This window comes from Bradyrhizobium diazoefficiens (assembly GCF_016616885.1).
Lineage (GTDB): Bacteria > Pseudomonadota > Alphaproteobacteria > Rhizobiales > Xanthobacteraceae > Bradyrhizobium > Bradyrhizobium diazoefficiens_F.
This window is the reverse complement of sequence record NZ_CP067102.1, coordinates 2,283,299-2,340,969: the sequence shown is the minus strand read 5'-3', so window position 1 is coordinate 2,340,969 and position 57,671 is coordinate 2,283,299. Positions and strand designations below refer to the sequence as shown.

The following is a 57,671-nucleotide window of genomic DNA, read 5'->3' as shown; positions in this document are numbered from 1 at the left end:
TTAGCCACGCCGGCCGCCTCGTCACAAAGGACGAACTGCTGTCAAAAATCTGGCCCGACGTCGTGGTGACCGAGGATTCGCTGACCCGTTGCGTGAGCGAGGCACGGGCCGCGCTCGGGGATACCGACCAGAAGTTGATCAAAACCGTATCCAAGCGCGGCTACGTCTTTGCCGGACCGGTAACGCGGCTCGACGATAACTCCGTCGTTCCGTCACCTGTGGAAGTGACGCCTCGCGAGGAGAACGATGGCCGGACATGGCGGTGGAGGACGGCGTTCCCGGCATTGGTCGCTATTCTCGCCATTGCGGGGATGGCCTGGTACGGCGTCTTTTGGCAGCACCAAACGACGTCCCCACCACGGTTGTCGTTGGTCGTGCTTCCTTTCGCCAATCTGAGTAATGATCCAGGGCAGGACTACCTTGGAGACGTCATTACCGAGGATCTCACGAGGGCACTGTCGCTGCTGCGCGGTTCGACGGTCATTTCCGCCGGTAGCGCTCTCACTTTGAAGGGCCGGACCGTCGACATCAAACAGATCGGTCGGGATTTTGGCGTGCGCTACGCACTCGAGGGCAGCGTGCTTCGAAGTGACGGGTCGGTACGCATCAATACGAGACTGGTCGATACGGAGGCCCTGACTACGCTGTGGTCGGACCGCTTCGATGTGAATCGCGCCGATCTCCTCCGGACACAGGATGAGATCGTCGCGCGGCTCGCCAGCGCGCTGCTGGGCCAACTGGTGCAGGCAGATGTCCGTCGCTCCACGAACGAAGCTGTATCGAACCTGGACGCCGAGGATCTGGCGATGCAGTGCGAGGCCTCCTCCTACCGTCTCACAGGCGAAGCGGCAAAGCCCAGTCTCGACCTATGCGAGCGCGCCCTTCGCATCGACCCCCGCAACGTTCGTGCGCTGGTGCGGCTCGCGACCTATTATGGCTCGCGCGTCTCGCGCGTGCAGAGCCCAGACCCGGAAGCCGATCTGGAGCAAGCCAATTCCCTGGTTTCCAGAGCGCTCGAGATTGACCCTGGCTACTATGCGGCCCATTGCGCCAAAGCCAATGTATTCGCCGGCAGACACCGCGTGCGCGACGGCATCGCAGCCGCCGAACGCTGTTTGGCGCTGAACCCAAGCTACGTCGGCGCCTACAGGCTTCTGGCCAGCCTCAGCTTCTTTCTCGCTCAGCCCGACCAGATGCTCGCCTACGTCGACCGCGGAATTCGTCTGAGCCCACGCGATCCGGAGACGTCGATATTCCTGCTGTTCAAGGGCTGGGCTTACTTCATGATGGGCCAGGATGAAGAGGCACTGGTGTGGCTGCGCCGGGCGGCAGCCGCATCTCCCGAAACGCCGGTCATTCTTGCCGCGCTAACGTCAGAACTCGCCTTAACGGGGCAAGATACGGAAGCACGCGCGACGCTGGCGCAGTACCTTGCGCTCAGTGGTACACGCACCCGGACGGTTGCGCAGTGGGACTACGTCCCGGACGACAACGCTGCGTTCCTGCAATTCCATCAGCGATTTAGGAGTGGGCTGCGCAAGGCGGGAATGCTGGAACGGTGAGCGCTCAATACGGTCGCTCCACGGAGGATTACAATGTACTGCGACGAGCTATGCCTGGTGACCGCTGGTCGTGGCGACTTCCGGTTCTGCGCCAATGTGGATCCCGCCCTACGTACCGGTTGCCGAGGTCGCGTTCTAACGCGGCCGGCTGCGCGCGATGATCTCGGCGGCGCCCTTGTCCAGCAGATCCAGACCGACCGCACGGCCGAGCTCACGCGGGCGATTGGCGGGGCCTGCGCGGGAGGCTTCGATGATGGTGTTGCCGGAGAGGTCGAGCACGGACGCCGCAAGCGACATCTGATCGCCTGATATGGTCGAGAAACCCGCCACCGGCGAGTTGCAGTGGCCGTTCAGCACCCACAGCACTTCGCGTTCGGCATCGGCGCAGGCGTGTGCCGCGGGATCGTCGATCGATGACAGGATTTTTCGCGTTTGCCAGTCCTGCGCCGCACATTCGACCGCGACGATGCCCTGGCCCGCTGCGGGCAGCATTTCGGCCGCGGTGAACTCGTAGGCGATGCGGCTGGAAAGACCGACGCGATCAAGACCCGAGCGCGCCATGATCAGCGCATCCGCCGGCCCGACCGCGCCGCCCTCCGGCAAACGCTGCATCTCGCCATTGTCGAGCTTTCGCACGCGCGTGTCGGCGGCGCCGCGGAAGTGGATGACTTCGACATCGGGAAACAACCGTCGCGCATAGGCCGCGCGGCGGACGGCGTTGGTGCCGATCTTGAAACCCTTGCCGCGCGACCGGCGCAGCGCTTCCAGCGTGACGCCGTCGCGCAGCACCAGCGCGTCACCCGGCGGATCGCGCGACAGCGTGGCGCCGATGACGAGGCCCGGCGTGTCCTCGTTGCCCGGCATGTCCTTCAGCGAATGCATCGCCGCCTGGAGTTCGCCCGACAGCACCGCGGCGCGGATCTGCGCGACGAAGGCGCCGCCCTTGCCGCCATGGGGCAACAGCTTGCTGGTCTGGTCGAGATCGCCCGTGGTGTCGAACTTGACGATCTCGACATCGAGATCAGGCATGGCGGCGGTCAAGCGGCGCGCAATCTCGTCCGTCTGTGCCAGCGCCATCGCGCTCTTGCGGGTGCCGATCTTGAATCGCGTAACCAAGTCCTGGTCCTTTCAATGCGCGTCGTCTTATCTGAGCATGATCTTATCGGAAAACCGGTTCCCACTTTGCGCTAACGCGGCCCTCCGGGTCCGGATCATGCTCTACCGCGCATCCTCCAATATCATATCGGACGCCTTCTCCGCGATCATGATGATCGGCGCGTTGGTGTTCCCCGAGACGAGATCCGGCATGATCGAACCGTCGACGACACGCAAGGCTTCGAGCCCCCGCACCTTCAGCCGCTGGTCCACCACCGCGAGCGCATCATTGCCCATACGACAGGTCGAGGTCGGATGGTAGATGGTGCTGCCGCGCTCGCGGCAATAATCCAGCAGCTCGGCGTCCGTGGATACCTTCGCCCCGGGATCGTATTCACTGACCACGAACGGCTTCAGCGCCGGCGCATTCAAGATCTTGCGCAGGATCTTGAGGCCCTCGACGTTGGTGGTGCGGTCGGTCTCGGTGGACATGTAGTTGATGCGGATCTCCGGCGGCACCGTCGGGTCCGCGCCCCGGATGCGCAAGGAGCCGCGGCTTTCGGGCCGGAGCTGGCACACCGACGCGGTGAAACCGGAAAAATCGTGCAGCCTCTCGCCCATCTTGTCGGTCGAGAACGGCAGAAAATGCACCTGGATGTCGGGCGAGGCCAGCCGTGGATTGGTCTTGAAGAACGCGCCCGCCGTGCCGGCCGCGATCGTCAGCCAGCCTTTCCGGAACAGCGCATAGCGCGCGCCGGCCAGCGTACGGCGGAGCGGATGGTTGACGGTGTCGTTGAGCGTGATCTTCCGCGAGCAGCGCATCACGATGCGGACCTGCATGTGGTCCTGGAGATCGTGGCCGACGCCTTGGGCATCCAGCACGACGTCGATGCCGTGCTTGCGCAGGAGATCGGCAGGCCCGACGCCGGAGAGCTGCAACAGCTGCGGCGAGTTGTAGGCGCCGCTCGACAGCACGATCTCCGTCCGCGCCCGCGCACGGCGCACGGTTGCGCCTTGCCGGTATTCGACGCCGACCGCGCGGCGGCCCTCGAACAGCACGCGCTGGCCGAGCGCCTCGGTCTCGACCTTGAGATTGCTGCGCGTCTTCGCCGGGCCGAGATAGGCCACCGCCGTCGAGGCGCGGCGGCCGTTGCGCGTCGTGGTCTGGAACAGGCCGACGCCTTCCTGCGTGGCGCCGTTGAAATCGGGATTGTAGGGTAAGCCATTTTCGACGGCGGCGTCGATAAAGGCTTTCGACAGCGGATCGGTCACGACCATGTTGGAGACCGGCAGCGGTCCGCCGGTCCCGTGATATTGATCGGCGCCGCGTGTCTGGTTCTCCGCCTTCTTGAAGTAAGGCAGCACGTCGTCATAACCCCATCCGGCATTGCCGTGCTGACGCCAGCGATCGTAATCCTCGTGCTGGCCGCGGACATAAAGCAGGCCGTTGATCGAGCTCGATCCGCCCAGCGTTTTTCCACGCGGCTGGAACACCTGCCGCCCCTTCAGCTCGGGCTCCGGCTCGGTCTGGTACATCCAGTTGAGGGTCTTCTCCTTGAACAGCTTTCCGTAGCCGAGCGGCACGTGGATCCAGATGTTGGAATCCTTAGGGCCGGCTTCGAGCAGCAGCACGCTGTGCTTGCCGTTGGCCGACAGGCGGTTGGCAAGCACGCAGCCGGCAGAGCCGGCGCCGACGATGATGTAGTCGAACTCGGGATCTGACGGCGCGAGGGCGGAATTTGCGTTCATGCGCTACGCTTCTTCTTGTTGGTGTGGGCGTTTCCGGTTCGTCACTGGAGTCCCGTTCCGATAGAATCGGAACGGGGCTCCAGATTCTCGTTTTGACGCGTTTTCTTGACGCGAACCGGTATCCACTTCGCTCGAAAACGCTTTAGCACAATCATGCGCGCAGACGCAGCGCCTCGACCAGCGACTTGAACGCACGGGCATATTCCGCACCCGCCCTTGCGATATCGGCGCGCCCGGCGCAGGCGACCGCGGCCTCGGTCACGGCACCGAGCAGCAACCGCGCCAGCGGCTCGACCGGCTGCCGCGCGATCAAGCCGGCCTCCATCGCCATCGAGAGCGCGCGCGGCAGCTTGCCACCAAAATGCCTGGCGTCGATCTCGCGCCAGCGCTCCCAGCCGAGCACGGCCGGACCGTCGCGCAGGATGATCTGGCCGGTCGGGCCTTTGGCGGTCGCGGCAAAATAATGCTGGGTGCCGGCGACCATCGCGGCCAGCACGTCCTTCTCGGCGCGCGCGGCACTGTCGATCTCGACGACGAGATCACGCGAGACCAGGTCGAACACCGCTTCGAACACCGCCTCCTTGGTCTTGAAGTGATGATAGACCGCGCCCTTGGCGATGCCGGCGGCTTCCGCTATCTCGTCCATCGTCGTCGCGGCAAAGCTTTGCGTCCCGAACAACCGGCGGGCCGCCGTCAGGATCGCCTCTGTCGTCGCCGCCCGCCGCTCCGCCTGTTTCGCCATGTCGTCTCTTCTCCACCTCTCCCCAGCGGGCCCCACCAGCGGGAGAGGTGTTCCGGGTTCTTGGCTCGCATCGATTCAAACTCACCCCGCTCTAATCGAATTCGCGTCACGCGGCCAGTTGACTTTTCGACTATCAGTCGGTATTTACCGACCAACAGTCTGTTTTAATCGAAAGGTGCGCCATGCCGAGCCGGGACGTCGCCGAAGCCTTTGCGAAGCGCCTGGAGGACGGGGATTTCGTCGGCGCGATCGAGCAATTCTACACGCCCGATGCCGTAACTTACGAGAACAACGCCGCCCCGACGATCGGCCGCGACAAGCTCGTCGCCAAAGAGCGCGGCGTGCTGGCGGCCTCCAAGGAGATCAAGGCCGTCCGCGTCGGGCCGAGCCTGATCGAGGGCGATCATGTCGCGACGCGCTGGACCTTCAGTTTCACGAACGCCGAGGGCGTCACGCGAACGCTGGACGAGATCGCGTGGCAGACTTGGCGCGGCGATCAGCTGATCGAGGAGCGGTTCTATTACGACCCGAAGCAGCTGGGGCGCTAAAGCACTTCCGCGACGGACAGCGGAGGTGATAGCGAACATTCGGCCAGCGTTGCAGCCGTAACGCGGAGCGCCGCATTTGTATCGATTTGTTATCGATACTCTCGGCCAAACACGCAGAAGTGGTCGCGGTGACCGCGTCAATCGGGGATAATTCATAGTTCGTCAAAGGTTTGCGGCGAATTCTTCCGATCGAGCCGGACAAACGGCCCATGCTGCTGCAGGCTCTCGAATGCGGACTCAACTGACCAATTATGTCGCGCGGTTGTTTGCCGGCGATCTGTCAGCCTTTGGCGGTCCCGCAACCGACGAAGCCGTCGCCGGCCATATCCGCGCCGAACAGATGTCGCTGGTGCTCGGCTATTCCGTCGGCATCATGCTCGCCAATGCCTGCAACGCCACCGTGCTTGCCATTGCGCTATGGCCGACACCGGACCGGATACCCGCCCTGATCTGGGCGGTCGCTGTCGCCGGCGCCGCGATCGCGTTCGGCCTGCAATCCCATGCCTCGCGCCGGATCACAAAGCCGCAATTCGTCTCGCGCCGGGCGATGCACCGGCTGGTGCGCAACGCCTTCGTGCTCGGCACCGCCTGGGGCATCGTCCCCGTCGCCTTCTTCGCGAACGCTTCGACCGGCGGACAGCTTGTCATTACCTGTTTGTGCTCGGGCATGCTGGCTGGCGGCGCGCTCGCCTTTGCCACCATCCCGATCGCCGCCATCGCGTTCACCGCCCCCATCTTCGTCGGCATCGCCATCTGTCTCAGCCGAAACGGCGACCTCGCCTTCCTGCTGATCGCTTTCCTTGTCGTGGTCTATGGCAGCGTTCTGCTGCGCGGCGTGTTCGTGAATTCGATCGCCTTCGCGCGCCGCGTGATGCGGCAGATCGAGGCGGAGCGCACGGTGCGGCAGGATCCGCTGACGCAGCTGCCCAACCGCGTCGCCTTCAACGAGACGCTCGACGGCGCGTTCAAGCGCCTCGCGCTGTCCGGCGAGGAGTTCGCCGTGCTGCTGCTCGACCTCGATCGCTTCAAGGAGGTCAATGACAGGTTCGGCCATCCCGCCGGCGACGAATTCCTGGTCCAGGTCGCAAGCCGCTTGCAGCGCTGCACCCGTGCGGCCGAGCATGTCGCGCGTATCGGCGGCGACGAGTTCGCGCTGGTGATGGCCAATCTGGCACGATCGGAAGATGCGCTCGAAATCGCCGAGCGTTTCGTCGCGGCCTTCACCGAGCCGTTCCTAATCGAAGGCCGCGAGTTCGTCGGCGCCACCAGCGTCGGTATCGTGCTGGCGCCGCGCGACGGCAACACGCCGCTCGACATCATGAAGAACGCCGATGCCGCGCTGTATCGCGCCAAGAAGGCCGGACCGGGCACGGTCTGCTTCTTCGAGGAAGCCGACGACAAGGCCTCGCGCGACCGCAAGGCGTTGCAGACGGACCTCGCTGGCGCCCTCACCCGCAACGAGCTGTTTCTGGTGTTCCAGCCGTTCCTCGATCTCGACGAAAACCGCATCACCGGCTTCGAGGCCCTGCTGCGCTGGCAGCATCCCTCGCGCGGGCTGGTTCCGCCGAGCGAGTTCATTCCGATCGCGGAAGAGACCGGGCTGATCCACGAGATCGGCGAATGGGTCATCCGCCGCGCCTGCGCAACGCTGGCAGACTGGCCGGAGGACATCCGGGTCGCAGTGAATTTCTCGGCGGCGCAGTTTCACAACACCGGCATCCTCGAGACCGTCGTGCAGGCGCTGGCCGACGCCCAGGTCGCGCCGCACCGGCTCGAGATCGAGATCACGGAATCGATGCTGCTGTCGAAATACGGCTCCGCCGCGTCGATCCTGAACGCGCTGCTGGAGCTCGGTGCCACGGTGGCGCTGGACGATTTCGGCACCGGCTTCTCGTCGCTGACCTATTTGCGCAAACTGCCGTTCAGCCGCATCAAGATCGACCAGTCCTTCATCCGCGACATGCTGGTGCAGCCGGACTGCGCCGCGATCGTGAAATCGGTGATCTCGCTGGCGCGCGACCTCAACATCGACGTCGTCGCCGAAGGCGTCGAGACCGCCGACCAGCTCGAATATCTCAGGCAGATCAGTTGCGACGAAGTGCAGGGTTATCTGATCGGCCGGCCAGTGTCGGCGGAGGGCGTGCAGGCGCTACTCAATTCGAAGAAGCTTCGGGCGATTTTCGCGGCGTAGGCGCGCTCAAACCGCATCCGCCCGCAGCAGCGTGTCCACCGTGATGGTCCCTCGCGCGCGGGAGACGCAGGCGCAGATCTTTTCGTTACCTTGCTTCTGATGGTCGCTGAAGAAGACGTCGCGATGGTCGATCTCGCCGTCGACAGCGACGACGTCGATGGCACAGAGGCCGCATTCGCCGCGCTTGCAGTCGTACATCACCTCGTGACCGCTGGCGTTGAGGACATCCAGCATCGAACGCTCGCGCGGAATTTCGAGTTCGACATCGGAGCCCTTCAGGCGCACGCGAAACGTCTCTGTCGGCAGCGTGCCGCTGGAGCCGAAGGTCTCATAGCGGAGATCGGCGAGCGGATGGCCTGCGCCGATCCAGGCATGGCGCGCGGCATCGAGCATGCGCATCGGGCCGCAGAACAGCGCCAGCGTGCCTTTCCGCAATGAGGCGAACAGCGTGTCGAGATCCAGTCGCTTGTCTTCGTCGCTGGCATGGACGACCAGGCGGTCACCGAGCAGGTTCGCGAGATCATCGAGATAGGCCGCATCAGCGCGCCCGCGCACGGCGTAGTGCAGCGTGACGTCGGCGCCTCGGCGCGCCAGCGCCTGCGCGGCGCCGATGATCGGGGTGATGCCGATGCCGCCGGCGATCAGGCAGTAGGTTTCGCGCGTCCAATCGACCGCGACGAGCGAGGTTGGCCTCGTGATGTCGAGCCGCGCGCCCGGTGCGAGCTGCCACATGTAGCGCGAGCCGCCGCGGGAGTCCTCGGCGCGACGTACCGCGATCCTGAAGCCTTGTGACGAGGCTTCGCCGACCAGCGAATATGAGCGCGTCTCGGGCTGGCCAGCGATGGTCACGCCGACATTGATGTGGCTGCCGACCGGATAGGCGGCGCCGTCGAACTGGTCGGGCCGGATCAGGAATTCGCGGATGCCGGGCGCAAGATCGCGCGTCGAGACGAGCGTGGCCGGAATCCAGGTTTCGATGAAGCGCATGGTGCCCTCAATCGGTTGCGGTCTTGATCAGCGCGAGCGCCGGCAAGAGGTCGAGATGGGTGCGGTTACGCAGCGCGAGCCGCAGATTGCGCACCGCAAGCCGCGCGTGCTCGCGCATCACGGCTTCGGCGCGCCCCCCCTCGCGGTTCTCGATGGCGTCGATCACGACGCGATGATGCTCCTGCCCGATGATCAGGATCTGCTGCGCCTCGGGGAGCGCCGACTGCGCCATCACAAAAGCGCTGGGCGAGGCGAACGGCAGCGCCGAGGCGCGGTCGATCTGCCGCACCAGCGGCGGGCTGCGCGACAATTCGGTCAGCAGCGCGTGGAAACGCGCGTTCAGCGCGACATAGGACGAGAACGCTTCGATCGAGATCGGCACCTGGCGCAGCAGCTCGTCGATCGCAGCCAGGCATTCCTTCAGCGGCTCGAGCTCGCGCGCGGAGACGCCGCGCTCGGCGGCGAAGCGCGCGGCGAGGCCTTCCAGCGTGCCGCGCAGCTCGATGGAATCGGAGATGTCGCGCTCCGAAAACGCCTTCACCATGAAGCCGCCGGAGGGGATCGCCTCCAGGAGGCCCTCCTCCTCCAGCCGCACCAACGCCATGCGCACTGGCGTGCGCGAGGCGCCCGTGGTCTCCACCGCCTGAAGCTCGGAGATGCGCTCGCCCGGACGCAAGGCGCCCGACAGGATCTGGTCGCGCAGCGCGAGTTGCGCCTTCACGGTTTGCGAGACGGAGCGGTCGACCTCGCGCTCGGCCATGACCTACTCCGCGGCCTGGAGGTGTGTCGGCGCGTTTTCCTTCGCCACCATCTTGTCGATCAGCTTGCGCGTCCACATCGCGCCGGCGTCGATGTTGAGGTTGTAGAAGATGCGATCCGGGTTTTCGTCCATCGCGCGCTGCTGCGCCTCGAGGATCAGTTCGTCCTCGCGGAAGATGCCGGAGACGCCCTCACGGATTTCGGTGGTGATGCGCTGCTCGCCAATCTGGTAGTTGCGGACAAAGGCCCAGAAATAGTGGCAGGTCTTCTCGGTTTCCGGCGTGATGGTGTTGAGCACGATACCGTTGACGCCCTGCGAGCGGTCGCCTTCCGGCGCGCCGGTGCCTGTTGGCGCCACGCCGACGTCGATGGCGATGGTGCACGGCGCCTCGAAGCGGATGATCTGCCAGCGGTCGACCAGACCGGGCTTGCCGAGTTGTTTCGCCCAGAACGGCGGCGCCTCGATGCCGCGCATCCAGCGCGTCACCGTCACCGTCTTCTCGCCATGGGTGACGTCAAACGGCGCTTCGGCGACCGCGTCATTGCCGATGGAGGAGCCGTGCACGAAGGTCTCGTGGGTGAGGTCCATGAGATTGTCGAGCACGAGCCGGTAGTCGCAGGCGACGCGGATGGTCTTCCCATCGCCGGCCCAGGCCGGATCGTGATTCCAGTGCATGTCCGGGACGAGCGCGGGATCCGCGAGCGCGGGGTCGCCCATCCAGAGCCAGATGTAGCGGTGGCGCTCGACCACGGGGTAGGCGCGGACGCAGGCCGACGGGTTGATGGTCTCCTGCGAGGGCATGAAGGTGCAGCGGCCCTGCGCGTTGTATTTCAGGCCGTGATAGCCGCAGACGACGGTGTCGCCTTCGAGCCGGCCCTTCGACAGCGGCACCAGGCGATGCCAGCAGGCATCCTCCAGCGCGGCCACCGAGCCATCGGCCTTGCGGTACATCACGACGTGCTTGCCGCAAATTGTCCGCGGCAACAGCGCCGGCTTCACCTCGGCGTCCCAGGCGGCGGCGTACCAGGCGTTCATGGGGAAGGGTTTTGTCACCGGCGATCTCCCAGGGCTTATGTATGCGTTGTGTATACAATAGCGCGGAAGACGAAACGTTCAATGCCAATTATTCTGTATCTTAGTATCTATTCGGGTAATTGTGTATACAGACTTAACCCCGGCCATTCCCCGCGAAAGCGGGGAATCCAGTACTCCGCGGTGGTCATTGGTTCGCATAACGCGCGCCGCGGAGTACTGGATCGCCCGCCTTCGCGGGCGATGACACGGCGCGATACGGCACCCATCCCTTGGAGGAGCAGCCTAAGAGCGGCACCCGCGCCCGCAGCTACGCCCCGAACACCTTCTTCAGCCCCGCCTGGGCCTCCTCCTGAATCCGCTTCAGGTGCTCGGTGCTGCGGAAGCTCTCGGCGTAGATCTTGTAGACGTCCTCGGTGCCGGACGGCCTCGCCGCGAACCAGCCGAAATCGGTCTCGACCTTGATGCCGCCGAATGGCTGGCCGTTGCCCGGCGCCTTGCTCAGCGTTGAGCGGACGGGATCGCCGGCGAGATCTTTCAGGCCGAGCTGCTCGGGCGTGACGGATTTCAGGATGTTCTTCTGCGGCCCGGTCGCGGCCACGTCGATGCGGGCATAATGGGGCACGCCGAACTCGGCCGTGAGATCATTGAACAGCTGGCTCGGATCGCGGCCGGTCTTGGCCATGATCTCGGCCGCAAGCAGGCCGAGGATGATGCCGTCCTTGTCGGTGGTCCACACCGTGCCGTCGCGGCGCAGGAAGGAGGCCCCTGCACTCTCCTCGCCGCCGAAGCCGAAGCTGCCCGTGACGAGCCCATCGACGAACCATTTGAAGCCGACCGGCGTCTCCACCAGCTTGCGGCCGAGTTTTTTCGCGACACGGTCGATGATCGAGCTCGATACCACGGTCTTGCCGATCGCGGCATCCTTGCCCCAGTTCGGCCGGTGCGCGAACAGATAGGAGACCGCCGTCGCCAGATAATGGTTGGGATTCATCAGGCCGCCGGTGCGCGTGACGATGCCGTGGCGATCGGCGTCGGTGTCGTTGGCGAAGGCGACGTCGAAGCGGTCGCGCATCGCGATCAGGCTCGCCATCGCGTAGGGCGAAGAGCAGTCCATGCGGATCTTGCCGTCCCAGTCCACGGTCATGAAGCGGAAGGTCGGATCGATCGCCTCGTTCACGACGGTGGCCTTGAGGCCATAGCGCTCGATGATCGGATGCCAGTAATGCACGGCGGCGCCGCCGAGCGGATCGATGCCGAATTTGATGCCGGCGGATTTGATGAGGTCGAGATCGACGACATTCCCGAGATCGGCAACGTAAGGCGTGATGTAGTCGTAAGCGTGAACGGTCGACGATTTCAGCGCCTTGGCATAGTCGATGCGCTTCACGCCCTTCAGGCCGTCGGCAAGATAGGCGTTGGCGCGCTTCTCGACGACGGAGGTCGCGTCGGTGTCGGCGGGACCGCCATGCGGCGGATTGTATTTGTAGCCGCCGTCCTCCGGCGGATTGTGCGAGGGCGTGACGACGACGCCATCGGCCAGACCCGACGTGCGGCCCTTGTTGTAGGTCAGGATCGCGTGCGAGATCACCGGTGTCGGCGTGTAGCCGTGGTCCTTGTCAATCATCACCTCGACGCCATTCGCCGCGAATACCTCGACGGCGCTCGCGAGCGCAGGCTCGGCCAGCGCATGGGTGTCGATGCCGATGAAGAGCGGACCGGTCAGCCCCTTTTCTTGTCTATAATCGCAGATGGCCTGCGTGGTCGCGAGGATGTGGCCCTCGTTGAAGGTGTTCTTGAACGAGGTGCCGCGATGGCCCGATGTCCCGAACGCCACGCGCTGCGCCGGGTCCGCCGCATCCGGTCTGTTGGCGAAATAGGCCGTCACGAGCCGCGGAATGTTGGCGAGCGCGTCCGGCGAAACCAGCTTGCCCGCCGCGGGATGAACATCAGCCACTGAAATATCCTCGTCCTGTCGTACAGAGATTGCGCCACACCATAGCATCGGCCGGGCCCGCGCCAAACCACAACACGCGCGATGGCGTGGCTGTTCCTGAGATCGTGCTATGGTCTTGTTTTGATCGGGTCTTTTCGAGAAGGCACATGGCGCTGTTTCACAGGCTGTTGTTGATTCTGATCGCCTGCCTTGTCGTGGGCCTGACCCTGGGCGGCGCGCCGGCGCGCGCCGCCCAGTTCTACACAGAGGATCTGCGCATTCCGATGGCGGAAGCCGGGCCGCAGGGGCTGGAGGCGTTTCTGGTCCGCCCGGCCGGGACCAAGCGCTATCCGCTCGCGCTGCCTATTTCGGTCCCGATCTCGCGCGCCGGCTCTATGATGGGTTTCGCGCTGGCGGCGGGGATGCCAAATTCGTCGCGGCGCCGCCTTACGGCGATGACGGTCATTATCTGTATTCCGTCGTGGCCCGCCCGCAATGGACGCCCTATCTCGACGCCTTCCTGCGCGAGCGCGGGCTCGCCCACGACATGCTGAGCCCGCCCGATCCGCTGCCGCCGCCGAACCATTTCAGTGATGCGGCGAAAGCCGAGTTCGCGCGCTATCTCGCCAGCACCATGTCGCACAAGGCTTTCGCGGTGTCGCCCAATGGCGGTTACGGCTGGCGCTCGGGGCGCAACACCGTGGACGACGCGCAACGCGATTCGCTCGCGGCCTGCATGAAATGGTCGCCGACCTGCACGCTCTACGCGGTCGACGACCAGCTCGCGGGCGCGACGCGACAGATCACCACGGATCAAAGCGCCCGCGCACGATAGCTGCGCGGGCGAACAGATCTTTCGACAGGTGAGATCAGAGCCGCTCGCTGAGCGCGAGCTTGTAGCCGACACCGGTGACGGTGGCGACGACAGGCGTGCCGCGGCCGACGAGCTTGCGACGCAGCCGCGCCACCAGCGCATCGACCGTTCGGATGTCGACCTCGGCCTGGCGGTTGCTGACGACCTCGATCAGATAGTCGCGGCTGAGCGGCCTGCCACCGCACCGACGAGCGCGGCGAGAAGATCGAACTCGGCACGCGTTGCACTGAACGACCGCAGCGCCGGTGTGTGATCGGCCTCAGGACGTCCCCACCTCGACCCGGAACGACAACTGCTCCTCTGCCCCGGGTGCGATGTGCATCAGGCCCGGCTTGTCGCTGAACTCGCCGTCGAAGTCTTTGGGGCTGGGATAGCCGCGCCAGGGTTCGATGCAAAGGAACGGCGCGCCTGATGGTTTCGACCAGACACCGAGCTCGCGAAAGCCGCGCCAGGACATTTTGAGCCAGGGCCCGGCGCCCTGCCCGGCGGCGTAGCGGACCGCATCGCTATTGATGGGATCGATAATGACGGCGTCGTTGGTGAACAGGGCTTCCGACAAAGGAAGCACAGTGCCTCGGACGGGGCTCGGATCCGTTGCCGCGAGCAGGAGCCCGCCCTCGACACGGCGGACCGGAGACGGCTCCTCGTTCGCGAACGTCAGCGCGTAACTGTCCTTCGGCACGCCAGCCTGAAGCGGCCAGTTGAAAGCGGGATGGCCTCCGAGCGACGCCGGCAATATCTCCTTGCCGGTGTTGGCGACCGTGAGCCAAAGATCGAGACCAGCTTCATCGAGCGCGTAGGCCGCCGTCAGCCGGAACGCGAACGGATAGAGCGCACGCGTCGCCTCGCTGTCCTCGAGCACGAGCGCGCAACGGCTCTCGCCACGCTCCGCCCAGACGAAACGGCTGTCGCGCGCAAAGCCATGCTGGGTCATCCGGTAAGTCTTGCCCCGATGCCGCATTTCGTCACTAGCGAGACGCCCGACGATCGGAAACAGCAGCGGCGCATGGCGCGCCCAGGCAGGACCTGCCTGCCAGACGAATTCAGTGCCGTCCTTGTGCTTGAACGAGCACATCTCGGCGCCCTGCGCCTTGATGGTCGCGGTGAGGGAGCCGCTGCGGAGCGTATGCGTCTCGTCGGCCATGGTAGTCTCCATCGCAGCAGCAAGGCTGACGGCCCAAAGGGTGGCCTCATGCGAGCGAACCATACCGCATTGGAAACGATTTCGCTCGCCTCGGGCCGAAGCGAGCGAAACGCCGCAACGCTCAGCGGCGCATTGCCGTGCTAGGCTTGAGACGACCGTCCCACGCTTTCATAAACGAAGCCGGCGGCAGCCATGTCCTCGGGGCTGAAGATATTGCGGAGGTCGACGACGACGGGCTGCGCCATGACGCTCTTCAGCCGGTCGAGATCGAGGCCGCGGAACTGCACCCACTCGGTGACGACGACCAGTGCGTCTGCACCTTGCGCGCAGGAATAGGCGTCCTCGGAGTAAGTGATGCTGGGTAGCTCGCCCTTGGCCTGCTCCATGCCGACCGGATCGAACGCCTTGACCTTCGCGCCCATGTCGAGGAGGCCAGTCACCAGCGGGATCGACGGCGCGTCGCGCATGTCGTCGGTATCGGGCTTGAAGGTGAGGCCGAGCACGGCGATGGTCTTGCCACGCAAGGAACCGCCGAGCGCCTGGCTCACTTTCCGCGCCATCGCGCGTTTGCGGTTCTCGTTGACCGCGAGCACGGATTCGACGATGCGCAGGCTCACGTCGTAGTCCTGCGCGATCTTGATCAGCGCCTTGGTGTCCTTCGGGAAGCAGGAGCCGCCGAAGCCGGGACCGGCGTGCAGGAATTTTGTGCCGATGCGGTTGTCGAGGCCAATGCCGCGCGCGACCTCCTGGACGTTGGCGCCGACCTTCTCGGAGAGATCCGCGATCTCATTGATGAAGGTGATCTTGGTCGCGAGGAACGCATTCGCGGCGTATTTGATCATCTCGGCGGTGCGGCGCGCGGTGAACATCAGCGGCGCCTGATTCAGCGACAGCGGACGATAGACATCGCCCATCACCTTGCGGCCACGCTCGTCGGACGTGCCGACGACGACGCGATCGGGGAACTTGAAGTCGCGGATCGCCGCGCCCTCGCGCAGGAACTCCGGATTGGAGGCGACGACGACGTCGGCCTTGGGATTGGCCTCGCGGATGATGCGCTCGACCTCGTCACCGGTGCCGACCGGCACGGTCGACTTCGTCACCACGACGGTGAAGCCGGACAGCGATTGCGCGATCTCTTTCGCCGCAGCGTAGACGTAGGAGAGATCGGCATGGCCGTCGCCGCGACGCGACGGCGTGCCGACCGCGATGAACACGGCGTCGGCATCCGCGACCGGCTTCGACAGGTCGGTGGTGAAGTCGAGCCGCTTGGCCTTGACATTGGTCGCGACCAGCTCGTCGAGGCCGGGCTCGTAGATCGGAATCTCGCCGCGGTGAAGGCTAGCGATCTTCTTCTCGTCCTTGTCGACGCAGGTGACGTCGTGACCGAAATCCGCAAAGCAGGCTCCGGACACCAGTCCCACATACCCCGTGCCGATCATCGCGATTCGCATGAAAAACTCTTTCCGTTGACGACGGATGTTCCACTGAACATCCTAGACCATTTCTCTATCCGGCCGCACGCCCAACATTAGGGCAAGCTGCTTCGCGAACCGAATAAACCTTAGCCGTCGCCGCCCGAGTACTTTTGTATTTGGTCTTGCCGTTCGCTTCAGCGATCACACGCCGTGGTACTTTCGATACCATTCGACGAAACGCGCAAGGCCTTCGGCGATTGGCGTCGACGGCGCGAAACCGACGTCGCGCTGAAGTGCGGAAATGTCGGCACGCGTCTCCAGGACGTCGCCGGCCTGCATCGGCAGCAGCTTGCGGATCGCGGGCTTACCGATGATCTTCTCGAGCGTCTCGACGAACTCGAGCAGCTTGACCGACCTGTTGTTGCCAATGTTGTAGACGCGATACGGCGCATAGCTCGACGAATTTTCCGGCTGCTCGGCATTCCACGCGGGATTCGGAGCTGCTGGCCGATCGAGGGTGCGGATCACGCCTTCGACGATGTCGTCGACATAGGTGAAGTCGCGCCACATGTCGCCATTATTGAAAATCTTGATCGGCTGATTCGCAAAAATCGCGCGCGTGAACAGATAGGCGGCCATGTCGGGCCGGCCCCACGGACCGTAGACGGTGAAGAAGCGAAGACCGGTCACCGGTAGCTTGTGAACGTGCGCAAAGGTGTGCGCCATCAGCTCGTTGGCCTTCTTGCTCGCGGCATAAAGGCTGACCGGATGGTTCACCGATTGCTCGGTCGAATACGGCAGCGTGCGATTGGCGCCATAGACCGAGCTCGACGAGGCGTAGACGAGATGCGCCAGACCATGGCGCCGGCCGGCCTCGAGCACGGTGACAAAGCCGTCACAATTGGCACGGATGCTGGTGATGGGATCGTCGATCGAGGCACGAACGCCCGGTTGCGCCGCAAGGTGCACAACCCGATCGGGCGCGACTTGATCGAATACGCGGATCACCGCGGCATAATCGGCAAGGTCGATCTCGTGGAAGCTAAAGCCGGGACGCTGCTTGAGCTTTTCAAGGCGCGCGCGCTTCAGCGCCGGATCGTAATACGGCGTGAATGCATCGATACCCACGACCTGTTCGCCACGCGCCAACAGCCGTTCACAAACATGCATTCCAATAAAGCCGGCAGCACCGGTCAAGATCACTGGTCGCAAAGTTATCATCTCGCTCGTTCATTCCGCGAATGCAATGCCAGACCAGGACATGAGAGGCAAGGTTTGGACGATGACGACATCATCGAGTTAGGCGCGTCCATGTAAGCGCATCGAAATGTGTAGGAAACATGATGGCATCATGCATCCACGCATGCTATCCGGCTGCGACGATGCTCGGATGCTAGCGCTGCATGTGCTAGAGATCATATCGACCGTACATTCCGCGCGGATGCCCAGTCTTGAGGCATTGTTCGCGCAAGACACGCGCAAAGAAAAAGATCGACTTTGAAACTCTCCATCAACGGCAGGTTCCTGACACAATCGCTGACAGGCGTGCAACGCTATGCTGCCGAGATCGTCAAAGCGATGGACCGCCTGCTCACGAGCGGCAAGGCGGCACAGCAACTCCTGGATGCGGAGTGGCAGATTCTGGTGCCCCCAGATGCACAGACGCTCGCCGGTCTTGGCCGCATCAAGGTCAGGCAAGTCGGAACTTTGCGCGGGCACGCGTGGGACCAGATCGATCTGGCGCGCGCGGCCGCCGGCACGCGGCTCGTCAGCCTCGCCAATTCCGGTCCGGTGCTCCATCGCGACCATCTCGTCGTGATTCACGATGCGCAAGTGTTCAGACGGCCGGACTTCTTTAGCTGGCAATATCTCGTCTTGCATCGATCGCTCGGCCATTTGCTGGCACGCACAGCAACCATCGCAACAGTTTCCACGTTTTCACGCAACGAACTTGCCGACGCGCTTTCGCTGGATCCCACATCGATCCCGATTGTTCCAAACAGTGCAGAACACTTCGCGTCGGTCGAGCCCGATTTCTCGATCATCGAGTCCCTGCGGCTCGAACCCCACCGCTTCTTCCTCTTTGTCGGCTCGATGACGAAGAACAAGAATGTCGACACCGCCGTTCGCGCGGCCGAGCGGCTCGGCCGCACGGATTTTCCGCTGGTCGTGGTCGGAGGCGACAACAGCAAGGTCTTTGGCGGCGGCGCGACCGAATCAAAAGCCGGAATCGTCATCACCGGCCGCCTCAAGGACGAGCAAGTCGCCGCACTCTTCGCCAGGGCTGCAGCTTTCGTGTTCCCGAGTCTCTACGAGGGCTTCGGCATCCCACCCCTGGAGGCGATGTACTTCGCCTGCCCCGTCATTGCGAGTTCCGCGGAAGCCGTTCGCGAGACCTGCGCTGACGCCGCCGTCTATTTCGACCCGCTCAACCCCAGCGAGCTGTCGGCACGGATGCACGAAAGAATTGATCTCGGCAGGATTTCGCCGGCGGAACAAGAGAAGCAGCGAGAGCGGCTCGCGACATATTCTTGGACCAAATCGGCCGCAGCCATGCTCGATGTGCTCGCCAAATCGGTTCCGCAGGCCGCATCCCGCGGAGCGGCGCGATGACGCGGCCCAAATATTGCTGCTTGGAGACGCTACACATGGTCTGTGCAAGACAAGGAAGGAGCGACCGTTGCCCAGCGGCCTGAAGATTCTGCATGTCGCCGAAACGGTGAGAGGCGGCATCGCAACCTACCTCAACGAGCTTCATCCGCATCAGAGCGCGAGCTTCGGACGCGGCAATGTCAGCTATGTCGTTCCGTCCGACCATCGCGACGACCTGGTCAACATCGAGGATGAGGCCGTCACCACCTTCCCGCGCGACGGCCGCAACGCTGTCGGCCTGTTTGCCATGCTGTCCGCGACCATGCGCGCGGTCCGGCGGCAGCGGCCGGACATCATTCACCTGCATTCCTCGTTCGCGGGGCTCGTGGTGCGGCCGGTGCTGTGGCTGACCTACCGGCGCTCGCGCATCGTCTATTGCCCGCACGGATGGGCCTTCGGCCGCGAGACGGGCCGTCTCAGCCGCGCCGTCACTGAGTTCACCGAACTTCTGCTGTCCAAGCTGACCCATCGCATCGTCTGCATCTCCGAGAGCGAGCAGGTCGATGCAAGACGGGTCGGAATTGCGGCGAAGCGCCTCGTCCTCGTGCACAACGGGATTTCCAGGCAGCGCCCCACGCTCGACAAGCGCGCAGCATCATGGCGGTCGGAGAAGATCAAGGTCCTGTTCATCGGACGCCTCGACCGTCAGAAGGGATATGATCTCCTGATCGAGGCGGCCCGCGCGCTCGGAGACAAGCTGGATGTGCGCCTCATCGGCGCCTCGGTCGTCAGCAAATTCCGGAGAAGCGACCTGCCCGCCAACGTTTCACTGCTGGGCTGGATGGACCGCAACCAGATCGAGGCCGAACTGGATCAGGCAGACATGGTGGCGATTCCGTCGCGCTGGGAGGCATTTGGCCTCGTCGCCATCGAGGCGATGCGGGCGGCCAAGCCGATCATCGCATTCCGCATCGGCGCTCTGCCGGAAATCGTCGAAGACGGCACCACCGGTGTGCTGTGCGACGAAGTCTCACCCGAAAAGCTGGCTGAAGGATTCAAGCGCGCAGCCAGGCTCGATCTGCCTGCGGTCGGCCGGGCCGGATATAAGCGTTTCACCCGCCTCTACGACATCGAGCAGACTCATCGCAACCTGAGCCAGGTCTATGCCGACGTGCTGCAATTGGGCGAAAGCGAGGCCGGCGAGGCCAAACTGCAGTCCGATTTCTCGAACAATCTGCGACCGTAGAGAGCTGTCGATCAGGCCATCCGGTGGGCATCGTCCTCCGCCAGATCAGCATCGATGACACGTTGATCGGAGAACGACCACGCGATCGCGAACATGACGGCCATCGCACAGACGAGAAAGCCGGCCGCGAACAGCCCGGTTTGCAACATTGTCTTCGTCTTCCCTTTTGTTTGCCCGACACCTAGCCGGATCGGGATTAGGAAGACCTTACGGACGCCAGCGTGACGCCAGCTTCCAAATCTAAGCGTTAACGGAGGCGGAATCCCGTCACGGAAATATCGATGCAGATCCTGACGTGCCACTGCCAAGCCCACCGCAAGGCCCGCGGAAATACAACGCAGGGTACGCTCTGATTGGAATGCGACGCCTGGAGTCTACGGCGACACCACGTTGCGGAGATGCCGTCGAATGCGCCGGTCGAATTCGCGCGCTGCTCACTGGATGAACCGAGGCCTCAATCGTGACGTCGATCTGACACTGGTATGTCTAATTTGCGGATTGCTTAGAAAAGAGCAGGCCTCGCATAAGATTTGACCAGTTGATTGCACGTGCACGCTGGTTCACAAGTGGCAATAAGGTCACAGCCATAAGTGCTTTACCATAATCACGAAGACGCAGCAGTGACTCAGTAGCTGGACAGTTGCTACGGTAATTCAGATTTTAGGTGTGTGCGAGGAAATGACATTGGCGACGACCGAACAAGCTCATTCGGATTTCGGGATTAGCCGGATTCTGGCCGTTGCTGCGATCAGCTTCTCCCTGACGGGCTGCGGGGGCTTCATTCCGTTAGACGCTCCCGATGCCGCTTCCACGCAAACACATGCCGCGCTGGTCACCGAGCCGACCGCGCCGCTTGCCTATGCGTTGATGCCGGTCAATCCGGCCGTGCTGCAGGCGACCAATGGATTTACGGACAGCGCTGGACTGCTGTTCTCGCGTCTCCCCGGCGGCAACTACCGCGACGTCACGATCGGCGTCGGCGACATCGTCACCGTGACCGTTTACGAAGCCCAGGCCGGCGGCCTGTTCATTCCGCGCGAAGCCGGCGTGAGGCCAGGCAACTTCGTCGATATCCCGCGCCAGCAGGTCGACCAGTCCGGCAACATCAACATCCCCTACGCCGGATCGATCAAGGTCTCCGGGCTGACGCCGCGCGCCGTCTCGAACATTATCCGCGAGCGTCTCAAGGATCGCGCCATCGATCCGCAGGCGGTCGTGAGCGTCGCAGAACAGCGCGGCAACCAGATCAGCGTGCTCGGCGAAGTCAATTCGCCGCAGCGCTTCCCGGTCGACCCGGGCGGCATCCGGCTGATGGGCGCGATCGCGCGCGCCGGTGGCCCAAAATATCCGTCCTACGAGAGCACGATCACGATCAAGCGCGAAGGACGCACCTACAACGAGTCGATGTCGTCGGTCGTGCATCACCCCAGCGAGGACGTGCTGCTGGCTCCGGGCGACGTTGTCTTCCTCACCCGCATTCCCAGGGTGTACATGGCATTCGGATCGACGCCGTCGCCGGGTTCGATCGGCGGCACCAACAACCGCCGCTTCACCTTCGAGAACGACAACATGTCGCTGGCCGAAGCGCTCGCGAAAGCCGGCGGTCTCGACGGGTCCCGGGCCGATTCCAAGTCGATCTATGTCTATCGTTTCGAGCCGAAGCCGCTGCTCGAGCAGATCGGTGTCGACGTGTCGCAGTTCCCGACCAAGACCATTCCGGCCGTCTACAAGTTTGACATGAGCAAGCCGGACGGCTGGTTCCAGGCTGACACGTTCAGGATGCGCGACCACGACGTGATCTCGGTCGCTGAATCGCCATCCACCGAGTTCATCAAGCTCATGGCCCCGCTGGACGCAGCTTCAACGAACGCGTCGAACATCTCCAGCGTCGTGGTCAACTCCAAGTAATGGCCACACTCGATACGCTCGCCTGCCCGAATCTCGCTGCTCGCGAAGGTCCGGACAGGACGTCATGGCCCGCTTCTTGAATATTGTGTGACTATTTCGGCTCCGTTCCGGCATGATCATTCACGCCGTTGTGGGCTCGAATGCGATTGCAGATCCAGCTATTGCGTGGCAAGCGAGGTGCGCCCCCGTCTACGATCAACGCATGAGGCGATCGTTGAAGATACTTATCGTGAACACCCTCTATCCTCCCGACATCATGGGCGGAGCCGAGGTCTCCGTATCACTGCTCGCAGAAGCCTTCATGCGCAATGGCCACCAGGTCGCCGTCGTCTGCCTGCAGCAAGCGGGCGATGTCTCGGTCGGGGATCGCAACGGCATCCGCACCTACCGGGTGCAGATCGATAATACGTACTGGCCGTTTGGGCAGACGCGGAAGCCGCCGAGGCTCGAGCGACTGCGATGGCACCTGCGGGATACCTGGAATAGGCGTGCAGCCAAACGCTTTGGCGCGATTCTCGACACCGAGAAGCCGGACGTCGTTCACACCAACAATCTGACCGGATTCTCCGTGTCGCTGTGGGCGGAGGCCAAGCGCCGCAGCATCCGCGTCGTCCATACGCTGCGCGACTACTCGCTCATCTGCAAACGGTCCACGCTCTTCAGCAACGGCGACACGTGCAAAGAGCGCTGCCTGGCATGCAAGACGATGACCATGCCATATCTCTACGCCTCGCGCATGGTTGATGCGGTGGTCTCCAACAGCCAGTACGTACTGGACCGGCACCTGAAAGTCGGCTTCTTCCCGGGCGCACCCCACAAGGTGGTCTACAACATCGCGGACGCCAGCGCGGGACTTGCCCCGCCGTCTCCGGACGCCGACCTGACTTTCGGCTTTATCGGCCGGATCGAACCCGAAAAGGGCATCGAAGTCGTCCTTAAAGCGGTCTCTCTGCTTCCCGATTCGGGCTGGCAACTCAAAATAGCCGGAAAGGGCCTTGAAGCTTACGTGAGAGAGCTGAAGGGACGGTATGGTAATCCGAGGATCAAATGGCTTGGCTTCGTCAAGTCCGCGGAATTTTACCCCGCCGTGGATGTTTGCCTCATTAGCTCGGTTTGGCCTGAGCCATTGCCGCGGACACTGATAGAAAGCATCAATGCCGGACGCGCGACCATTTGCTCTACCGCCGGCGGAATACCAGAAATCTCTCATTTCTCGACGACACTCGGCTCGTACGAGCCAAGTGACCACCACAAACTGGCTGAACTGATGAAGCAGGCCATCAGTGAAGCACCAAAATGGAAGCAGACTTTTCCGCCTCGGCCTGACTTTGCAGCCAGCTTCACACCGGAAGCTGTCACCGGACAATATATCGACGTCTATTTAGAAGGCACCTCGAACACCGATGGAGAAAGATGAGAGGGGCTCTCGGGGTTCGTTCACAGACGCATATTGGATGAGATCCTTCCCATGAGAATATTGATCACATCGTCACTGTACCCGACACCGGGCGCACCGAAGGTGGTCGGCGGGGCCGAGATATTCGTGCGTCGCATTGCCGAAGGCCTTTTGAAGAGTGGCGATGCCGTCGAAGTCGTTCGCGCCGCCTCGGTGCCCGAACAGGCGATGGAGACGAGCAACGGCATCGACGTGCACTCGGCGCCGGTCCAGAACATCTACCGGCCCTTCACCGGACAGCGAAGCGCGCCGGCGAGAGGATTGTGGCATGCGATGGAGGACTGGCGCGGAAGCGCCGAACTCGTCGCCAGCAGAATTAAGGCATTCAAGCCTGACGTACTGCACTCGAACAACCTCTCGGGCCTCACCACGGCGGTGTGGAAGACGGCGGCCGAGCTCAATGTGCCGGTGCTCCACACGTTGCACGATTACTACCTGACCTGCCCGCGGTGCTCGCGCTTCTCGAAGGGGAAGGCCTGCGAGCATACCTGCATGAGCTGCAGGCTGCTGACCGTCAACCGCCGAAACGCAACCAGATATCTGCGCGGCGTCGTCGGCGTGAGCCAGCGCATCCTCGACATCCATCTGGAGACGGATCTGTTCGCCGACACGCAGCTGCGCAAGGTCATTCCCCACGCATCGACGACGCCGGTCTCCCCGCCTTCGAAATATTCCGCAACTCCGGTCCTGACCCTCGGATTCATCGGCCGTCTGACCGAAGAAAAAGGCATCTACAATCTCGTCAAGGCGCTCGCCTACCTTCCCCATGATCGGGTGCGCCTTGTCATCGCAGGCGTCGCAGAGGCGGAGATCCAGCTCGAGCTCAGGGCCATGGCGCCGAAAGCGAGCATCGAATTTCTCGGCTTCGTCGAGCCCGAGACATTCTACCGTCAGATCGACGTCGTTGTGATTCCGCCGATCTGGGAGGAGCCGGGTCCGCTCGTCGTCGCTGACGCCCAGGCGGCGCGAAAGCCTTTCCTCGGGACGCAATTCGGCGGGATTCCCGAGGCCGTCCAGCGCGGTGCCGTCGGCTGGTTGACCGCGCCCGATCCGAAGTCGCTCGCGGACAGCATCATGCGCATCATGTCGAATCAGGAGGAGCTGGCGGCGATGGTCGACAGGCTCGCCGAGAAGAACGACCATCGGACATTCACCGACGTCATCGCCGAATATCGCGACGCCTTCGAGCTCTTGAGCCGGCACAAGCAATAGCCCTGGGATGAGCGGTTTGCGCAATGAGCCCGTTCTGTCCTGCGCTTCGGCCCGCAGGCTGAACCTCCCATGACCCGTCTGTTCGCGCTTGTCGGGGTCGTCTACCAGAGTGCGGCGGCGATCATCCTCATCTTTGTGCTCGGCCGTATCCTCTCGCCGCTCGCTTACGCCAATTTCTCCCTCACGCTCGCTTCCAGCCAGCTGCTCAGCGTGCTGATGTTCGAATGGCTGCAATTGGCCGGCGTGCGCTTTCTGGCCGCCGCCATGCAGGACGACGCGGCGCGATTGAGGACTTCCCTGTTCGGCGCCGCGCTCGCCAGCGCGCTCGCGCTTCTGGTGATCGGCGGCCTCGCCGTTTCGATCGCAAGCCCGATCGCCACGAGCGTAGGCCTGGTCGGGCTTGCACTGGCCGTAGCTCAGGGCGCGACCGACCTCCACTTCATGGTTGTCCGCGTCTCGCACCGGCTTGGCGCAGCCGCGTTTCTCCTCATCCTGAGAGCCACGCTGATGGTGGGCGGCGCGACGGCCGGCGCGTGGCTCCACGGCACGGCGCACGCGGCGCTGCTCGGCATGCTGGGCGCCCAGATCGCCAGCCTGATCGCCGGGCAGTTGCTGCATCCCCAAACGCTTCAGAAAGTGACGCGTCCGGCGCTGCTCGCGGATTGGAGCGGCTTCGCGCGCTACGGCATGCTCGCGGCCGGCGCCTCGGTGCTGCACCTCTCGGTCCCGGTCTCGATACGCTTCGTCGTCGTTTCGGCGCTGGGGGCGACCGCTCCCGCGGTCACCGCAGGCTTCTCGATGGCGATCGACCTGCTGCAGCGGCCGTTTGCAGTGCTGGTCGCGGCCATCCACACCGTCAACTATCCCGAAGTCGTCCATCAATACGAGCGCGGCAGTGCCGACGACTCCCGCGCGGCCGTCGCGCATCTGCTCGACTTCATCATCTGCGCCACGCTGGTGATGCTCGGAGGCCTGATCGGCTTTCTGCCGGACGCGGGACAATTGTTCGTTCCGGCACCCATTCTGGCGAGCTTTCTCCAGACCTCGGCGGCCGCAGCCGGCTTCTATTTCATGCATTGCCATCTGCAATCCACGCTCGCGATCGCACCCCATTTGACGAAGTCCGCCACGCGTCTCGTCGTCGTCGCTCTGTGCCAATTGCTGCTCGTCCTGGTCGTGGCGGTGCCGACGCAAGCGATCACGGGAGCGCCGACCTATGTCCTGGTCGGTGCGATCCTCGCAACCGCGATCGTCATCGTGCTCGCGGCGAGACCCATGGTGCGGTTCGGCGCAACGCCGCGATGGGGGCTCGTCGCGGCATCCGTCGCGGGGGCCGCCGTCATCGGCGCATTTTCGGCCGTGCCCTCGGCGTCCGCGATTGCGCTGGTTGCGAAGATCGTGGCCGCAACCGCCATCGTCGCACTGCTCGCGTGGAAGGGGCGTTTCCTCGAGGCTGCCGGCGCATCCCGATCGGATGTGTAACGACAGCGTGACGCCCGGATGCTGTTCAGAAGGAAAAATGGCCTGCCCAACAACTTGGCAATGCCTGCTGCCCGATTGCTTGTCTTGCCAGTTGTGCATGTGCGAGATAAACGCGCGGGTGCAGGGCTGGGCCGTATGGAACCTGAGTGGGCGTCATCCCGTGGCGCCCGGAGATCGACGTAATGCTGAAAAATCTGCTGTCGATGTCCGGCATGAACGTTCTCAAATCCGGCCTGCAGTTCGCGATGACCGTCATGATGACGTATTTCGCGGCGCCGGCCGAATTCGGTCTCGTCACCTTTTCATTGCCGTTCGTCGGATTCATCGCGCTGTTAACCGATCTGGGCATGTCGAGCGCCATGGTGCAGCGGCCGACGCTCGATCGGAACGACGCGGGCGCCGCGATCACGCTGATCTGCGCCATCGGCTTGCTCTGCGCCGTGATCCTGGCGGTCATCTCCGCGCCTCTCGCCGCCGGTCTCGAGATGGAGGGATTGGGAAGCGTGCTCGCCACGCTGTCGATCTCGGTGGTGCTCTCCATTGCCGCCCTCGGCCCGCGTGCCGTCCTCGAACGGCATCTGCGCTACCAGGTCGTGGCGGGCGTCGAGATCGTCGCCGTCATCGTTTCGGTGCTCACATGCGTTCTGGGCGCCTTCCTGGGCTGGGGCGTCTGGGCACTGGTCGCCTACTATGTCGTCGTCCAGATCGTTCGCGCCGCCGCCTTCGCCGTCATCGCGCGAAAGGATGTGCAGCTCAATTTTCAATGGGGCCGCGTGCGCTCGATCCTGACCTTCGGCGGTTGGGTGTTGGCGAGCAATCTGCTCAACTTTGCCGGTCGCGCGGTTGGCAACGTCCTGATCGGCGGTGCCGTGGGCGCGGCTGCCGTCGGTCTGTACGGCCTGGCTTACCAGATCATGATCCTTCCGCTGATGGTGATCACCTGGCCGGGCAGCGGCGTGCTCATGGCGACACTCAGCCGTCAGGCCGCAAAGGGATCGCTGCAAGAGCGCAACGAGATCATTTGCGGTGTGCTGTCGCTGACGGCCGCCGTGGTCTTTCCCGGCATGCTCTATCTCACGTTCGGCGCCGACTATCTTTTCACCGCGTTCTTTCCGGCCAAATGGACCGGCATCATTCCGCTGGTCGGGCTGATGTCGATTGCCGGCGCGGCGCAGTCGATCACCGCTTATAGCGGCGCCATGCTGCTGTCGCGGGGCAAGGCTCAGCTGCAATTCTGGGTTTCCACCGCGAACAGCATCTCGACCATCGTGGCGTTCGTCATCGGCCTGAAATTTGGGCTCATCGGGATCATCAAGATCTATCTCGCGGTGACACTCATCGTGTCCGTCGCTACGATGCTGATCACCTCCTGGGAAACCAAGCTGCCCGTGGTCGATCTAGTCAAGGCGCTTGCGCCCGCAACGGTCGCCACGACGCTCGGCCTCGTTGCCGCAAATCGCGTCATGGAGATGGCCGCCACGCCGAAATCAGCCTGGCTGCTTGGCACGACCGCATACGTCCTGACGATCGCGATCAGTTACCTGCTGTTTCATCGGCAGCTGGCACGAAGCCTGCTCGGCTTGCGCGATCTCGAACTGAACAAGGAGCGCGTCGCGGCTATCTAGCCATGACGCCGCGAGGGATTGATGAGATGACATCGAAAGGACCCATGAATATTCTGATCATGACGGCGACCATCACGCCGAAAGCCGACGTGCGAAGCCTCGGCCGGAAAGATCCCGCCCTCCGCCGCAAGGACTACGAGGACGCGCTCTGGTTCTACGGCCGGCTGGTGGGCCAGTGCATCGACCAGATCGTCTTTGTCGAGAACTCGGAATCCGATCTGTCCAGTCTCAAGGCCATCGCCGAGCAGTTGAACATCGTCGACAAGATCGAGTTCATTTCCTTTGCGGGGCTCGACTATCCCCAGATGTACGGCCGCGGCTACGGTGAGTTGTTCCTGCTCGACCACGCAATGGCGAATTCGCGCTTCATCAGGGAATGCGATACCGACACCCCGATCTGGAAGGTCACCGGCCGTTACGTTGTCCTGAATCTCGCCAGGCTGATCCAGAAGACCCCGAAAGGGTTCGACTTCTACGTCAACATGCGCAACTACCCCAAAAGGGTCGTCGACATGTACATGATGGCATGGACCAAAGCCGGCTATCGCCAATATCTCCAAGGCAAATGCAAGCTCTATGAGGAGACCTCCGCCGCCGCGTTCCCCGAAAAGGCGCTGCGTGACGATTTCGAAGCCGCGCCGAGAACGTCGAAATTCGTTCCACGGTTCCGGACGGTGCCGCTCGTCAGCGGAATCCGCGGCCTCGACAACAAGGGATATGCAACCGACAACATCTGGAAGTTCTACATCCGGGTCGCCCTGGACACCGTGTGTCCGTGGCTCTGGATCTAGGCCGAATGTTGCCGCAGGCGCGGCACGTGCCGCGCCTACATTCCGCGCTTGGCCAGCTCCTCCGCCTCGTGCGGCGCTAGGTTCTTTCCCGCAAACCGTGACAGCATATAGAGCGGGATCTTCGGCGTGTTGAGGTCGTACATCAGGCCGAAGCGGTTTTCCGGCGGGGCCTTCTTCGGCTCATCGAACAACTCGTAGATCAGCACGCTCTCGACATCGGCGTCGACCTGTTTGGCGATGAAGCTCAACGTGGCGTGCAGGCTCTTGTAGCATGCCTCGGTGAGGGGTTTGCCGGCTTCGTTCTCGTAGGCCGGCTTGTAGATCTCCGCGCAATTGACCTCATTGAAGACGACCGGCTTGCCGTACGTCGCGAGCTTCTTGAACAGATTGTAGGGCTGCCTGCTGCCGCCCCAGGCGCGGTTTGGATTCTGATTGAGGGATTCATAATAGTGGTAGGAGATGACGTCGAATCCGACACCCTTCGACGCCATGAAATCGAGGAAGCCGAACATCGTCGACGTGGTGTTGAGCACGCGTCGCAAATGCGTTCCGTGTTCGCGATTGATCTTGTCGATCGCATCGGACATGCCCTTGAGGACCGCGACCCAGTCGTTCATGACCGGGATGTCGAATTCCTCGGCGGTCCAGCCGTGGCCGTAGAGCTTCTTGCCGCTGGAATCCAGCGCCAGAAGGTTGATCTCGTTGCCCATCTCCCAGTCGTTGATCTGATCCTTAAAATTGATCACGAAGGTGTAAGTTCTCGAATAGGCCTGCTGATACAGCGCATTCCAGTCGCCGGCCGGATACTTGCCGCCATCGGTGCGATCGCCCCAGGCAAACGGGGTCGCCAATATCGGCTTGAGCGTGATGCCATAGGTCTTGGCCAGCGCCAGCATGTCCCGGTACATCTGGACCTCGTACGGATCGGTGTCCCGCGCGAGATTTGCAGCGACCCTGTACTGCGTCAGTCCGCGGGCTCGCATGACCTCGAAGATCGCCTTCAAGTCGGCGCGCCGTCCGTCGGGGCCGTCGACCCCCCATGTGAGCGGACCCGCACTGGCATTCTCGACGGATGCCACCAGCCCGAGTGCCAGCAGCAGTGCAGCCAGAAACACTCTCTTCAATGCCAGGAACATTGCGCCTCCGTGCGCCCGAGAAATTGCCTGCATCCGTTTCCGATCCACCATCATCTACATCTGCGCGACCGACCTTCACAATATGATCACAATAGGCCCTCACCGGCAAAGCGCAGCCGCTGTCGGAGCGAACAACACGTTTGCACGCTTTTGTGGCGAAAATTGCTGGAGGAATTGCCGTTCCAATTCGACTGAGTATCTATAATGTCGCTCGAATGGAACGACTTAACGCCAAGCGAGAGTAAATTGTCGAACGCTCCCCTCGAATCGAAGCCACCGACCGTCCTCAATCGCTCGACCGAAGCGGGGCGCTCGGTCGCATGTGTCATCGTGACGTATGGACGACGCGAGCAGCTGGTACGGCGGACCGTTGCTGCCGTTCAGGCCAGCCCCGCGGTCAAACGTGTGATCGTGGTCGACAATGGATGCAACCGTCCGGTGAGGGTTGATGATTTCGCAACCACACCTCCCGTCGATGTCATCAGGCTCGCTTCAAATCTGGGATCGGCCGGCGGCTTTCACGCCGGCATCGCCGCTGCCCAGCGGCTCGAAGACGACGATTTGGGGTTCGTCCTCATTCTGGACGACGATAATGTCGGCGAGGACGGCTTCCTGGACCGCTTGCTCGCGCTGCATACGGCGCTCGGCGCGACGGACGATATCGGACTGTGCGCATTGCGCAGGCATCGCGGCATCTATCCGGCTTTGCTCGCCGATCAGAACGCGGTGGCCATCCGCGCCAACTCGTTCCTGAACTTTCATCTCGCCTCGCTTCCGTCGAAACTGTGGCGACGGTTCGCACGATCCGCGCAGCGAGACCCGGAGAATTACGGAGAGTTTCATCTGCGCCGGATCGAGACCGCGCCCTATGGCGGGCTGCTGCTGCCGATTGGCGCCGTCCGGAAGGTTTCGCCTCCGAACAAGGAGTTCGTCCTCTATAGTGACGACCACGACTACTCGCTGCGCCTGATGGACGCCGGCGTCGCCATCTATCTGACGGATGTCGGTTGCATCAACGATGCGGAAGAATCCTGGGACCAGAAGCCCAGCGCCAGCGCGCGCAGCGCGCTCGTCAGCCCCGACGCACCGGCGTGGCGGCTCTATTATGCCTGCCGGAACCGGATCCTGATTGAGAAACGGTATACGACCTCGCCGATTGTCTATCGTATCAACCGTACGAGCTATGTCGGCCTGCTAGCGATCGAGGCAATCCTGGCTTACCGCAGCCTTAGTGGTGCCAGAAAGGCGCTTCGTCCGCTGCTCGAAGCCATCGCCGACGGCGACGCACAGCGACTCGGTTGGCGAACCGAGTATCAATTGCCCGGCGCGTCACCGTCGAGCACCGCGTCCGCGCATTAGCGCACGACGAATCGTTTTCACTTGCGCGAATGACTCACGTCGCTGTCATGGAACATTCCGTAGAATAACGGGCCAAAGTGAATCGTAATTAGGCAATCGCGGCGAGTTCCTGTGAGGAACAAGCAGCGTCGCGCAATGTGCTGAAAATACTTGCAGTTCGTTCCGTGAAAAGCCGCGGATACCTACATCTTTAGCCTTCTTTCTAACGTCACTGACAAACTCTGCCGCTACGCATGGAGCAACACCAGCGGGCATCACCAGAGTAAGTCATGGCAACGATCACCAGCAGCGACCAAACTGTTCTCTCCGCAAGCGCGTTCACAAGTTCAATCGGCGTCAACACGCACGTTTCATATGCGTGGGGCAGCTACAACAATCTCGCACTCGTCGAAGCCGATCTCAAATATCTCGGCGTCACCACGCTTCGTGACGGTTTGACGAACATCCCGGGAGCACAGCCCGTGCTCGACGGTCTGGCGAACGACGGATACAAATTCGATCTCGGCGCTTCATCGTCGATCCCGGCGACGGGTGCCGCGGGCTTGCAGCAATACATCGCCGCGCTCGACGCGTTCGAGGCGGCTCATCCGGGCAGCATCATCGCGCTCGAAGGTCTGAACGAGGTCAATCACCAGGCGTTCAGCTATAACGGCAGCTCGACGATCGAGGCGGCCGCGCAATTTCAGCAGGCGCTCTACAGCGCGATCAAGGCCGATGCGTCGCTCGCGAAGTTTCCTGTCTACAATCTGACTCTCGCTTATGACGATCCCGCGGACTTCGCGAAACTCGGTAATCTCGGCGCGTCCTCGGACTACGCCAACTCGCATGCCTATGTCAGCACCGGCACCACGCCGGCGGCTGCGCTGGCGTCAGCGCTGAATCTGGCGAGCTCGGCATCTTCCGGCGATCCCAAGGTGATCACCGAAACCGGCTACACCACGCTGAGCACCACGCCATATCTCGGCGTGAACGAATCGGTGCAGGCAAAATCGATCCTCAACACCTTGATGGACGCCTTCAAAGACGGCGTCGGCACCACTTATCTCTACGAACTGCTCGATCGCAATTCGTCGAGCAGCGATACCGATCCGCAGAGCCATTTCGGACTGTTCTACGACGACGGCACGCCCAAGCTGGCTGCCACCGCGGTCCATAATCTGACGACGATCCTCAACGACGACGGAACCGGCAGCGGCCAGCCGACCAGCCCGCTGAGCTATACGCTCAGCAACATGCCGGACTCCGGCAACAGCCTGGTGCTCGGCAAGAGCAACGGCGCCTACGATCTGGTCGTCTGGGCCGAGCCGAAGGTCTGGGATCCGAGGACGAACACCGAGATCAGCAATCCGAGCCAAACCGTCACGGTTCAGCTCGACGGCGTGCACCAGTCCATCAAGGTCTACGATCCCACCGGCGGTACCGACCCGATCGAGACATTCACCAATGTCAGCTCGTTCACGATTCCCGTGAGCGATCACCCCATCATCATCGAGATCGACGGCGTGTCGCGTGCGGCCTCGAACCCGGCCCAGGCCACCGACGTCACCGGCACGGCCGCCCAGATTGTCGCGGAACTCGCCGACCTCTCGGCATCCACCGCTCTGCAGTCGATCACGCTGACCGACACCCACGTGCTCGCTGTCGCGTCGGCGTCGACGATGAACTACATCATCTCGCACTACGGGAACGCGCTCGCCGCGATCCAGGGCGGCTACTCGTTCTCCGTCACGACCTCCACGTCGAGCTGGAGCGAGACGAAGTTCTTCAACGCGTCCGGCACGCAGACGGGAACGCAGACGTCGAATTTCAGCAACGGCGTCATCACCAGCAAGTCGCTCGTCAACGTCGACTCGAGCAGCGACACGATCCTGTACGCGGCCGGCGTCAAGACGCAGGAAGTGATCGTCAGCGCCAACGGCGCCAAGCAGACCACCAACTACAATTCGGACGGCAGCATCTCGAGCGAGACGGATGCTGCCTCCGACAAGACCGTCACGACCACGGTCTACACAAACGGCCTGAAGTCCAAGGTCTATGTGACCAATGCCGACGGAACGCACACCAACACGTTCTACGGCATCACCGGGCAGGCCTACACGACCCAGATCCAGACAACCAAGGCCGATGGAACGATGACTTCCATCACCCAATTGCACGCCGACGGCACGACGCAGTACACCAAGGTGCTCAACGCCGACGGCAGCACCACCACGGACCTCTACAACAGCGCCGGCCAGAAGACGTCGGAGGTGCGCAACTATGCCGACGGTTCGCGCCTGACCACGAACTACGACACCACCGGCGCGGTGACGCAGACCGTCGCGAAGGCTGCCAGCGGTGCAAGCACGACGACGAACTACAGCGCCGGCGTGCTGGCATCTGTCTACATCACCAGCGCCGACGGCACCAAGGAAGCCAAGCTGTATACGGCGGGGCAGATCGCCAGCGATTCCGTGCAGAACACCGACGGATCGTCGACGATGACGGTCTATGCCAACGGCGTCAAATCCAAGGTGTATGCCACCCACGCCGACGGCACCCACACCAACACCTTCTACAACATCACCGGTCAGGCCTACACGACGCAGATCCAGACGACCAAGGCCGACGGAACGGTGGTCACCATCACGCAACTGCATGCCGACGGCACGACGCAGTATACCAAGGTCACCAATGCGGACGGCGGCACCACCACCGGCCTCTACAACACCGCCGGCCAGAGAATCACCGCTGTCCAGAACTACGCGGACGGTTCGAGCCTGACCACGACCTACAACACATCAGGGGTCGCGACGCAGACGGTTTCCAAGGCAGTCAACGGCACCACCACGACCACCAACCTCAGCGCCGGCGTTCAGACCTCGGTCTACATCACCAGCGCCGACGGCACCAAGGAAACCAAGCTGTTTGCGGCCGGCGTGATCGCCAGCGATCTCGTCCAGAAGACCGATGGATCGTCGACGATGACGGTCTATGTGAGCGGCGTGAAATCGAAGGTGTATGTCACCAACGCCGACGGCACCCACACCAACACCTTCTACAATATCACCGGCCAGGCCTATACGACACAGATCCAGACCACCAAGGCCGACGGAACGGTGACCGCCTTCACCAATCTGCATGCCGACGGCACGACGCAGTACACCAAGATCACCAATGCGGACGGAGGCACCACCACTGGCCTCTACAACACAGCGGGCCAGAAGATCACGGAGGTGCACAACTACGCCGACGGATCGAGCCTCACGACGACCTACAATACTTCAGGCGTCGTGACACGGACCGTGGCCAAGGCAACCAACGGCACCACCACGACCACCAACCTCAGCGCCGGCGTCCAGACCTCGATCTACATCACCACCGCCGACGGCACCAAGGAAACCAAGCTGTTCACAGCCGGCGTGATCGCCAGCGATCTCGTCCAGAAGACCGACGGGTCGTCGAGCATGACGGTGTTCGCCAGCGGCGTGAAATCGAAGGTGTATGTCACCAACGCCGACGGCACCCACACCAATACCTTCTACAACATCACCGGCCAGGCCTACACGACCGAGATCCAGAAGACCAAGGCCGACGGCACCATCACGGCGATCACCGACCTCCACGCCGACGGCACCCTGCAGTACTCCAAGGTCGTCAACGCCGACGGCAGCATCACCACCGACCAGTATGACAGCACCGGCCACAAGACGACCGAGGTCGTCAACTACGCCGATGGCTCGACGCTGACGTCCACCTACGATACGGCAGGCGCGGTCACGCAGACGGTGACGAAGGACAGCGGCAATTCCACGACGACCAACTTCAGCAGCGGCGTCAAGACGTCGGTCTACATCACCAACGCCGACGGCTCGAAGGAGTCCGATCTCTACACGTCCGGTCACCTGACCAGCACGCTGATCCAGAAGACCGACGGCTCGTCGGCAACGACGGTCTACAGCAACGACATCAAGACCGCGACCTACGAGACGCATGCCGACGGCACGCACACCAACACGTTCTTCAACGTCACCGGCAAGGCCTATACGACCGAGATCCAGCAGAGCAAGGCGGACGGCACCATCACGTCGATCACCGATCTGCACGCCGACGGCAGCCTGCAATACACCAAGGTCGTCAACTCGGACGGCAGCGTCACGACGGACCTGTACGACAGCACGGGCCACAAGACGACCGAGGTGCAGAACTACACCGACGGCTCGACCCTGTCGTCCACCTACGATACGACCGGCAGCGTGACCCAGACGGTGGCGAAGGCCAACGGCGACACCACGACGACCAACTTCAGCGGTGGGGTCAAGACTTCGGTCTACATCGCGAATGCCGACGGCTCGAAGGATACCCAGACCTATTCGAGCGGCAAGATCGCCAGCGACTACGTCCAGAATACGGACGGCTCGAACGCGACGACGGTTTACACGGATGGCGTCAAGGCGAAGATGTACGTCAACAACGCCGACGGGACGCACGACAATTTCTACTTCAACGCGACCAACACGGAGCACGACTCCTACAACACGGCCGGCAACCTGGCTTATGTCGACATCCAGAACTCGGACGGAACGCATAACACGTCGGCCAAGGTCGCGGGCATCACGCTTGCCGGCGGCACCGGAAACGACATCTTCGCGGCGGCCGGCGTCGGATCGACCACGATCTCCTTCAGCGGCGGCAACGACACGGTCAACGGCTTCCACGCCGGATCGGCGACGGGCCACGACACGGTCGCGATCGCCAAGCTGATGGCCGCCGACTACAGCCATCTCCAGCTCAGCCAGTCCGGTGCCGATACCCTGATCCACGTCACGGCGAACGACACCATCCTGCTGAAGAACGTCGTTGCCGCGAACGTGACCAGCGGCGACTTCCTGTTCGTCTGATCGAGCCGGGATAGCGTGCGGCGGGGCCCCTCGCCGCACGCATCCGGGATCGGCGGCACGCCTACATGCGGCCGCTTTATCGCTGCGGCATTGCCTCATCCATCATCGTCGCGCCAAAAAATCAGGATTTGACCGATCACTGATGCGATCGGTAAAATCGAGCACCAGCGCGGCATTGAGGCGACATTGACGGATATCGAGGGTGCGCGGTCCCCCAGGGGCGGGATCGTGCCGGGAATTCAATACTTGCGCGGTTTTGCAGCCATTCTGGTGGTGATCTGGCACGTCAACTGGCTGGTCAGCCTGCCGCCGTCTTACGGCGAGAGCCCCTTCGCGCTCGCCGAAACCGGCCTGTTCGGCGTCGCAATCTTCTTCGTCATCAGCGGCTTTATCATCACGATTGTTTCATTCGGGACGATCCGCAGCACGCGCGCGGAATTCTTCGTCCGGCGCTTCGTGCGCATCATTCCCTTCATGTGGGTATGCGTGATCGGGTACAACCTGCTGTCGATGGCCGGCACGGCGAAGATCGATCTTCTCCCCGGCCTGCGAGCCATGGCGCTCTGGCCGATCGGAGAGCTGCGGCCCCACGTGGTCTGGACGCTCAGGCACGAGTTCATTTTCTACATCCTGTTTGCATTCACCATGCTGCGGCCGCGCCCTCTTTCATATGTGCTGGCCGCCTGGTTCCTTGCGCCGCTGGCGTGGTACGCGGCGTCTCACCTGCTGGCGTGGCCGGAACTGCTGCAGCCCGAAAGTTCAGGCCTCGCGCTTGCGACCGTGGTCGGTTACGGCAACATCATGATGCCCAACCTTCAGTTCGGCATGGGTTTCGCGCTGGGCCTGCTGTGGCTGAAGGGGCATCCTCTCGTGCAGAGCCGATTCCCGGTGGCGTTCCTGCTCACACTCGCTGCGACCATCCTGGCAACCGCCCTTGTCGGGGCGACACTGTCGGAAGACAACGCCCTCCGCGCCCTGTGGTGGACGCTGTTCGCGACGATCGTCGTCTGGCTCGGCGTCGTTTCGACGGAAAAGCCGGGATCGCTGCATTCCCTCGGCATGCTGCTCGGCGATGCCTCCTATTCAATCTACCTCACCCACGCCGCGACTGCGGTCGTGCTGATTCAGATATCCGCGCGTCTCCACAATCCATTGCCGACCGCGCTGTTCGTCATCGTTGCCGTGATCGCGTCGGTCCTCGCCGGGATCCTGATCCACTGGTATGTCGAGCAACCGCTCATTGCCTATTGCCGTAGGCTCGGACGCCGCCGCTCGATTGTCGCATAGCGGCGATCGATTGGGCGAACGCCGCAATTCGATGCTATGCCAATGCGGCCTCACGGCCATGAATTGGCTATGAATTGGCTTCAACTCCGTGGCATCCGCTGATGCCGCCAAAACCGGCGTACGAAAGGCTGACGAGCATGTCGCAACCGGATCGAGACGCAGAGCTCGCAACCGTTTCGTTGCCGGGCGCCCTCGGCCGCGAGCGTCCCTCCGCTCCGACGCGCCTCTGGCGGCTGCCCGACACCATCCAGTCTGGCCTGGCGCGGCAGGAAACCGCGGAAAGCATTTTGGCGAGGAACAAGGGTCTCGGACCGGGCTTCAACATGATGCGGCATCTGCTGTCGCTGATTATCCTGTCGCATCACTGCAGAGTCGCTGTCGCCGGCCTGTTCGCCGGGGCCGCCTTCGTCAAGAAGCTCGATGAACCTGGCATGGCCGTCTATATCCTCAGGGACCCCGGCGCCGCGGCCTTTGACAAGATGGGCGGACTGACCGCGCTGTCCTTCAGCCACCTCCATGCGTCCGAAATCATCCAGGAATTGCTTCGGCCAGGGCTGATCGCGCTCGTCGGGATGTTCTTTGCGCTCAGCGGCTTCCTGGTCACTGGCAGCGCCATCAAGAACCCGGATCTCAAGACGTTCTTCATCAACCGCGTGTTGCGGATCGTCCCGGCGCTCAGCGTCGAGGTGACGCTCTGCGCGCTGGTGGTCGGGCCGCTGCTGACGCAATTGCCGCTGTCGCAATATTTGGCCGAGTACCAGTTCTACCGCTATTTCGGCAACATCGTCGGTCACGTCACGTTCGAGCTGCCGGGCCTGTTCCTGCACAATCCCTGGCCGGAGATGGTCAACGCCAATCTCTGGACCCTGCCCTGGGAGCTCTGGTGCTACGTCTTCGCCTTCGCGCTCCTGCTTGCGCGCATGATCTCTGGTGAGTCGCGAAAGATCCGCTGGATCACGCTCCTGGTGGGCGCAGCGCTCCTCGTCGAACTGGTCGCTTACCTCGTCGATCCCGCGACCTTCAACGTCCGATCCGATTCGACGCGGCTCGCCGGGTGGTACCTCGTCTTCATGTTCTTCTTCGGCATGTTGTTCCGCCTGCACGCCAGATACGTGCCGATCCACTGGACGATCTTTGCGGCGTCGGCGCTCTGCTACGCGGCGATCATGTGGCTCAACGTTCTGCTGCCGCTTGCCGGGATCTTCCTGACCTATTGCACGGTCTACATCGGCATGCAGAGCTTCAAGGCATTCGATCGCCTGTTCACCCAGGATCTCTCCTACGGCATCTACCTCTACGGCTTCCCGATCACGCAGGCGACGATCGACATCTTCCAGCGCGTGCTGGGGCCGGATCACCACCTCTCGCTGGCGATGATCCTGCCGATTGTCATCGCGCTGACACTCGGCTTTGCGGCCTTCTCCTGGAACGTCATTGAAAAACCGGCGCTGCGGCTGCGCCGGTTCTACCAGAGGCCCGCTTGACGCGATCAGGCCGCCCGGCTCTGCGCCATTTTCCGTGCGAAGATGTGTCGGAGCGTCCCATCGATGAACCGGCGCAGGCGTACCTCGATGATCTCGTAGCTGAGCGAGCTTGCGATCAAGGCGAGCGCCAGCCCAAAGATCACGAACCCGCTCCATAACAGCCAGCGATCGACACCGCGATCGACCAGCTTCAGCCCGATGACCTGCAATGGGAACAGCACGAACGGGTGAACGAGATAGAGGCTGTAGCTAATCTTGCCGAGGTACTGCAGCGGCGTCAGGCTGAACAGACCGGACATTCCCGATCCTATCGCCAACACCATTCCGAATAGCAGAAAGCCCGGAATCAGCGCAGCAAACGGCAGCACGTCGAGGGCGGCATACATGGCGGCAAAACAGGCGAGCCCGGCAACGACGCCTGCGGCTCCGCGCGTCCGAAAGCGCAGATTGGTCGCGCTGAACAACATGCCGATCACGAAGAAGGCAGTGATCGGCCAATGCAGGATGCAAAGAAAGCCGAGAAGGATTAGTGGCGCCGCAAGCAACCAGCTCTTCAGTCCCGCGACGGCACCGAAGCACAATGCGAACAGGATATAGAACGCCCATTCGTAGGTCAGCGTCCAGGCGTTTTGCTGGGCGATCGGAAGCCCGATCGCGTCCTGGACGAAGAACAAATTGGCGAAGAACGCCTGGAGATAGGTCGGCAGGTCCATGCCCCGGAAGAACTTGTATCCGACGATCGGGCCGGCCACGAACAGCGCCAGATGCAGCACGACGAAGACCGGCATGATGCGCAGAACGCGATCATACATGAACTTTCCGATCGATCCGTGCCGCACCAGGCTCGCGGGGATCAGAAAGCCACTGATCATGAAAAACAGTTCCACGCCGTGCCCGCCCGAGTTGATGACCGATTGCAGCCAAGGCCAGATCGGCGGCAAAAATCCCGGATTGGGGATGTCGTAGACACCGCCTTTCGGCATGTCGCAGAAATGGTCAATCAGAACGCTAATCGCTGCGACGCCGCGAAGGCCCTGAATGGATGGCACAAAACCGCCGCCCGTCTCGGCATAAGACGCGGGCGCCGGTACTGTCACTCTGCCACCTGACTGCGCAGGGACGGCTGGAGCGAAACCGAAGCAAGGCCTCGCGGGGAACGGAAACGATGCCCGAAACTGATGCAGGGCTTTTCGACCGTCAGATAGGTCAACCAACTGACAAGGATCGAAGCGGTGACGACTGCGGCAGCAAAGAGGAACCACTGCAAGGGGCCGTTCCCCGCGCCAAAAAAGTAGAAGATGACGATCATGGCAAACGATCCCATCAGGTAGACCGAATAACTGATCATCCCGACAAAGGACATGGAGCGCCAGGCGGCTTTCTCGCCGAGGGCCGCGAAGCCAATGAATACGCAGGCCGCCAGAATGTAGGCGGCGCCCATGCCGTAAGCGCAGAAAAAATTCTCCTGGTAGTCGACGCCGTAACGCCTGTACGCAACGCCCGCAGCAAAGATCACATAGAGAACAGCACAGATTCCGACATGGCGCCAACTGAGCTTGCCTTCCATGACGGTATCGCGGATCACCTTGCCGAAAAACATTGCCGTCAAATCGAGCGCCAGCTCAAGCACACCCCAAACGGCATGAATCTTGATGACTGGAAACGCAACGATTCCTACGACGCAGATTGCGATGACGATTTGGAACGCAGTCAAGCGACGTGCGAGAAAGCCGCTCGCGAACAGGCAAATACAGCTGACATAGAAAATCAGCTCTACCGCGAGTGTCCAATAAGCGATCCTGATGTTGGGAAAACCCATGAACATCTGAAACATGGTGGCATTGGCCGCGACATGCAACAGCGGGAAAGATTTTCCCTCAAGGGTGGGAGAGAGAACCAGTAGAAGAACGATCGACAACCAGTACGCCGGGTAGAGACGAAAAAAGCGACTGACAGCGAAATCCCGAACGGGCGCGGCACTGTTCGGAAAGCTGTAGGGAATCACGAAGCCGCTGACGAAGAAGAACAGCACCACGCCAAATCGACCGAAGTTGAAATATTCTCCAAGCGCATAGTGAAACGCCCAATAATAGCTCCCGGTTGGCTGATTGAGCACGATCTGCTCTAGAGCGTGCTGCAGTACGACTGCCAGCACGGCGATGCCGCGAAGTGTGTCAACGAAGGCCAATCGTTTATGCATCTTCATTCCTTTTACCGGTGGCTCACGTTGCCGATCGCGGCAGACTTGGCGCAAGACCGGGCCCCTCGTCCGACAGGCCCGCACGCACCATGCTTGGGCGCCGCGAGGGCTCTTGAAGCGCCACAGATACACGTCGCGAGAAGACATCGCTAAAGCTGAGCGCAATGATCAACAGCCCTGTTGCCGGACCATAGTTCAGCACGGTGATCGTGAAGAGATTAACGGTAAAGATCAGCGATAGCTTGTAAATGTCCGTAACGAAGAATGCGGAACGAAACACTATCCACATAAAGATGACGAACGGAAATCCAAACATCAGGTAGGTTCCGACATAAAAATTGTCGACCGGTACCCAATAAGACGCGAGATTCGAGAACAGCTGCTGCGGGTAATTGAAGCAACCGATGCCACATCCGGTGATGTAGCCGATTGGCATCAGCTCGCTCATGTAGACGAACGGCAACTGCCAGCTATTGTTGATTCGATCCATGATACTGAACAGCAGGCTCTTGTTGCCGACCGCAGTTCCCGAGGCAAGCAGGATGAGGGTAGCCGGCGCGAGGATCGCGGCAAAGGACGATATCGCGAGCGTCCTGACCGCGGAAAACTTCATTCGGTCAGGCAGCATCCGCACAATCAACAGCACAAAAAGATAGAAGGCGAGCACCAACATCGTCGTCTTGCTCGTGGTCAATTTGATCGCGTAAATCGCAATCGACCCGCAAACCACACACCAAAGGGTGCTTCGCCGGATCGACGTCGTAACAAAGCAAATTAGAATAAAGAAGCCCGCCATCGTGTTGTCGGACGCAAACCCGGACAGCCGCTGCTCCGCAGCCGCCCACCACAAGCGCCCCGCTTCGCGAACGGCGCCGAACGACTCGTATTTGAATCCGGTCCACGGCATCGTCCAGTATTTGGACAATATCACGCCGATAACCGAAGCGTAGAATACGCCTGTGAAGATAGCCAATAGCTTCTTGTACGACGACAGATCGGAATCGCAGAACGAGAAGCCAACGAAAACAGGAAGGATCATCTTGAATGACGATGACAGGGCGTTCACCGTGCCCAGGAAGAAGTAGCCGATGCCTAGCGAAAGGACGATCTGGAGCAGAACGAGAATCGCCAGAATGCTTCTGTTCCTAATGATGCAGCGATTAACGAACAAGAAGATGCAGAGCATCGCGATCACGTCCGGCAGGAACCAAAGCGCTCCGACGTGCAAGATCGTCGTGTAATACCGCACGACGCCGCCGAACGCATCGCGAAAGATATACGCAGTCAGCGCGATGGCTTCGAGGTTGAGGCCGAAGTCCGGAAACACAGGGCGCCTGGGACCTACCATGCGGACCAAATCCTAGTTTGACGGCCGAGCAGATGGCGCGGCCGTCGATGGAGAAAAAATTGGAGCCTTGCCAAAGGCGCGCCTGAGGAAGCTGCCGCCTGGAATCTCAACATAGCGATACGTAAAGTCCGAGAGGATGAGGACGGCGGCAAGGACGACAATGAGGTTCATGCTCGTGGCGAGCCCTGGATAAACAGAATCGAGCGCAGCAATCGGACGTGCGCCCAGGGCCTTCGCGAAATACTCGGCAAGGAGAACGACAAAGGCGTGAACCATGTAGACGGAGTAAGAGCGCCGTCCGAGCCAGACGAGCGGCTTCGTGGAGAGCAGCGTCGGCACCAGTGCGGCGTTGGGGAATGCGAGGAGCGAGCCCAAGAAGATTGCAAATGTGAGCGGAGCCACGAACGTCGTACCGGGATAGGCTTCTGCGATCGAGACCTGGGTGAGCGTGAGACCAAGGGCCATCATCTGGATCGCCCCTTGTGTGTAGCGATTGATCTCGTGTGGCAGGCGCGATACGAGCTTCGCCGTGAGAACGCCGAGGAAGAAGCTGGCGATACAACGCAGCAAACCGAAGTCGGTTTGAAGCTGCAGATCGGACTTTCCAAGGGCAAACGTGACGACGATCCAGCAGCCGAGGACAAGACCGATCGCGCAAACGTAGAAATATCTGATCGAGGCCAATCTTTCAGAGATCAGCAGCAACATGCCAAAGATCAGATAGGTATAGAACTCGACACTGATGCTCCAGCTCGGCCCGTTCCAACTCAGATAGTCCACGATTCCCAGTGAATGCAGCAGGAACACGTTCAGCAAGAAGGAATAGGCGTTGTTGACTTCGAACGCGGCTGGGTCGCTGGACAAAACGCCGATTGCGACGAAGCCGATTCGGACAAAGCGAAACACAAGAAGTGCAACGAGCATGACCAAATGGAGCGGATAGACGCGTGCAAGACGCCTCACCATGAAATCCGACAGAGAAAAGCGCCCAAAGTCGGTCTCGGCATAGCTCAGCGCCATCACGATGCCGCTCAAGACGAAGAACAGATCGACGAGTAGCCAACCGCTTCGAAAGAACGAGCAATCGATCCAAGCCTTGTACGGCAATGCCGCAAGAAACATCGGCATCAGAATGATGTGGTGAATCACGACGGTGACGGCAGCCACACCACGGACGCTGTCCAACGGAAGAACATGCGCTTTTTCGCGATGAGCGGGCACTGTCACCAGCAATTTCCTTGCACCTTGCAGTGCAGCATTTCTACTGGACATTCGACGTGAATACAATGTCCCGCCCGCACTCGTCGCATGCATGTCGATTGGAGGTGTCGCGCATATCCGAAGTAGTGGCGCGACGGTCCTTTTGCCGCAAGCGATGCACCCGACAAGCCACTATGAAGCGGCCGCGTGCCCCAGGATGTGCAGCTTGCCATCTGCAGAACGAGAAGCTCACCGCGCAACACACCTTTTGTTGCGTTAATGCTGCTCGCTTTGCGTGTTCGCGGATTGTGCAATTAACCTATTCATTCGGCGCGAATGTGGCAAAAGAGCACCGAGATTGGGATTGAAAGGCGGAGCCGCGGCGCGGCTCTCGGGAGTTGATCTTGTACAAGGCTTCGCGGTTTGCGGCGATCGGGGTGTTCGTGCTGTCCCCGCTGCCGTTCGGCTCCGCCGAGACGGTCTGGATCTGCATCTGGACGATGCTGCTCGCGTTCAGCCTCGCCACCGCCGACCTGCGCAGCGCGATGCTCGATGATTTCTACCTGTTGCTGCCGCTGTTCGCCGTTCTCGTTGTCGTCGCGGCCGTGATCACGGTTCAGTTATGGCCGAATTCACCCCTTCACGAGGTCGATGCAGCATGGGCGGTGGCGCGATGCGTGGTGGGAGTAGATCTGCCCGGCCGCGTCTCAGTCACCGCCAACGGCCCATGGCTCGCATTCGGCTATCCGCTGTTGTTTGTGCTTGCCTTCACACGCGCCGTCTACATCGCCACCGACGCGGAGGACGCGCGGCAGCTGCTGCGCATCCTCGCCTGGACGGGGCTCGCCTACGCACTCTACGGAATCCTCGCAGGGATCGGCGATCCGACCTCGCTCCTGTTCCGCCGCAAGGAGGCCTATATCGGCTTCGTCACGGGCACATTCGTCAACAGAAACACGGCTGCCACCTTCTTCGCGAGCTCTGCCCTGCTGTTTCTGATGCCATTGCTGCGCTTCATCTATCGCCAGGATCGGCCGAGCCGACCGCCTTCGCGACGAATGACCGCGCGGATCGCGTACTATCTGTCCTCCCCCGTGGCGCTGGGAGGCGGCTTTGTCGTCTGCCTGGTTGCGACGGCGATGACAGGCTCGCGCGCGGGGCTCCTGCTGCTGATCCTGACCATCTTTATGGCGACCGCCCTCTTCTTCGCACCACTGCGCATCGGCAAGCTGCGCCGCTGGGGCTGGCTCGCAGGAATCGCAGTGGCAGCGCTGCTCCTGTTTCAGCTCGTCGGCGGCGCAGTGGCGGGGCGAATCCTGTCTTACGGCCTCGTGGATGAACAGCGGTTCACGATGTATCGCACCGTACTGACCATGATCCAGGAGCATCCGCTGCTTGGGATCGGCTACGGAAACTTCGAGAGCGCATTTCCGGCCTACCGGCCGGATTCACTCGGCAGTCTCGGAGTCTGGGACCGCGCGCACAGTACACCGCTCGAGCTTGCAGTCGAGCTCGGCCTTCCCGCGGCTTGTTTGATTATAGTCACATGTCTCTGGTATCTTTACCATTTGTTAAATGGCAGCTTGCATCGGCGGCGCGACCGCTACATACCGATTATCGGTGCAAGTGTGGCGACGCTTAGCTTCCTGCATACGAGCATCGATTTCTCGTTGCAGATTCCAGGCTTCGGCGTGTTTTTTGCCGCGATCACCGGCTGCGGGCTGGCACAAAGCAGGCCCTCATCCGAGCAAAAAAAGTAGCGTCATTGCGGTTTTGGCAATATGTTAAGTCGAATTTATTCGATTGCATTTATTTGATTGCATGGCTGGGGAGTCGAATGCATAAATTAGTGGGGCTCGGGGCTGCCTTGCTCGCGATGACGGCAGCGACGTCGACTTTTGCAGCACAGAGCGGCTGCGTTCCAAATCCAGCAGTCCCATCGGAACGGGCAACCCAGTTCCTCGGTAATCCAGAGGCTCTTCTTGACCAGTTCAAGGACGGCCAGGGCGGCCTCGCCGCACAGATTCGCGATCTCCTGACCAATCGGCCAGAGAGTCTGGAAGGCATGGCCTCGCTCGCCAAGGCGAGCTCGGATGATCAGGGCCGCGCGATTGGCGCAGGAATGGGCACCGCCGCAGCAGTCTGTGTGCTGACGCAGCCTCAGTTCGCCCAGCAGATCCAAGAGGTCGCGTTGAAGTCCGACAAGCCCGGGCTGATCCAGTCATTCACGAGCATCACCGGTGACATCCCGACCGAGGCCATCACCGGCGCGGACGCCAACGGCGATACGACCGCAGGTGGCGGACAGGGGACGACATCAACTCCGAGCGCGGGCGGCGCGATCAGTCCGGCTCCGCCCCCCTCGTTCACCGCCGGAGCAGGCGCTGCCTCTCAGTCGACAACGACGACCCTGTTCGCGGCGTCAACCGGAACATCGTCGCTCACGGCCACCAGCCCGTCACGCTAGTCCCGGAACGAAATCAAACTCAGCGCATTGATTAACTAAGCCGGCCACGCGCACACGTGGCCGGCCAATTGCATGCAATTTTAGAGGTTCGGGGAACCTCGCTCTAAAAGCTTTGTGCGAGACCTGTTGCGTCAGACGGATAACGGGGGATGACATGAAACTGTTGTACGCGCCGTTGCTCGCAGCCCTCATCGCCTGCGCCGGCAACACTGCGAAGGCCGAATCGGATAGCGCACAGCGTCCGGCCGGAGCTTCGTTCATCGAAGAGTTCGACAACGCACTTGCGCCGATGAACTTCGTCAAGTTCTGCATGAAAAACGAGGCGGAATGCGGCACCGACACCAGCGAGCGCACATTGCCACCTGCCGGCACCGCCATGGTGATTCTTCGTCAGGTGAATATCTCGGTCAACGAATCCATTGCGCCGATGCGCAAGCCGACGGATCCGGTGACCGCAAACTGGACCGTCTCGCCGTCAGCAGGTGACTGCAACGACTACGCGGTCACCAAGCGACACCAACTGATCGCGATGGGATGGCCGCAGGCGGCCTTGCGTCTTGCGGTTGTGCGGATCGACGGCGGACAGGGCCACTTGGTGCTGGTGGCACGGCTTTCCGATGGCGACGTGGTGCTGGACAATCTGTCCTCGGACGTTCGCCCCTGGAATTCGCTCGGCTACGAATGGATTTCGATGCAGTCCGGTGCCAACCCGCGCTTCTGGGTGAACATCGGCGATCATGGACGCAAGCTTCGCGAGAAGCGCTTCGCTTCCCTTTCCGGTTCGTCGCTCTGATCGTTGCACCTTCGGATCCCACTTCTTAAGCTGATCCTGTAGATCGACGCCCGCGGCTCTCGCCGCGGGCGTCGTCGTATCCTCTGTTCAAAACAGGTCATCCCCGCATTGTGAAATTTGCTATGAATTTCTGGGGTTTCAGACTATATTTTGCACCGCACAAGAATTTGACATAGTTAAGCGCGACACTCGGTTTGAGCGAAGTCTTGCGGCGATTTGAATGAACGCAATGGATGGTTTGACCCTGCCTCAACGACGACAATCTGTCGATCGCTCCGCGAGCGGTTTCCGCCTGGTGATCGCATTGGCACTGCTGATTGCTGTCTGCCTCGGTGGCCGGTGCGAAGCTCAATGCGTCGATCAGGCGAACCGCGTGCCTGCAGCCGCCCTGCAAGGCTTTCAAATGGAGCCTGCATCGCTGTTGCGCGAGGTTCGCAATGATCGAAGCAAGCTCGCCGGCCGCCTCGCCGCCTATATCGTCACTGACATCTCTGTCCTGCCCAGGGTGCGCGATCTGGTCAGCGAGTCGGCTGGCGCCGATCGCAACGCGATCGGCGCAGCCTTGCGCCGAGCACAGCTGATGTGTTTGCCTCGCAAGCCTGAAACCTCGCAGAAGATCAGTGAGTTCGTACGAAAGCTGGCAGACTCGGCCGTGAGCTCCGGCTACTCAGCGGAGCTGGAGGCCGTGGAATTCGACCCGAATTCGGCCGCGTCCCACCCCATCGGAAATGCACCACCGCGGTCGCCCGATAAGTCGGCTGGAAGCGCCAGCGCTTTAATGACCGGAGAGTGGCAGACAAACATCGCCGATCCGTTCGACGCTCCACCGCTTCCCCAATAACCTCATGTCAGTTTGATGAACATTCAGATGTACCAGCCCAGAGAGCAGTTTCAGCTGCACGAGAGATCCGCGCTCGAACTGGCAGGGGCGACGCTGAGCGTCGAACGCGTGCTGGGAATCCTGCGGCGGCAGTGGCCGCTGATCACAGCGATCATCGGCGGTGCCCTCGCACTCGTTCTCGTTTACCTCCTGACCGCGACGCCGATGTACACGGCGAACACGCGCATCCTGATGGACACCCGCCAGACCCAGGTGCTCGACAAGGACACCGGCGTCTCCGCGCTGATCGACCCCGGCTTCGTCGACAGCCAGGTCGAGATCATCACCTCGGACGACCTGATCCGGTCCGTCGTCCGTCGCATGAATCTGACGGCTGATCCCGAGTTCAACGGCTCGGATCCGGGCCTGCTGCCCGCCATTATCGGGAAGGTCATCGGACTGTTCGGATCCGACGGGCCTGCCTCGAAGGAACGCATTGAACGCGGCACGGTCGCCGCGGTTGAGAACAACCTCAAGGTCGAGCGCCTGCTGACGACCTACGTCTTGTCGGCCAGCTTCCGTTCACGGGACCCCGACAAGGCGGCCCAGATCGCCAACGAGATCGCCGATGCCTATATCGTGGGCGCTCTCGACGCGAAGTATCAGTCCACCAAGCGCGCCAGCGAATGGCTGCAGCAGCGCAGCGCCGAGCTGCGCGAGCAGGCGACCGCCAGCGATCGCGCCGTGCAGACCTTCAAGAGCCAGAACAATATCGTCGGTACCAGCCGCGGCCTGATGAACGAACAGCAGCTCACCGACGTGAACACGCAGCTCATCCAGGCGCGCGCGGCCACCTCCGAGGCCAAGGCACGGCTCGACCGCATCGAGGCGATCAGCGACAAGGATCTTGCCCAGCCGACGGTCACCGACGCGCTGAACAATCCCGTGATCACTCGCCTGCGCGCTCAATATCTCGATCTGTCGGCGCAGTATTCCGATTGGTCGGCCCGCTACGGCAAGACCCACCAGGCCTCGGTCAATCTCGCCAACCGCATGGAAGAGCTGCGCAAGTCGATCGCGGACGAAGTCAAGCGTATCGGCGATGCCTATCGCAGCGATTACGAAATCGCCAAGAGCCGCGAGACCTCGCTGGAGGAAAACCTCAAGAATCTGGTCAGCCAGGCCGGCAATACCGGACAGGCACAGGTGAAGCTGCGCGACCTCGAGAGCGCGGCCGACACCTACCGCAACCTGTACAACAGCTTCCTCGAGAAGCAGCAGCAGGCAATGCAGAACCAGAGCTTTCCGATCAGCGAATCCCGCATCATCAGCACCGCTGTGAAGCCGGACCGCAAGAGCTCCCCGAAGACGGTGCTCTCCCTGATCGGCGCCCTTTTCGGCGGTCTCTGCTTTGGCCTGGGCGCCGCTTTTGCCCGGGAGATGCTGAGCGACGTCCTGCGCTCTCCGACCGAGGTCGAGGACGAGATCGGCGTCAAATGTCTCGGGGTGCTTCCGGCCATTGGCGCCAAGGCGATGGGCTTGCCGAAGGCGCGAGGATCGCGATCGCACGATGGCACACCGGTCGAGGCCAGCGGCCAGCTGTCCCGCTACGTCATCGACCATCCCTTCTCGCGCTATGCTGAGACCATGCGCAACATCAAGGTCTCGATCGATCTCGCCCGCCTGTCTCGGGAGGTGAAGATCATCGGCATCGTGTCCTCGCTTCCGAAGGAAGGGAAGACCACGGTTTCCGCCAACTTCGCGCACCTCACCGCATTCACCGGCAAGCGCGTGCTGCTGATCGACGGCGACCTCCATACGCGCTCGCTGACCAAGGAGCTCGACCCGACCGCCAAGAGCGGGTTGCTCGAGGCTCTCAAGAATCCGCAATCGGTTGGACATCACATCCGGCGCAGCGCGGAGACCGGGCTGGATTTCCTGCCCTCCTTCGCCGTTACGCGCATGGTGAACTCCGCCGACATCATGGCCTCGAAGGCGATGGCCGATTTGTTGGCGCTGCTGCGTAACGAATACGACTACATCGTCATCGATCTGGCGCCTGTGATGCCGGTGACCGATGCCAAGGCTATCAGCCACCTCATTGACGCCTACGTCTATGTCATCGAATGGGGCCGCACGACGCGTACGGCTCTGCAGGAATCGATGTCGAGCTCCGAAGGCATCCAGAAGAAGGTGCTGGGCACCGTTCTCAACGGTGCAAACCCGAAGATGCTGAAGCGCATCGAGGGCTACAAAGGCTCGCACTACAACGCGTACTATGTCGAGGGAGCCTAAAGGCGACGCCGGCGCATCTCGTCGCCCGCGCTGGCTCGCGCGCGCCGCCAATTGTTTGCTGGCGGCCTTCGCCCTGGCGTGGGGCGTATCGACCCTCTCCTATCTGACCGATCCCACGGTATCGCGGGTTGCCCGGCAAATCGCCGCAGGCGAGAGCTATGACGCGCCGTTGCTGAGGCGCATCGTGGCGGCGAACCTGCCGGCCGCTCAGCACCAGTGCGAACCAAAGGTGCTTCGGGAGTTGCTGGTCCTGCAATTGTCGGCCGCCGACATCACCGTCCGCAGCACCGACCTGACACAGGCGGATGCGGATGTTGATGCCGTCCAGCGGATGAGCAAGATCCTGATGGGATGCGCTCCGACCGAGTCGCTCGGATGGCTGGGGGCGTTCTGGGCTGGCTCGCGCCAGGACGGACTAACGTCCAGAACCGTCGCGCTTCTCGGCCAATCCTACCGCCTGGCACCGCATGAGGTCTGGCTGCAAATGATGCGCGTGCCTCTCGCCTTCCGGGCATTCGACGCGCTGCCCACGGCGTTGACGGACGCTGCGGTACAGGATTTCAACGACGTCTTCCACGACCGGCTGTATCCCAGCGCCGCCGCGCTCTACGTCAAATCCCCGGCGTCGGCACGCGGCAGACTTCTCGATCTGACCTGCGACGTGTCCGAACGGGAGAAATTGGCTTTCTGGTATCTCGTCCGGGACGCCGGAGGAAAGATCCAGCATCGGTGCTATCCGGCAGACGACCGTCCGCGCTACTTGCTCGAGAATTAGCCGGCGGTTTCCCTGCTTCACCGATAGCGCGCGGACCGGAGCGCCGCGTTAGCTGATGATCGATGCCAAGGAAAATGTCTCTGCCGCCGACGGACAGAGGCCCGCGCTTCTCAGTAGGCCTCCTGATGGACCAGCGCCAGAGCGGTCTTCAGGATGATCCTGATGTCCAGCCAGATGCTCCAATTGCTGACGTACCAGACATCGTACTCGACCCGCTTCTCCATCAGGTCGATGGTCGGCGTCTCGCCGCGGAAACCGTTGACCTGGGCCCAACCGGTCAGGCCCGGCTTCATGTGGTGCCGATACACGTAGTTGCTGATCAGCTGGTCGTAATAATTGTCATGCGCGAGCGCATGCGGCCGCGGTCCGACCAACGACATCTCACCGCGCAGGACGTTCCAGAGTTGCGGCAACTCGTCGATGCTGGTCCGTCGCAGCACGCGACCGACGCGGGTGACCCGGACGTCAGACTTAGTCGCCTGCGTCACGGTGTGGCCATTCTCCGCCACCGTCATGGAACGAAACTTCCAGATCTGGAACGGCTTGCCGTTGAACCCGCGGCGGGACTGCTTGAAGATCACATTGCCGATCGAGTCGAGCTTGATCATGATCGCTGCCGTCATCAGCAGCGGTGCCAGCAGCAACAGGGCAAACGAGGCAAGGCCGATATCCAGGCAGCGCTTCTGCGCCCGCTCGAACACAGTGAGCGGCGCACGCTGGATCTCGATGGCAACCGTGCCGCTGACCGGCTGGAACGGCCGTGAGACGAGATCGGCGATCGGAAAGTCCGGCAAAAGGCGAATCGGCTGGGGAACCACGCGCAGGTGCTGGCTCAGTCTCTGGAGCAGCGGCATCTCGTCCCAGTCGATGACCAAAAGATATTCCTCGACATCGGCCGCACGCGCCTGACGCACGACGTCGCGAATCTCGTGATCCCAGCCCGAGCCATCCTCGGACGGCCCGAGAACGAAATGACGCACGACATTGAAGCCGTGCTTGCGCAGGTCTTTGAAACGGCTCGACGTGAAATCGAGCGGCTTCAAGCTGAGCAGCACGACCTTGCGGTCGACCAGGCGGCCTCTGGCATAGCTCGAGTTCAGCGCGATGCGCCACAGCCCCCGGAGGCCACCGAGAGCAACACCACCGGTCGCAGCAAATAGCAGCGTGGTTCCCCGCGACAGATCCGCCGACGATTTGAGCAGGAACGCCTCGACCGCGAGAATGGTCAGCGAGACGGCCCAGATTGCAAGCGTCTTGCGAAGCTGCCAGACCGTGTTGAGAAGACGATGATGATCGTAGACGCCCTGGAAGTAGGAGATCGTCACGAACACGGCGGCGACCACGAGACCTGCACCGACCGACGAATCCTGCTCGGCAACGAGCAGGCGATACAGACCAGTCGCCGCGAAATAGCTCAGCAGGAGCGCAAGAAAGTCGCCAGCGATCAGAGCGAGCTGGAGGGGACGTTGGAGGGCACCGCGACGGTTCGATACAACCGAATAATAGTTTTCCGAACCATAAGTTGCTACAGCCATCCGAACCTCGCTGCCTCGTCACGCACTCGCAACCGCCGAGTTGCAAGCAGTCGATTTAATTTACGGTGCGCGTTCGGCAATCTCTTAACTAAACAAAGCAACAATGCGGCACCGCACCTAAAAGATCAAATCTATTTTCTGCAATGCGGCAGCTGCATACGTGCATGCTCAACGTGTCGTCACAAGCCTGACATTCAACTGAGCATCACGCCGCGTTTCGCATCAAATCATTCTAAATTTATACATTGTTGCGCGCGCATTTGAACGATTGTTCAACCCTGTTGCTTAAGCCGACCTTAGGCCGGCGCCATTAACACTCATGGCAGTTTCTTGGGAGTTGTGCCGTGAGTACCGTCGCCATTTTCAGTCTGCTGATCGGATCGTTGCTCGGCGGCCGATTCCGGATTTTCATTCTGCCTCCGGCGATCGTGCTGGGCGGAGCGATGATCGGCGCCGTCTCTGCATGGCAGGGACAGGGCCCGGCTCACATTGTCGTTATGGTCATTGTCTTTGCCGCCGTGCTCCAGCTTGGCTATCTCTGTGGCGCCCTTCTGCTTCGCATGCGTGCGGCGGCGAATCGCACCAAGGCTTCACCGTCGTTCGACAGCCGCAGCTTCGGCTGAGTGCACCAAGCGCCGCAAATCGACGCCTCATCGGACCGCACGGGTGAGAGGACAGCCGCACGAACCGGCGTTCACTTGGCGTGGACAAAAAAGCCGCTCGTGCCGGCCCGAATTCGTCGATAGCATATTGACATCCCGGGCGAAGCTCTCTGAAAGAGTTGGACCCCATGGTCACAATCCCGACTCAGAACCCGCCCCGGCCGAAGCTGCCGAACGGCGTGCGGATCTACGCACTCAGTGACATCCACGGCTGCGCGCATCTGCTCGAGCAAATGTTCGCCGTCATCGATGCGGACATGGCAAATAGCCGACCCTATCGCGCGATCGAGGTCTTTCTCGGCGACTACATCGATCGCGGACCGGACTCGCGTCACACCCTCGATCTGCTGATCGACCGCAGCCGCCGCCGCAACACGGTCTTTCTCAAGGGCAATCACGAGGCCTATTTCACCTCGGTGCTGGATGATCCCTCGCGCACCGCCGACTGGTTTCAGTTCGGCGGCCTCCAGACCTTGATGTCCTACGGAATCTCGGCAACGCCCGATCTCAGCAAGGACGAACAGTCCGATCTCGTGCGCGAGCTCACCTCCGCGATGCCGCCGCAGCACATTGCGTTCCTGCGCCAGTTGCGGCCGACATTCACATGCGGCGACTTCTTCTTCGTGCATGCCGGCGTTCGTCCGGGAATCCCCCTATCCGAGCAGCGGGAGCAGGATCTGCTGTGGATCAGGGACGAATTTCTCCAGAGCAAGAAGCGTTTCGGCAAATACGTCGTGCACGGCCATACGCCGGTGCGCCAGGCCGAGCTGCTCGAGAACCGTGCCAATATCGACACCGGAGCGTATGCGACCGGCAACCTGACCCTGCTGTCGATTCAGGGCAACAGCATGCTCGCGATCTAGCGACGCGCCTGCGCGCGGCGCGAAGCGTCAATTGGTCTGGCTTGCCGACGGCCGGTATTCCGGGAATCGGCTGAGCATCGCGGCCTTCAGGAATTTGAAATGGGCGATCGAGGCGCTGAGTTCCTTGAGCCTGCGCTGGCCGTTCAGGATTTCCTTGTCGAACAGATCCTGATGGTGATTGTCCAGCGCCTCACGCTCCAGATATTCGTCGTCGCCATTGCCGATGGTCACGGCCGCGCGCGCCAGCACGTCCTCCACCCGGCGGTTCAGTCCTGATTGCTCACGCTCCGCCGCATGCAGCGCGTCCTCGATTGCGACCATGATGGCCCCGATGCGCGTGCGATCAGTGTCGGCGTCGCGCTCGGGCGAGCGGGCGCGGAACGTCTGCTCCCCGCCGAAACGGTCTTTCAGGAAATTGTGAGTGCGGGCCCGCAAGAAGAGCTGAAACATGCGTGCACTTTCCGGTTCGAGGCGCCAACCCGGAAAATGGGCCCTGGATGGTTAACAAAGTTTAAAGGCTGCGGAACGTTGTGCTCCGATGCCGCCCTGTGAACCCGCGTTCAGATCGTCGCCTTGAGGGCATCCAGCTCGCGATCGAGCGCCTGCTGCCAGCTGGGCGGCGTAATGCCGAACCGCTCGCGCAGCCGCGTGAGGTCAAGGCGAGAATTGGCGGGCCGCTTCGCCTTGACCGGAAATTCGTCCGATCGGATCGGAACGATTTCCTTCACGGCGAATTTGGCGCCCCTCGATTGCAACCCGGCAACGATCGCAGTCGCAAAGCCGTGCCAGCTGGTCTCGCCCGCACAGACCAGATTGACGACGCCGCCTCGCGCCTCGAACGTCTTGCGAAGGTCATCGTCGCTCTGCGGCAGCATTGCAACCACTGCTTGCGAAATCGTATCGGCTGTCGTTGGCGCGCCGACCTGGTCGCCTACGATCTTCAATTGCTCGCGCTCTCCGGCCAGGCGCACGATCGTCTTGAGAAAATTCGCACCGGTGGCAGCGTATACCCAGGACGTACGCGCGATCACATGCAGAGCACCTGCCTCGGCAATGGCCTGGTCGCCGGCAAGCTTGCTTTGGCCATACACCGAGAGAGGCGCCGGCGTGCTGTCCTCGCGCCAGGCACGATCGCCGGAGCCGTCGAAGACATAGTCCGTCGAAAAGTGCACCAGCGGCACGCCGCGGGGCGCCGCCCACTGGGCGATGGCCCTGGGAGATTCCGCATTGATTCGAAAGGCGAGCTCTCGCTCGTCTTCCGCACGATCGACAGCCGTGTAGGCGGCGGGATTGATGATCAGATCCGGCTTGATCGAATCCAGCTTGCCGGCAAGCTCGTCCGGCCGCGACAGATCGAACTCTTCGAGCGCCGGCGCAACGATATCGGCCCGCCCTTGAAGCAGCGGAAGCAGAGCTCCGCCCACCTGTCCCGCAGTGCCCGTCAGAAGGATCTTCATGTCAGATCTCCCCGTAGCGCGGGAGATTCTTCACATCCGCGAGCAAGGGCGCATCGGCATCCTTGGGCGAAAGCGCGGGGTCTGCGAGGCCCCAGTCAATACCGATCGCCGGGTCGTTCCATCGAACCGAGATCTCGTCCTTCGGGCTGTAGAGCGCGTCGCATTTGTAGAAGAAATCGGCCGTCTCGGAGAGAACGGCAAAGCCATGCGCGAAGCCGCGAGGAACCCACAATTGCCGCCGATTCTCCTCGTTCAGTTCGACAGCAACATGACGCCCAAAATTTGGGCTACCGACGCGGACGTCGACAGCAACATCCAGGACGCGACCGCGGAGCGCCGTGACCAGCTTGCCCTGCGCGCCCGGATTTTGTAGGTGCAGCCCACGCAACACGCCATGACGCGAGCGTGACAGATTGTCCTGAACGAACGGCTGCGCAACTCCGCTCTGCGCGTAGCGCTCGAATTGGTAGGTCTCCAAGAAAAAGCCGCGTTGATCGCCGAATAGCTTCGGCTCGATGATCAAAACCTCGGGCAGGTCTGTCTTGATAACGTTCATTGCAGCGTCTTCTGCTCCGCACACACAACGATCTTGTGCAGCGCACACTATCTGATATTTTCGAATTGGTAAACCAGAGGGACCTATGAAGGGAATTATACTCGCTGGCGGAACAGGCTCACGCCTTTTTCCCGTCACGACAGTGGTATCGAAGCAGCTGCTTCCGGTTTTTGACAAGCCGATGATCTACTATCCGCTGTCGACATTGATGCTCGCTGGAATTCGCGACATTCTCATCATCTCGACGCCGCAGGACAAGCCGCTGTTCCAGCGCCTGCTCGGCGACGGGTCCGAGATCGGCATCAACTTCTCGTACGCCACACAAGAGTCTCCGCGCGGTCTTGCCGACGCCTTCATCGTCGGTCGCGAATTCGTGGGATCGGATTCCGTCGCGCTGGTTCTCGGAGACAATATCTTTTACGGCCACGGACTTCCGGAAATGCTGGCCAGGGCGGCAACTCGCAAGAGCGGCGCCACGATCTTCGGCTATGTCGTCAACTCACCCGAGCAATACGGCGTGGTCGAGCTCGATAGTGACGGACGCGCGCGCTCGATCGAAGAGAAGCCCAAGCAGCCGAAGTCGAATGTGGCCGTCACTGGCCTCTATTTCTACGACAACGGCGTGGTCGACATCGCTGCGGGGATCAAGCCTTCGGCGCGCGGCGAGATCGAGATCACCGACGTGAACAATGCCTACCTCGCACGTGGCGACCTGTTCGTCGAAGTGCTCGGGCGCGGGTTTGCCTGGCTCGACACCGGGACGCACGCCTCGCTGGTCGAAGCCAGCCACTTCGTTCAGATCCTGGAACAGCGCCAGGGCTTGCGCATCGCCTGCCCCGAGGAAATCGCGTTGCGGCGCGGTTACATTTCTCTCGAAGCCTTCAAGAAGGTTGCAGAGAGGACCGCCAAGAGCAGCTACGGCGAGTATCTGCAATCGGTAGCCCGTTCCTTCGCCGCTCAAGACTGAGGCAGATCATCCATGCGTTTCGAAGGCTCCACGATTTTCGTCACGGGCGGTGCAGGTTTCATCGGCTCTGCAGTCGTCCGTCATCTCCTCCGCGACACGCACGCGCGCGTCGTCAATATCGACAAGCTGACGTATGCGGCGAATCTCGAGTCGATCCCTGGCGCCGAAGCAAACCCGCGTTATGCATTCGAGAAGCAGTGCATTTGCGAGGCAGCCTCGCTTCGCAAGCTGTTCGAGAAGTACCAGCCCGTCGCGGTGATGAATCTGGCGGCCGAGAGCCATGTCGATCGTTCGATCGACGGCCCCGGCGAATTCATCCAGACCAACATCGTCGGCACCTTCACGCTGCTGCAGGAAGCGCTGCGATACTGGAGGGCCCTGAGCCCGGATCGCCGCTCGCAATTCCGCTTTCTCCACATCTCCACGGACGAGGTGTTCGGGTCGCTCGGCAAGGACGGTTACTTCACCGAGGCCACGTCCTATTCACCCAACTCGCCCTACTCGGCGAGCAAGGCATCCTCCGACCATCTGGTTCGCGCCTGGCGCGAGACCTACGACCTTCCGACGATGGTGACGAACTGCTCGAACAATTACGGGCCGTATCACTTTCCCGAGAAGCTCATTCCCCACATCATCATCAAGGGGCTCGCCGGCGAGCCGCTGCCGGTTTACGGCGACGGACAGAACATTCGCGACTGGCTCTACGTCGAGGATCACGCCAAGGCGCTCACGCTCGTGCTCGAGCGCGGTGCGGTCGGCGAGACGTACAATGTCGGCGGCCGAAACGAGCGCAGCAATTTGCACGTTGTGGAAAGCATTTGCGACCTGCTGGACGACATGTCGCCGCGCACGGCGGGCTCCCGGCGCGGCCTTATTTCGTTCGTCGCCGACCGCCCCGGTCACGATCGCCGCTACGCGATCGATGCTTCGAAGCTCGAGCGCGAGCTCGGCTGGCGCGCTGACGAGAATTTCGAAAGCGGCCTCGCCAAGACGGTTCGCTGGTTCTTCGACAGTCGCAACTGGTGGCAAGCCATTCTCGATCGCGGCTATCAGCAGAAGCGTATCGGTCTCGGCTAGCGGATCGACCACCCCCTCGTGGCAGCTGCCGTCCGGCAAGATGTGACGCCAGGCTGACCGCGCCGATCTGCAAGAGGGACTCATACGAGGATGGACGAATCATACTTCGTCTGGATTCGCGGCCTGGATGGTCGTCCGAGACCACAGATCTGGGACGCGG

General features: G+C 61.9%; 45 protein-coding genes and 2 pseudogenes (1 of these 47 cut by a window edge). 26 read left to right on the top strand and 21 right to left on the bottom strand.

Annotated features, from left to right (window positions below):
- Window positions 1–1,562, top strand: the 3' portion of a protein-coding gene (locus JJC00_RS10550) for a winged helix-turn-helix domain-containing tetratricopeptide repeat protein (protein WP_200472505.1). 184 nt of this gene lie to the left of the window's left edge; only the last 1,562 of its 1,746 coding nucleotides appear in the window; the start codon falls outside the window, past its left edge; its stop codon occupies window positions 1,560–1,562.
- A 135-nt stretch (window positions 1,563–1,697) separates the two neighbouring features.
- Here JJC00_RS10550 and hemC read toward each other — a convergent pair whose 3' ends face one another.
- From hemC to JJC00_RS10535, 3 genes are all read right to left on the bottom strand, one after another.
- Window positions 1,698–2,678, bottom strand: a complete 981-nt coding sequence (gene hemC, locus JJC00_RS10545) for a hydroxymethylbilane synthase (protein WP_200472504.1) — start codon at window positions 2,676–2,678, stop codon at window positions 1,698–1,700.
- A gap of 102 nt (window positions 2,679–2,780) precedes the next feature.
- Entirely contained in the window at window positions 2,781–4,406 is a 1,626-nt protein-coding gene (locus tag JJC00_RS10540; RefSeq protein WP_200472503.1) for a GMC family oxidoreductase, read from the bottom strand.
- A 151-nt stretch (window positions 4,407–4,557) separates the two neighbouring features.
- Window positions 4,558–5,148: a TetR/AcrR family transcriptional regulator gene (locus tag JJC00_RS10535; protein ID WP_200472502.1), complete on the bottom strand. Its 591-nt coding sequence runs from the start codon at window positions 5,146–5,148 to the stop codon at window positions 4,558–4,560.
- A 182-nt stretch (window positions 5,149–5,330) separates the two neighbouring features.
- On the opposite strand from JJC00_RS10535, the gene JJC00_RS10530 reads away from it, so the two are divergent.
- Window positions 5,331–5,696, top strand: coding sequence for a nuclear transport factor 2 family protein (locus tag JJC00_RS10530; protein ID WP_200472501.1), 366 nt, complete (start codon window positions 5,331–5,333; stop codon window positions 5,694–5,696).
- A 229-nt stretch (window positions 5,697–5,925) separates the two neighbouring features.
- Window positions 5,926–7,887: a putative bifunctional diguanylate cyclase/phosphodiesterase gene (locus tag JJC00_RS10525; protein ID WP_200472500.1), complete on the top strand. Its 1,962-nt coding sequence runs from the start codon at window positions 5,926–5,928 to the stop codon at window positions 7,885–7,887.
- A 6-nt stretch (window positions 7,888–7,893) separates the two neighbouring features.
- On the opposite strand, the gene JJC00_RS10520 is transcribed toward JJC00_RS10525, so the two are convergent.
- The 4 genes from JJC00_RS10520 to pgm all read right to left on the bottom strand — a co-directional run bounded on the left by JJC00_RS10520 (window position 7,894) and on the right by pgm (window position 12,623).
- Entirely contained in the window at window positions 7,894–8,874 is a 981-nt protein-coding gene (locus JJC00_RS10520; protein ID WP_200472499.1) for a PDR/VanB family oxidoreductase, read from the bottom strand.
- A gap of 7 nt (window positions 8,875–8,881) precedes the next feature.
- Window positions 8,882–9,634 (bottom strand): GntR family transcriptional regulator, encoded by a 753-nt coding sequence (locus JJC00_RS10515; RefSeq protein ID WP_200472498.1) that lies wholly within the window; start codon window positions 9,632–9,634, stop codon window positions 8,882–8,884.
- A 3-nt stretch (window positions 9,635–9,637) separates the two neighbouring features.
- The gene (locus JJC00_RS10510) at window positions 9,638–10,669 is read right to left on the bottom strand and encodes a Rieske 2Fe-2S domain-containing protein (RefSeq protein ID WP_433996523.1); all 1,032 of its coding nucleotides are present in this window, start codon (window positions 10,667–10,669) and stop codon (window positions 9,638–9,640) included.
- A 307-nt stretch (window positions 10,670–10,976) separates the two neighbouring features.
- Window positions 10,977–12,623: a phosphoglucomutase (alpha-D-glucose-1,6-bisphosphate-dependent) gene (gene pgm / locus JJC00_RS10505; RefSeq protein WP_200472496.1), complete on the bottom strand. Its 1,647-nt coding sequence runs from the start codon at window positions 12,621–12,623 to the stop codon at window positions 10,977–10,979.
- 146 nt (window positions 12,624–12,769) lie between these two features.
- Here pgm and JJC00_RS10500 point away from each other — a divergent pair.
- Window positions 12,770–13,437: pseudogene (locus tag JJC00_RS10500) on the top strand (hypothetical protein).
- 34 nt (window positions 13,438–13,471) lie between these two features.
- On the opposite strand, the pseudogene JJC00_RS10495 reads toward JJC00_RS10500, so the two are convergent.
- The 4 genes and pseudogenes from JJC00_RS10495 to JJC00_RS10480 form a co-directional block, all read right to left on the bottom strand.
- Window positions 13,472–13,698 (bottom strand): annotated as a pseudogene (locus JJC00_RS10495) (winged helix-turn-helix domain-containing protein); the annotation flags it as partial.
- Between the two features lie 37 nt (window positions 13,699–13,735).
- Window positions 13,736–14,620, bottom strand: coding sequence for an aldose 1-epimerase family protein (locus tag JJC00_RS10490; protein WP_200472495.1), 885 nt, complete (start codon window positions 14,618–14,620; stop codon window positions 13,736–13,738).
- Between the two features lie 140 nt (window positions 14,621–14,760).
- A complete protein-coding gene (locus JJC00_RS10485) occupies window positions 14,761–16,074 on the bottom strand; it encodes a UDP-glucose dehydrogenase family protein (RefSeq protein ID WP_200472494.1) in 1,314 nt (437 codons plus the stop codon).
- Window positions 16,075–16,239: 165 nt separating this feature from the next.
- Window positions 16,240–17,259 carry an NAD-dependent epimerase gene (locus JJC00_RS10480; protein WP_200472493.1) on the bottom strand — a complete coding sequence of 340 codons (1,020 nt, stop codon included), beginning with the start codon at window positions 17,257–17,259 and terminating at the stop codon, window positions 16,240–16,242.
- 276 nt (window positions 17,260–17,535) lie between these two features.
- Between JJC00_RS10480 and JJC00_RS10475 the strand changes: the two genes are divergently transcribed.
- Together JJC00_RS10475 and JJC00_RS10470 are read left to right on the top strand one after the other, a co-directional pair.
- The gene (locus tag JJC00_RS10475; RefSeq protein WP_246774168.1) at window positions 17,536–18,651 is read left to right on the top strand and encodes a glycosyltransferase family 4 protein; all 1,116 of its coding nucleotides are present in this window, start codon (window positions 17,536–17,538) and stop codon (window positions 18,649–18,651) included.
- A 67-nt stretch (window positions 18,652–18,718) separates the two neighbouring features.
- A complete protein-coding gene (locus JJC00_RS10470; protein ID WP_200472492.1) occupies window positions 18,719–19,876 on the top strand; it encodes a glycosyltransferase family 4 protein in 1,158 nt (385 codons plus the stop codon).
- Between the two features lie 11 nt (window positions 19,877–19,887).
- On the opposite strand, the gene JJC00_RS10465 is transcribed toward JJC00_RS10470, so the two are convergent.
- Window positions 19,888–20,025, bottom strand: a complete 138-nt coding sequence (locus tag JJC00_RS10465; protein WP_200472491.1) for a hypothetical protein — start codon at window positions 20,023–20,025, stop codon at window positions 19,888–19,890.
- Window positions 20,026–20,554: 529 nt separating this feature from the next.
- Here JJC00_RS10465 and JJC00_RS10460 point away from each other — a divergent pair.
- The 6 genes from JJC00_RS10460 to JJC00_RS10435 all read left to right on the top strand — a co-directional run bounded on the left by JJC00_RS10460 (window position 20,555) and on the right by JJC00_RS10435 (window position 28,350).
- Window positions 20,555–21,784 (top strand): polysaccharide biosynthesis/export family protein, encoded by a 1,230-nt coding sequence (locus tag JJC00_RS10460; RefSeq protein WP_200472490.1) that lies wholly within the window; start codon window positions 20,555–20,557, stop codon window positions 21,782–21,784.
- Window positions 21,785–22,013: 229 nt separating this feature from the next.
- Entirely contained in the window at window positions 22,014–23,201 is a 1,188-nt protein-coding gene (locus tag JJC00_RS10455; RefSeq protein ID WP_246774167.1) for a glycosyltransferase family 4 protein, read from the top strand.
- Between the two features lie 51 nt (window positions 23,202–23,252).
- Complete coding sequence (locus JJC00_RS10450; RefSeq protein WP_200472488.1) at window positions 23,253–24,452, top strand: glycosyltransferase family 4 protein; 1,200 nt, start codon at window positions 23,253–23,255, stop codon at window positions 24,450–24,452.
- Window positions 24,453–24,521: 69 nt separating this feature from the next.
- Window positions 24,522–25,934, top strand: a complete 1,413-nt coding sequence (locus tag JJC00_RS10445; RefSeq protein WP_200472487.1) for a hypothetical protein — start codon at window positions 24,522–24,524, stop codon at window positions 25,932–25,934.
- Window positions 25,935–26,116: 182 nt separating this feature from the next.
- Window positions 26,117–27,559, top strand: a complete 1,443-nt coding sequence (locus JJC00_RS10440; RefSeq protein ID WP_200472486.1) for an oligosaccharide flippase family protein — start codon at window positions 26,117–26,119, stop codon at window positions 27,557–27,559.
- A gap of 44 nt (window positions 27,560–27,603) precedes the next feature.
- Window positions 27,604–28,350 carry a hypothetical protein gene (locus tag JJC00_RS10435; RefSeq protein WP_200472485.1) on the top strand — a complete coding sequence of 249 codons (747 nt, stop codon included), beginning with the start codon at window positions 27,604–27,606 and terminating at the stop codon, window positions 28,348–28,350.
- Window positions 28,351–28,385: 35 nt separating this feature from the next.
- Here JJC00_RS10435 and JJC00_RS10430 read toward each other — a convergent pair whose 3' ends face one another.
- Window positions 28,386–29,486, bottom strand: a complete 1,101-nt coding sequence (locus JJC00_RS10430) for a glycosyl hydrolase 53 family protein (RefSeq protein WP_200472484.1) — start codon at window positions 29,484–29,486, stop codon at window positions 28,386–28,388.
- Window positions 29,487–29,690: 204 nt separating this feature from the next.
- On the opposite strand from JJC00_RS10430, the gene JJC00_RS10425 reads away from it, so the two are divergent.
- The 4 genes from JJC00_RS10425 to JJC00_RS10410 all read left to right on the top strand — a co-directional run bounded on the left by JJC00_RS10425 (window position 29,691) and on the right by JJC00_RS10410 (window position 38,496).
- Window positions 29,691–30,845, top strand: a complete 1,155-nt coding sequence (locus tag JJC00_RS10425; RefSeq protein WP_200472483.1) for a glycosyltransferase — start codon at window positions 29,691–29,693, stop codon at window positions 30,843–30,845.
- Window positions 30,846–31,114: 269 nt separating this feature from the next.
- Entirely contained in the window at window positions 31,115–35,725 is a 4,611-nt protein-coding gene (locus JJC00_RS10420) for a beta strand repeat-containing protein (RefSeq protein ID WP_200472482.1), read from the top strand.
- 228 nt (window positions 35,726–35,953) lie between these two features.
- Window positions 35,954–37,012, top strand: coding sequence for an acyltransferase family protein (locus tag JJC00_RS10415; protein WP_200472481.1), 1,059 nt, complete (start codon window positions 35,954–35,956; stop codon window positions 37,010–37,012).
- 137 nt (window positions 37,013–37,149) lie between these two features.
- Window positions 37,150–38,496, top strand: a complete 1,347-nt coding sequence (locus JJC00_RS10410; protein WP_200472480.1) for an acyltransferase family protein — start codon at window positions 37,150–37,152, stop codon at window positions 38,494–38,496.
- Window positions 38,497–38,501: 5 nt separating this feature from the next.
- Here the strand turns inward: JJC00_RS10410 and JJC00_RS10405 are convergent, their stop codons facing one another.
- Genes JJC00_RS10405 through JJC00_RS10390 form a run of 4 tightly spaced genes read right to left on the bottom strand, consistent with a single transcriptional unit; the run spans window position 38,502 to window position 43,271 of the window.
- The gene (locus tag JJC00_RS10405; protein ID WP_200472479.1) at window positions 38,502–39,593 is read right to left on the bottom strand and encodes an acyltransferase family protein; all 1,092 of its coding nucleotides are present in this window, start codon (window positions 39,591–39,593) and stop codon (window positions 38,502–38,504) included.
- Complete coding sequence (locus JJC00_RS10400; RefSeq protein ID WP_246774166.1) at window positions 39,590–40,702, bottom strand: acyltransferase family protein; 1,113 nt, start codon at window positions 40,700–40,702, stop codon at window positions 39,590–39,592. Before JJC00_RS10400 ends, JJC00_RS10405 begins: the two co-directional genes overlap by 4 nt.
- A 16-nt stretch (window positions 40,703–40,718) precedes the next feature.
- Window positions 40,719–42,044, bottom strand: coding sequence for a hypothetical protein (locus tag JJC00_RS10395; RefSeq protein ID WP_200472478.1), 1,326 nt, complete (start codon window positions 42,042–42,044; stop codon window positions 40,719–40,721).
- Window positions 42,045–42,056: 12 nt separating this feature from the next.
- Window positions 42,057–43,271 (bottom strand): acyltransferase family protein, encoded by a 1,215-nt coding sequence (locus JJC00_RS10390; RefSeq protein ID WP_246774165.1) that lies wholly within the window; start codon window positions 43,269–43,271, stop codon window positions 42,057–42,059.
- A gap of 377 nt (window positions 43,272–43,648) precedes the next feature.
- On the opposite strand from JJC00_RS10390, the gene JJC00_RS10385 reads away from it, so the two are divergent.
- The 6 genes from JJC00_RS10385 (at window position 43,649) to JJC00_RS10360 (ending at window position 50,394) form a co-directional block, all read left to right on the top strand.
- Window positions 43,649–45,004, top strand: a complete 1,356-nt coding sequence (locus tag JJC00_RS10385) for an O-antigen ligase family protein (RefSeq protein WP_200472476.1) — start codon at window positions 43,649–43,651, stop codon at window positions 45,002–45,004.
- A gap of 116 nt (window positions 45,005–45,120) precedes the next feature.
- Window positions 45,121–45,711 carry a hypothetical protein gene (locus JJC00_RS10380; protein ID WP_246774271.1) on the top strand — a complete coding sequence of 197 codons (591 nt, stop codon included), beginning with the start codon at window positions 45,121–45,123 and terminating at the stop codon, window positions 45,709–45,711.
- 289 nt (window positions 45,712–46,000) lie between these two features.
- A complete protein-coding gene (locus JJC00_RS10375; RefSeq protein ID WP_246774164.1) occupies window positions 46,001–46,504 on the top strand; it encodes a transglutaminase-like cysteine peptidase in 504 nt (167 codons plus the stop codon).
- Window positions 46,505–46,724: 220 nt separating this feature from the next.
- Entirely contained in the window at window positions 46,725–47,345 is a 621-nt protein-coding gene (locus JJC00_RS10370) for a hypothetical protein (RefSeq protein WP_200472475.1), read from the top strand.
- Between the two features lie 27 nt (window positions 47,346–47,372).
- The gene (locus JJC00_RS10365; protein ID WP_200472474.1) at window positions 47,373–49,619 is read left to right on the top strand and encodes a polysaccharide biosynthesis tyrosine autokinase; all 2,247 of its coding nucleotides are present in this window, start codon (window positions 47,373–47,375) and stop codon (window positions 49,617–49,619) included.
- Window positions 49,603–50,394, top strand: coding sequence for a hypothetical protein (locus JJC00_RS10360; protein ID WP_200472473.1), 792 nt, complete (start codon window positions 49,603–49,605; stop codon window positions 50,392–50,394). Before JJC00_RS10365 ends, JJC00_RS10360 begins: the two co-directional genes overlap by 17 nt.
- Window positions 50,395–50,504: 110 nt before the next feature.
- Here the strand turns inward: JJC00_RS10360 and JJC00_RS10355 are convergent, their stop codons facing one another.
- Entirely contained in the window at window positions 50,505–51,929 is a 1,425-nt protein-coding gene (locus tag JJC00_RS10355) for an undecaprenyl-phosphate glucose phosphotransferase (RefSeq protein WP_246774163.1), read from the bottom strand.
- A 344-nt stretch (window positions 51,930–52,273) separates the two neighbouring features.
- Between JJC00_RS10355 and JJC00_RS10350 the strand changes: the two genes are divergently transcribed.
- Entirely contained in the window at window positions 52,274–52,552 is a 279-nt protein-coding gene (locus tag JJC00_RS10350) for a hypothetical protein (protein ID WP_200472472.1), read from the top strand.
- A 167-nt stretch (window positions 52,553–52,719) separates the two neighbouring features.
- A complete protein-coding gene (locus JJC00_RS10345; RefSeq protein ID WP_200472471.1) occupies window positions 52,720–53,454 on the top strand; it encodes a metallophosphoesterase family protein in 735 nt (244 codons plus the stop codon).
- Window positions 53,455–53,481: 27 nt separating this feature from the next.
- On the opposite strand, the gene JJC00_RS10340 is transcribed toward JJC00_RS10345, so the two are convergent.
- The 3 genes from JJC00_RS10340 to rfbC form a co-directional block, all read right to left on the bottom strand.
- Window positions 53,482–53,904, bottom strand: a complete 423-nt coding sequence (locus JJC00_RS10340) for a hypothetical protein (RefSeq protein WP_200472470.1) — start codon at window positions 53,902–53,904, stop codon at window positions 53,482–53,484.
- Between the two features lie 110 nt (window positions 53,905–54,014).
- Window positions 54,015–54,911, bottom strand: coding sequence for a dTDP-4-dehydrorhamnose reductase (gene rfbD, locus JJC00_RS10335; protein ID WP_200472469.1), 897 nt, complete (start codon window positions 54,909–54,911; stop codon window positions 54,015–54,017).
- Window position 54,912: 1 nt separating this feature from the next.
- Window positions 54,913–55,467, bottom strand: coding sequence for a dTDP-4-dehydrorhamnose 3,5-epimerase (gene rfbC / locus JJC00_RS10330; RefSeq protein ID WP_200472468.1), 555 nt, complete (start codon window positions 55,465–55,467; stop codon window positions 54,913–54,915).
- A gap of 85 nt (window positions 55,468–55,552) precedes the next feature.
- Here rfbC and rfbA point away from each other — a divergent pair, with 85 nt between their 5' ends.
- Both rfbA and rfbB read left to right on the top strand, forming a co-directional pair.
- Window positions 55,553–56,434 (top strand): glucose-1-phosphate thymidylyltransferase RfbA, encoded by an 882-nt coding sequence (rfbA, locus tag JJC00_RS10325; protein WP_200472467.1) that lies wholly within the window; start codon window positions 55,553–55,555, stop codon window positions 56,432–56,434.
- Between the two features lie 12 nt (window positions 56,435–56,446).
- Entirely contained in the window at window positions 56,447–57,511 is a 1,065-nt protein-coding gene (gene rfbB, locus JJC00_RS10320) for a dTDP-glucose 4,6-dehydratase (protein ID WP_200472466.1), read from the top strand.
- Window positions 57,512–57,671: the final 160 nt, after the last annotated feature.

Bases quoted from the DNA above. Each gene is read 5' to 3' on its own strand.
- JJC00_RS10485 (WP_200472494.1), bottom strand. From the start codon at position 16,074: ATGCGAATCGCGATGATCGGCACGGGGTATGTGGGACTGGTGTCCGGA.
- JJC00_RS10450 (WP_200472488.1), top strand. From the start codon at position 23,253: ATGAGAATATTGATCACATCGTCACTGTACCCGACACCGGGCGCACCG.
- JJC00_RS10400 (WP_246774166.1), bottom strand. From the start codon at position 40,702: ATGAAGATGCATAAACGATTGGCCTTCGTTGACACACTTCGCGGCATC.
- JJC00_RS10480 (WP_200472493.1), bottom strand. From the start codon at position 17,259: ATGATAACTTTGCGACCAGTGATCTTGACCGGTGCTGCCGGCTTTATT.
- rfbA (WP_200472467.1), top strand. From the start codon at position 55,553: ATGAAGGGAATTATACTCGCTGGCGGAACAGGCTCACGCCTTTTTCCC.
- JJC00_RS10340 (WP_200472470.1), bottom strand. From the start codon at position 53,904: ATGTTTCAGCTCTTCTTGCGGGCCCGCACTCACAATTTCCTGAAAGAC.
- JJC00_RS10520 (WP_200472499.1), bottom strand. From the start codon at position 8,874: ATGCGCTTCATCGAAACCTGGATTCCGGCCACGCTCGTCTCGACGCGC.
- JJC00_RS10445 (WP_200472487.1), top strand. From the start codon at position 24,522: ATGACCCGTCTGTTCGCGCTTGTCGGGGTCGTCTACCAGAGTGCGGCG.
- JJC00_RS10365 (WP_200472474.1), top strand. From the start codon at position 47,373: ATGTACCAGCCCAGAGAGCAGTTTCAGCTGCACGAGAGATCCGCGCTC.
- rfbC (WP_200472468.1), bottom strand. From the start codon at position 55,467: ATGAACGTTATCAAGACAGACCTGCCCGAGGTTTTGATCATCGAGCCG.
- JJC00_RS10490 (WP_200472495.1), bottom strand. From the start codon at position 14,620: ATGGCCGACGAGACGCATACGCTCCGCAGCGGCTCCCTCACCGCGACC.
- JJC00_RS10430 (WP_200472484.1), bottom strand. From the start codon at position 29,486: ATGTTCCTGGCATTGAAGAGAGTGTTTCTGGCTGCACTGCTGCTGGCA.
- JJC00_RS10345 (WP_200472471.1), top strand. From the start codon at position 52,720: ATGGTCACAATCCCGACTCAGAACCCGCCCCGGCCGAAGCTGCCGAAC.
- JJC00_RS10420 (WP_200472482.1), top strand. From the start codon at position 31,115: ATGGCAACGATCACCAGCAGCGACCAAACTGTTCTCTCCGCAAGCGCG.
- JJC00_RS10530 (WP_200472501.1), top strand. From the start codon at position 5,331: ATGCCGAGCCGGGACGTCGCCGAAGCCTTTGCGAAGCGCCTGGAGGAC.
- JJC00_RS10435 (WP_200472485.1), top strand. From the start codon at position 27,604: ATGAATATTCTGATCATGACGGCGACCATCACGCCGAAAGCCGACGTG.
- JJC00_RS10375 (WP_246774164.1), top strand. From the start codon at position 46,001: ATGAACTTCGTCAAGTTCTGCATGAAAAACGAGGCGGAATGCGGCACC.
- JJC00_RS10380 (WP_246774271.1), top strand. From the start codon at position 45,121: ATGACGGCAGCGACGTCGACTTTTGCAGCACAGAGCGGCTGCGTTCCA.
- JJC00_RS10540 (WP_200472503.1), bottom strand. From the start codon at position 4,406: ATGAACGCAAATTCCGCCCTCGCGCCGTCAGATCCCGAGTTCGACTAC.
- JJC00_RS10360 (WP_200472473.1), top strand. From the start codon at position 49,603: ATGTCGAGGGAGCCTAAAGGCGACGCCGGCGCATCTCGTCGCCCGCGC.
- JJC00_RS10515 (WP_200472498.1), bottom strand. From the start codon at position 9,634: ATGGCCGAGCGCGAGGTCGACCGCTCCGTCTCGCAAACCGTGAAGGCG.
- JJC00_RS10355 (WP_246774163.1), bottom strand. From the start codon at position 51,929: ATGGCTGTAGCAACTTATGGTTCGGAAAACTATTATTCGGTTGTATCG.
- JJC00_RS10525 (WP_200472500.1), top strand. From the start codon at position 5,926: ATGCGGACTCAACTGACCAATTATGTCGCGCGGTTGTTTGCCGGCGAT.
- JJC00_RS10370 (WP_200472475.1), top strand. From the start codon at position 46,725: ATGAACGCAATGGATGGTTTGACCCTGCCTCAACGACGACAATCTGTC.
- JJC00_RS10465 (WP_200472491.1), bottom strand. From the start codon at position 20,025: ATGTTGCAAACCGGGCTGTTCGCGGCCGGCTTTCTCGTCTGTGCGATG.
- JJC00_RS10535 (WP_200472502.1), bottom strand. From the start codon at position 5,148: ATGGCGAAACAGGCGGAGCGGCGGGCGGCGACGACAGAGGCGATCCTG.
- JJC00_RS10395 (WP_200472478.1), bottom strand. From the start codon at position 42,044: ATGGTAGGTCCCAGGCGCCCTGTGTTTCCGGACTTCGGCCTCAACCTC.
- JJC00_RS10460 (WP_200472490.1), top strand. From the start codon at position 20,555: ATGACATTGGCGACGACCGAACAAGCTCATTCGGATTTCGGGATTAGC.
- JJC00_RS10410 (WP_200472480.1), top strand. From the start codon at position 37,150: ATGTCGCAACCGGATCGAGACGCAGAGCTCGCAACCGTTTCGTTGCCG.
- rfbD (WP_200472469.1), bottom strand. From the start codon at position 54,911: ATGAAGATCCTTCTGACGGGCACTGCGGGACAGGTGGGCGGAGCTCTG.
- JJC00_RS10510 (WP_433996523.1), bottom strand. From the start codon at position 10,669: ATGAACGCCTGGTACGCCGCCGCCTGGGACGCCGAGGTGAAGCCGGCG.
- JJC00_RS10440 (WP_200472486.1), top strand. From the start codon at position 26,117: ATGCTGAAAAATCTGCTGTCGATGTCCGGCATGAACGTTCTCAAATCC.
- rfbB (WP_200472466.1), top strand. From the start codon at position 56,447: ATGCGTTTCGAAGGCTCCACGATTTTCGTCACGGGCGGTGCAGGTTTC.
- JJC00_RS10425 (WP_200472483.1), top strand. From the start codon at position 29,691: ATGTCGCTCGAATGGAACGACTTAACGCCAAGCGAGAGTAAATTGTCG.